60 protein-coding genes (2 of these 60 cut by a window edge) are annotated in these 56,998 nt (G+C 44.4%); 31 read left to right on the forward strand and 29 right to left on the reverse strand.

Annotated elements, in window-relative coordinates:
* The 3 genes in view from yhcY to yhdA are tightly spaced (each overlapping or abutting the next) and all read left to right on the forward strand, a layout consistent with a single transcriptional unit that may run on beyond the window.
* On the forward strand, positions 1-514 hold the 3' end of the coding sequence (gene yhcY, locus CDO84_RS04195; protein WP_040083615.1) for a two-component system sensor histidine kinase YhcY. The gene continues 626 nt to the left of window position 1, outside the view; only the last 514 of its 1,140 coding nucleotides appear in the window; its start codon lies off the left edge, out of view; it ends in the stop codon at positions 512-514.
* Complete coding sequence (gene yhcZ / locus CDO84_RS04200; RefSeq protein WP_040083614.1) at positions 511-1,158, forward strand: two-component system response regulator YhcZ; 648 nt, start codon at positions 511-513, stop codon at positions 1,156-1,158. The genes yhcY and yhcZ overlap by 4 nt, the downstream gene beginning before the upstream one ends.
* On the forward strand, positions 1,155-1,679 hold the full coding sequence (yhdA, locus tag CDO84_RS04205) for an FMN-dependent NADPH-azoreductase (RefSeq protein WP_014663341.1): 525 nt from the start codon (positions 1,155-1,157) through the stop codon (positions 1,677-1,679). Before yhcZ ends, yhdA begins: the two co-directional genes overlap by 4 nt.
* A 14-nt stretch (positions 1,680-1,693) precedes the next feature.
* Here yhdA and CDO84_RS04210 read toward each other — a convergent pair whose 3' ends face one another.
* Positions 1,694-1,936: a YhdB family protein gene (locus CDO84_RS04210; RefSeq protein ID WP_003224139.1), complete on the reverse strand. Its 243-nt coding sequence runs from the start codon at positions 1,934-1,936 to the stop codon at positions 1,694-1,696.
* Between the two features lie 200 nt (positions 1,937-2,136).
* Between CDO84_RS04210 and CDO84_RS04215 the strand changes: the two genes are divergently transcribed.
* Positions 2,137-2,460, forward strand: a complete 324-nt coding sequence (locus CDO84_RS04215; protein ID WP_014476269.1) for a YqzG/YhdC family protein — start codon at positions 2,137-2,139, stop codon at positions 2,458-2,460.
* A 41-nt stretch (positions 2,461-2,501) separates the two neighbouring features.
* On the opposite strand, the gene lytF is transcribed toward CDO84_RS04215, so the two are convergent.
* The 3 genes from lytF to CDO84_RS04230 form a co-directional block, all read right to left on the reverse strand.
* Complete coding sequence (gene lytF, locus CDO84_RS04220) at positions 2,502-3,968, reverse strand: peptidoglycan endopeptidase LytF (RefSeq protein ID WP_040083612.1); 1,467 nt, start codon at positions 3,966-3,968, stop codon at positions 2,502-2,504.
* Between the two features lie 153 nt (positions 3,969-4,121).
* Positions 4,122-4,562, reverse strand: coding sequence for a nitric oxide-sensing transcriptional repressor NsrR (gene nsrR, locus CDO84_RS04225; RefSeq protein ID WP_014663343.1), 441 nt, complete (start codon positions 4,560-4,562; stop codon positions 4,122-4,124).
* A gap of 107 nt (positions 4,563-4,669) precedes the next feature.
* Entirely contained in the window at positions 4,670-6,196 is a 1,527-nt protein-coding gene (locus tag CDO84_RS04230) for a mechanosensitive ion channel (RefSeq protein ID WP_040083610.1), read from the reverse strand.
* A 164-nt stretch (positions 6,197-6,360) separates the two neighbouring features.
* Between CDO84_RS04230 and spoVR the strand changes: the two genes are divergently transcribed.
* Positions 6,361-7,767, forward strand: coding sequence for a stage V sporulation protein SpoVR (gene spoVR, locus CDO84_RS04235; RefSeq protein ID WP_014663345.1), 1,407 nt, complete (start codon positions 6,361-6,363; stop codon positions 7,765-7,767).
* Between the two features lie 29 nt (positions 7,768-7,796).
* On the opposite strand, the gene phoA is transcribed toward spoVR, so the two are convergent.
* A complete protein-coding gene (phoA, locus tag CDO84_RS04240) occupies positions 7,797-9,182 on the reverse strand; it encodes an alkaline phosphatase PhoA (protein ID WP_082033030.1) in 1,386 nt (461 codons plus the stop codon).
* A 530-nt stretch (positions 9,183-9,712) separates the two neighbouring features.
* Between phoA and lytE the strand changes: the two genes are divergently transcribed.
* On the forward strand, positions 9,713-10,723 hold the full coding sequence (gene lytE, locus CDO84_RS04245; protein ID WP_040083608.1) for a peptidoglycan endopeptidase LytE: 1,011 nt from the start codon (positions 9,713-9,715) through the stop codon (positions 10,721-10,723).
* 69 nt (positions 10,724-10,792) lie between these two features.
* On the opposite strand, the gene citR is transcribed toward lytE, so the two are convergent.
* Positions 10,793-11,668: a transcriptional regulator CitR gene (gene citR / locus CDO84_RS04250; RefSeq protein ID WP_014663348.1), complete on the reverse strand. Its 876-nt coding sequence runs from the start codon at positions 11,666-11,668 to the stop codon at positions 10,793-10,795.
* Between the two features lie 108 nt (positions 11,669-11,776).
* Between citR and citA the strand changes: the two genes are divergently transcribed.
* The 4 genes from citA to CDO84_RS04270 all read left to right on the forward strand — a co-directional run bounded on the left by citA (position 11,777) and on the right by CDO84_RS04270 (position 16,946).
* Positions 11,777-12,877 (forward strand): citrate synthase CitA, encoded by a 1,101-nt coding sequence (gene citA / locus CDO84_RS04255; RefSeq protein WP_040083607.1) that lies wholly within the window; start codon positions 11,777-11,779, stop codon positions 12,875-12,877.
* 73 nt (positions 12,878-12,950) lie between these two features.
* Positions 12,951-13,820: an SDR family oxidoreductase gene (locus CDO84_RS04260; protein WP_014663350.1), complete on the forward strand. Its 870-nt coding sequence runs from the start codon at positions 12,951-12,953 to the stop codon at positions 13,818-13,820.
* 250 nt (positions 13,821-14,070) lie between these two features.
* The gene (gene bcaP / locus CDO84_RS04265; protein WP_003245791.1) at positions 14,071-15,468 is read left to right on the forward strand and encodes a branched-chain amino acid transporter BcaP; all 1,398 of its coding nucleotides are present in this window, start codon (positions 14,071-14,073) and stop codon (positions 15,466-15,468) included.
* A 122-nt stretch (positions 15,469-15,590) separates the two neighbouring features.
* Positions 15,591-16,946, forward strand: coding sequence for a sodium-dependent transporter (locus CDO84_RS04270; protein ID WP_040083606.1), 1,356 nt, complete (start codon positions 15,591-15,593; stop codon positions 16,944-16,946).
* Between the two features lie 36 nt (positions 16,947-16,982).
* Here the strand turns inward: CDO84_RS04270 and pdxR are convergent, their stop codons facing one another.
* A complete protein-coding gene (pdxR, locus tag CDO84_RS04275) occupies positions 16,983-18,392 on the reverse strand; it encodes a MocR-like pyridoxine biosynthesis transcription factor PdxR (protein WP_040083605.1) in 1,410 nt (469 codons plus the stop codon).
* Positions 18,393-18,501: 109 nt separating this feature from the next.
* Between pdxR and CDO84_RS04280 the strand changes: the two genes are divergently transcribed.
* Positions 18,502-18,930 carry a GNAT family N-acetyltransferase gene (locus tag CDO84_RS04280; RefSeq protein WP_040083604.1) on the forward strand — a complete coding sequence of 143 codons (429 nt, stop codon included), beginning with the start codon at positions 18,502-18,504 and terminating at the stop codon, positions 18,928-18,930.
* 32 nt (positions 18,931-18,962) lie between these two features.
* On the opposite strand, the gene CDO84_RS04285 is transcribed toward CDO84_RS04280, so the two are convergent.
* Genes CDO84_RS04285 through sigM form a run of 3 tightly spaced genes read right to left on the reverse strand, consistent with a single transcriptional unit; the run spans position 18,963 to position 20,798 of the window.
* A complete protein-coding gene (locus tag CDO84_RS04285) occupies positions 18,963-19,253 on the reverse strand; it encodes an anti-sigma-M factor (protein WP_003233341.1) in 291 nt (96 codons plus the stop codon).
* A complete protein-coding gene (locus CDO84_RS04290) occupies positions 19,241-20,317 on the reverse strand; it encodes an anti-sigma factor (protein ID WP_082033029.1) in 1,077 nt (358 codons plus the stop codon). Before CDO84_RS04290 ends, CDO84_RS04285 begins: the two co-directional genes overlap by 13 nt.
* A complete protein-coding gene (gene sigM, locus CDO84_RS04295; RefSeq protein ID WP_003224177.1) occupies positions 20,307-20,798 on the reverse strand; it encodes an RNA polymerase sigma factor SigM in 492 nt (163 codons plus the stop codon). Before sigM ends, CDO84_RS04290 begins: the two co-directional genes overlap by 11 nt.
* A gap of 196 nt (positions 20,799-20,994) precedes the next feature.
* On the opposite strand from sigM, the gene akrN reads away from it, so the two are divergent.
* Both akrN and CDO84_RS04305 read left to right on the forward strand, forming a co-directional pair.
* Complete coding sequence (gene akrN, locus CDO84_RS04300) at positions 20,995-21,990, forward strand: aldo/keto reductase AkrN (protein WP_040083601.1); 996 nt, start codon at positions 20,995-20,997, stop codon at positions 21,988-21,990.
* 134 nt (positions 21,991-22,124) lie between these two features.
* Complete coding sequence (locus tag CDO84_RS04305) at positions 22,125-22,724, forward strand: 1-acylglycerol-3-phosphate O-acyltransferase (RefSeq protein WP_014663357.1); 600 nt, start codon at positions 22,125-22,127, stop codon at positions 22,722-22,724.
* A gap of 58 nt (positions 22,725-22,782) precedes the next feature.
* On the opposite strand, the gene CDO84_RS04310 is transcribed toward CDO84_RS04305, so the two are convergent.
* Together CDO84_RS04310 and cueR are read right to left on the reverse strand one after the other, a co-directional pair.
* Positions 22,783-24,117 carry a hemolysin family protein gene (locus tag CDO84_RS04310; protein WP_040083600.1) on the reverse strand — a complete coding sequence of 445 codons (1,335 nt, stop codon included), beginning with the start codon at positions 24,115-24,117 and terminating at the stop codon, positions 22,783-22,785.
* Positions 24,118-24,177: 60 nt separating this feature from the next.
* Positions 24,178-24,609, reverse strand: a complete 432-nt coding sequence (cueR, locus tag CDO84_RS04315; protein WP_040083818.1) for a Cu(I)-responsive transcriptional regulator — start codon at positions 24,607-24,609, stop codon at positions 24,178-24,180.
* A 157-nt stretch (positions 24,610-24,766) separates the two neighbouring features.
* Here cueR and CDO84_RS04320 point away from each other — a divergent pair, with 157 nt between their 5' ends.
* Entirely contained in the window at positions 24,767-25,948 is a 1,182-nt protein-coding gene (locus tag CDO84_RS04320; RefSeq protein WP_040083599.1) for a pyridoxal phosphate-dependent aminotransferase, read from the forward strand.
* A 332-nt stretch (positions 25,949-26,280) separates the two neighbouring features.
* A complete protein-coding gene (locus CDO84_RS04325) occupies positions 26,281-27,666 on the forward strand; it encodes a hemolysin family protein (RefSeq protein WP_040083598.1) in 1,386 nt (461 codons plus the stop codon).
* 13 nt (positions 27,667-27,679) lie between these two features.
* Here the strand turns inward: CDO84_RS04325 and crcB are convergent, their stop codons facing one another.
* From crcB to CDO84_RS04340, 3 genes are read right to left on the reverse strand one after another with little or no spacing between them, the layout of a single operon-like run.
* Positions 27,680-28,036 carry a fluoride efflux transporter CrcB gene (gene crcB, locus CDO84_RS04330; RefSeq protein WP_040083597.1) on the reverse strand — a complete coding sequence of 119 codons (357 nt, stop codon included), beginning with the start codon at positions 28,034-28,036 and terminating at the stop codon, positions 27,680-27,682.
* The gene (locus CDO84_RS04335; RefSeq protein ID WP_040083596.1) at positions 28,033-28,428 is read right to left on the reverse strand and encodes a fluoride efflux transporter FluC; all 396 of its coding nucleotides are present in this window, start codon (positions 28,426-28,428) and stop codon (positions 28,033-28,035) included. The genes crcB and CDO84_RS04335 overlap by 4 nt, the downstream gene beginning before the upstream one ends.
* The gene (locus tag CDO84_RS04340; RefSeq protein ID WP_040083595.1) at positions 28,415-29,146 is read right to left on the reverse strand and encodes a glycerophosphodiester phosphodiesterase; all 732 of its coding nucleotides are present in this window, start codon (positions 29,144-29,146) and stop codon (positions 28,415-28,417) included. Before CDO84_RS04340 ends, CDO84_RS04335 begins: the two co-directional genes overlap by 14 nt.
* A 234-nt stretch (positions 29,147-29,380) precedes the next feature.
* Between CDO84_RS04340 and CDO84_RS04345 the strand changes: the two genes are divergently transcribed.
* The 3 genes from CDO84_RS04345 to srtN all read left to right on the forward strand — a co-directional run bounded on the left by CDO84_RS04345 (position 29,381) and on the right by srtN (position 31,565).
* Positions 29,381-29,485 (forward strand): YhdX family protein, encoded by a 105-nt coding sequence (locus tag CDO84_RS04345; protein WP_052438175.1) that lies wholly within the window; start codon positions 29,381-29,383, stop codon positions 29,483-29,485.
* Positions 29,486-29,636: 151 nt separating this feature from the next.
* Positions 29,637-30,752, forward strand: coding sequence for a small-conductance mechanosensitive channel protein MscY (gene mscY / locus CDO84_RS04350; protein ID WP_040083594.1), 1,116 nt, complete (start codon positions 29,637-29,639; stop codon positions 30,750-30,752).
* Between the two features lie 69 nt (positions 30,753-30,821).
* Complete coding sequence (srtN, locus tag CDO84_RS04355; protein WP_040083593.1) at positions 30,822-31,565, forward strand: sirtuin NAD-dependent deacetylase; 744 nt, start codon at positions 30,822-30,824, stop codon at positions 31,563-31,565.
* A 23-nt stretch (positions 31,566-31,588) separates the two neighbouring features.
* Here srtN and CDO84_RS04360 read toward each other — a convergent pair whose 3' ends face one another.
* The gene (locus CDO84_RS04360) at positions 31,589-32,437 is read right to left on the reverse strand and encodes a polysaccharide deacetylase family protein (protein WP_014663367.1); all 849 of its coding nucleotides are present in this window, start codon (positions 32,435-32,437) and stop codon (positions 31,589-31,591) included.
* A 284-nt stretch (positions 32,438-32,721) separates the two neighbouring features.
* On the opposite strand from CDO84_RS04360, the gene dat reads away from it, so the two are divergent.
* A complete protein-coding gene (dat, locus tag CDO84_RS04365) occupies positions 32,722-33,570 on the forward strand; it encodes a D-amino-acid transaminase (RefSeq protein ID WP_040083591.1) in 849 nt (282 codons plus the stop codon).
* A gap of 41 nt (positions 33,571-33,611) precedes the next feature.
* On the opposite strand, the gene nhaC is transcribed toward dat, so the two are convergent.
* Together nhaC and CDO84_RS04375 are read right to left on the reverse strand one after the other, a co-directional pair.
* Positions 33,612-34,973 carry a Na+/H+ antiporter NhaC gene (nhaC, locus tag CDO84_RS04370; protein ID WP_040083590.1) on the reverse strand — a complete coding sequence of 454 codons (1,362 nt, stop codon included), beginning with the start codon at positions 34,971-34,973 and terminating at the stop codon, positions 33,612-33,614.
* A 126-nt stretch (positions 34,974-35,099) separates the two neighbouring features.
* A complete protein-coding gene (locus CDO84_RS04375; RefSeq protein WP_014663370.1) occupies positions 35,100-35,600 on the reverse strand; it encodes a universal stress protein in 501 nt (166 codons plus the stop codon).
* Positions 35,601-35,763: 163 nt separating this feature from the next.
* Between CDO84_RS04375 and CDO84_RS04380 the strand changes: the two genes are divergently transcribed.
* The 3 genes from CDO84_RS04380 to bmrD all read left to right on the forward strand — a co-directional run bounded on the left by CDO84_RS04380 (position 35,764) and on the right by bmrD (position 39,820).
* Positions 35,764-35,925 (forward strand): hypothetical protein, encoded by a 162-nt coding sequence (locus CDO84_RS04380; RefSeq protein WP_052438174.1) that lies wholly within the window; start codon positions 35,764-35,766, stop codon positions 35,923-35,925.
* A gap of 119 nt (positions 35,926-36,044) precedes the next feature.
* Positions 36,045-37,802 carry a multidrug ABC transporter ATP-binding protein BmrC gene (bmrC, locus tag CDO84_RS04385; RefSeq protein ID WP_040083588.1) on the forward strand — a complete coding sequence of 586 codons (1,758 nt, stop codon included), beginning with the start codon at positions 36,045-36,047 and terminating at the stop codon, positions 37,800-37,802.
* A complete protein-coding gene (bmrD, locus tag CDO84_RS04390) occupies positions 37,799-39,820 on the forward strand; it encodes a multidrug resistance ABC transporter ATP-binding protein/permease BmrD (RefSeq protein WP_040083586.1) in 2,022 nt (673 codons plus the stop codon). Before bmrC ends, bmrD begins: the two co-directional genes overlap by 4 nt.
* 46 nt (positions 39,821-39,866) lie before the next feature.
* Here bmrD and CDO84_RS04395 read toward each other — a convergent pair whose 3' ends face one another.
* The 6 genes from CDO84_RS04395 to spaC form a co-directional block, all read right to left on the reverse strand.
* Positions 39,867-40,487: an SDR family oxidoreductase gene (locus CDO84_RS04395; RefSeq protein ID WP_040083585.1), complete on the reverse strand. Its 621-nt coding sequence runs from the start codon at positions 40,485-40,487 to the stop codon at positions 39,867-39,869.
* Between the two features lie 38 nt (positions 40,488-40,525).
* A complete protein-coding gene (locus CDO84_RS04400; protein ID WP_014663375.1) occupies positions 40,526-40,651 on the reverse strand; it encodes a hypothetical protein in 126 nt (41 codons plus the stop codon).
* A 104-nt stretch (positions 40,652-40,755) separates the two neighbouring features.
* A complete protein-coding gene (gene sspB / locus CDO84_RS04405) occupies positions 40,756-40,959 on the reverse strand; it encodes a beta type acid-soluble spore protein SspB (RefSeq protein ID WP_014663376.1) in 204 nt (67 codons plus the stop codon).
* A gap of 213 nt (positions 40,960-41,172) precedes the next feature.
* Positions 41,173-41,391: a YheE family protein gene (locus CDO84_RS04410; protein ID WP_080487948.1), complete on the reverse strand. Its 219-nt coding sequence runs from the start codon at positions 41,389-41,391 to the stop codon at positions 41,173-41,175.
* Positions 41,392-41,540: 149 nt separating this feature from the next.
* Positions 41,541-42,902: a spore coat associated protein YheD gene (gene yheD, locus CDO84_RS04415; protein WP_014663378.1), complete on the reverse strand. Its 1,362-nt coding sequence runs from the start codon at positions 42,900-42,902 to the stop codon at positions 41,541-41,543.
* Complete coding sequence (gene spaC, locus CDO84_RS04420) at positions 42,892-43,983, reverse strand: spore coat associated protein SpaC (protein WP_040083582.1); 1,092 nt, start codon at positions 43,981-43,983, stop codon at positions 42,892-42,894. Before spaC ends, yheD begins: the two co-directional genes overlap by 11 nt.
* Positions 43,984-44,249: 266 nt before the next feature.
* Between spaC and CDO84_RS04425 the strand changes: the two genes are divergently transcribed.
* The gene (locus tag CDO84_RS04425; RefSeq protein WP_040083581.1) at positions 44,250-45,383 is read left to right on the forward strand and encodes a DUF445 domain-containing protein; all 1,134 of its coding nucleotides are present in this window, start codon (positions 44,250-44,252) and stop codon (positions 45,381-45,383) included.
* Positions 45,384-45,475: 92 nt separating this feature from the next.
* Positions 45,476-45,829 (forward strand): YlbF/YmcA family competence regulator, encoded by a 354-nt coding sequence (locus tag CDO84_RS04430; protein WP_003224239.1) that lies wholly within the window; start codon positions 45,476-45,478, stop codon positions 45,827-45,829.
* Positions 45,830-45,870: 41 nt separating this feature from the next.
* Here CDO84_RS04430 and CDO84_RS04435 read toward each other — a convergent pair whose 3' ends face one another.
* Positions 45,871-46,944, reverse strand: coding sequence for a DNA alkylation repair protein (locus tag CDO84_RS04435; RefSeq protein ID WP_040083580.1), 1,074 nt, complete (start codon positions 46,942-46,944; stop codon positions 45,871-45,873).
* Positions 46,945-47,429: 485 nt separating this feature from the next.
* On the opposite strand from CDO84_RS04435, the gene CDO84_RS04440 reads away from it, so the two are divergent.
* Positions 47,430-48,296 (forward strand): Cof-type HAD-IIB family hydrolase, encoded by an 867-nt coding sequence (locus tag CDO84_RS04440; protein WP_040083579.1) that lies wholly within the window; start codon positions 47,430-47,432, stop codon positions 48,294-48,296.
* 111 nt (positions 48,297-48,407) lie between these two features.
* Positions 48,408-49,913, forward strand: a complete 1,506-nt coding sequence (locus CDO84_RS04445) for a coproporphyrinogen III oxidase (RefSeq protein ID WP_040083577.1) — start codon at positions 48,408-48,410, stop codon at positions 49,911-49,913.
* 17 nt (positions 49,914-49,930) lie between these two features.
* Here the strand turns inward: CDO84_RS04445 and khtU are convergent, their stop codons facing one another.
* From khtU to CDO84_RS04460, 3 genes are all read right to left on the reverse strand, one after another.
* Positions 49,931-51,148, reverse strand: coding sequence for a K(+)/H(+) antiporter subunit KhtU (khtU, locus tag CDO84_RS04450; RefSeq protein ID WP_040083576.1), 1,218 nt, complete (start codon positions 51,146-51,148; stop codon positions 49,931-49,933).
* 6 nt (positions 51,149-51,154) lie between these two features.
* Positions 51,155-51,652, reverse strand: a complete 498-nt coding sequence (khtT, locus tag CDO84_RS04455) for a K(+)/H(+) antiporter subunit KhtT (RefSeq protein WP_040083575.1) — start codon at positions 51,650-51,652, stop codon at positions 51,155-51,157.
* A 63-nt stretch (positions 51,653-51,715) separates the two neighbouring features.
* Positions 51,716-52,054 (reverse strand): hypothetical protein, encoded by a 339-nt coding sequence (locus tag CDO84_RS04460; RefSeq protein WP_014663387.1) that lies wholly within the window; start codon positions 52,052-52,054, stop codon positions 51,716-51,718.
* 165 nt (positions 52,055-52,219) lie between these two features.
* Between CDO84_RS04460 and CDO84_RS04465 the strand changes: the two genes are divergently transcribed.
* Positions 52,220-52,987: an enoyl-CoA hydratase gene (locus tag CDO84_RS04465; RefSeq protein ID WP_040083817.1), complete on the forward strand. Its 768-nt coding sequence runs from the start codon at positions 52,220-52,222 to the stop codon at positions 52,985-52,987.
* Positions 52,988-53,007: 20 nt separating this feature from the next.
* Here CDO84_RS04465 and CDO84_RS04470 read toward each other — a convergent pair whose 3' ends face one another.
* The gene (locus tag CDO84_RS04470) at positions 53,008-53,193 is read right to left on the reverse strand and encodes a YhzD family protein (RefSeq protein ID WP_014663389.1); all 186 of its coding nucleotides are present in this window, start codon (positions 53,191-53,193) and stop codon (positions 53,008-53,010) included.
* A gap of 128 nt (positions 53,194-53,321) precedes the next feature.
* Between CDO84_RS04470 and CDO84_RS04475 the strand changes: the two genes are divergently transcribed.
* The 4 genes from CDO84_RS04475 to sbcE form a co-directional block, all read left to right on the forward strand.
* A complete protein-coding gene (locus CDO84_RS04475; RefSeq protein ID WP_040083572.1) occupies positions 53,322-54,218 on the forward strand; it encodes an ABC transporter ATP-binding protein in 897 nt (298 codons plus the stop codon).
* Positions 54,211-55,470 carry an ABC transporter permease gene (locus CDO84_RS04480; RefSeq protein WP_040083570.1) on the forward strand — a complete coding sequence of 420 codons (1,260 nt, stop codon included), beginning with the start codon at positions 54,211-54,213 and terminating at the stop codon, positions 55,468-55,470. The genes CDO84_RS04475 and CDO84_RS04480 overlap by 8 nt, the downstream gene beginning before the upstream one ends.
* A gap of 106 nt (positions 55,471-55,576) precedes the next feature.
* The gene (locus CDO84_RS04485) at positions 55,577-56,803 is read left to right on the forward strand and encodes a metallophosphoesterase family protein (RefSeq protein ID WP_040083569.1); all 1,227 of its coding nucleotides are present in this window, start codon (positions 55,577-55,579) and stop codon (positions 56,801-56,803) included.
* A gap of 4 nt (positions 56,804-56,807) precedes the next feature.
* Positions 56,808-56,998 carry the beginning of a DNA repair/recombination ATPase SbcE gene (sbcE, locus tag CDO84_RS04490; protein ID WP_082033055.1) on the forward strand. It continues 2,698 nt past the right edge of the window, so 191 of the gene's 2,889 nt are visible here — the first part of the coding sequence; it begins with the start codon at positions 56,808-56,810; its stop codon lies off the right edge, out of view.

Raw genomic sequence — 56,998 nt, forward strand, 5'->3', positions numbered from 1 at the left:
GACACTAACAAAAGACGAGCATTTGCAGCAGATGATTGATTTCATTCAAAACCTATCACAGGACGCCCTCGCGGAAATGAAAGCGTTAATTTGGCAGCTTCGCCCCGGAGGGTTGGAGAAAGGGCTGGCTGAAGCCATCAAAAGCTATGGCGCACTTATTGGATTGAAGGTCATGTTTACCCAAAAAGGCTGTCCTGTTCTGACTGATGAACAGGAGCATATGCTATGGCGTGTCGTACAGGAAGCATTAAATAACTGCAAAAAGCATGCCGGAACAGATACGGCGTATGTCAGTCTGACTGCTGCTTTGGGCCATGCGGAGCTGGATATTATCGATCATGGGGCGGGGTTTTGTTATGAAGCGCATGCCGGTCTGCCTTCACTTGGCATCAAGGGCATGAAAGAACGAGCGGAAAAAGCCGGCGCGAAGTTTCGGATTGATTCAGCGCTTGGAGCGGGAACAAAGCTGTCCATCAGGCTTCCGCTAAAAAGCCAAAAAGGAGGGGCGGAATGAAAATTGTCATTGCTGATGACCACCATGTTGTCAGAAAGGGTCTGCGTTTTTTCTTTGCCACCCAGGATGATATTGAAGTGGCCGGGGAAGCCGCAACTGGAATAGAAGCTCTCCGCGTCATCGAAGAGACAAAGCCGGATCTTGTTTTAATGGATCTGTCCATGCCCAAGATGGATGGCATTCAAGCCATTAAAAAAGCAATACAGCAATTTCCTGAGATTAAAATTATTGTGCTAACGAGCTACTCTGATCAGGAGCACGTGATCCCGGCTCTTCAGGCAGGTGCGAAGGCGTATCAATTAAAGGATACGGAGCCCGAGGAATTGGTGAAAACATTAAGGCAAGTGCATGCCGGCGAATACAAGCTTTCTTCAGCTATTATGCCCCATGTGCTGACACATATGAAAAATCAGCACGACCCGGAAAAAGAAAAATATTATCAATTAACAAGAAGGGAAAAAGACGTTCTGACTGAAATCGCGAACGGGAAAAGCAATAAAGAAATCGCAGCAGCCTTGTTTATTTCAGAAAAAACAGTGAAAACCCATGTATCGAATCTGTTAGCAAAACTTGAAGTGGCCGACCGTACGCAAGCAGCGCTTTTCGCAGTGAAATATAACCTGAATGGAGAGATCTCGAAATGAACATGTTAGTCATAAATGGCACGCCAAGAAAACATGGCAGAACAAGAATTGCCGCATCTTATATTTCAGCACTGTATCACACGGATTTGATTGATCTTAGCGAGTTTGTATTGCCGATTTTTAATGGTGAAGCGGATCAGTCTGAACTGTTGCAGGTACAGGAGCTTAAGCAACGCGTTACTAAAGCGGATGCGATTGTATTATTATCTCCTGAATATCACAGCGGCATGAGCGGCGCCTTAAAAAACGCCTTGGATTTTTTAAGCAGCGAACAATTCAAATATAAGCCCGTCGCATTATTGGCAGTAGCGGGAGGCGGAAAAGGCGGCATCAATGCGCTGAACAATATGAGAACTGTGATGCGGGGTGTCTATGCCAATGTCATTCCGAAGCAGCTGGTGCTTGATCCGGTGCATATTGATGTTGAACATGCTACAGTGGCTGAAAATATTAAGGAAAGCTTAAAAGAGCTTGTCGAAGAACTCAGCATGTTCGCAAAAGCAGGAAATCCCGGCGTCTAAACGCCGGGATTTGTTTATGTGAGCAGGGCTAGTTGATCTTCATAAGTCAGCTCTGTGGCATGATCAATATAACGGAGAAGGGAATACAGCATCTTTTCTAAAACGGCGTAATCCTGTTCAAAATGATACGCATGCAGAAAATGTTCGATTCGTTTTGACAACAAATCATCCTCTGTACGCACCATTAAAATTAATAAATTATCCCATTGAGAACGATGGGTGTAATAAAGCGCTTTATCATAATCGGCATAATCCATGAATCGCTTCTCCTTTCTTGGGTGAGAAGTTCATGATTAGTTTATGCCGCATCCTCTGTTATTGACGGGGCAAAACTTGGCGTCTGCGGCAGTAAAGGGGTAGCAATATGAGGGAGACATAAAATCAAAATGCCTGAATGAAGATATCGCTTTTGGTAAACCTATGAGGGAACATATTCTTGGTACAGGAGACTGAAAATATGAAATCTCTGCCGTATACCATCGCGCTTCTTTTTTGTGGGTTGATCATCGTGTCAATGGCTGCAAAAGGTCATTCAACGGACACAAACGAGTCCGTTCAAAAGTGGGAACAGCTTGCCTGGAGCAAAATTCAGGATGAATACAAGGGGGCTTCATTTTCTGACTATGCTTATATGGGGCGGACCGAGGTGAATGATCAGCAGACGAAAGATGTCTTTCGGGTGACAGTCAGACAGAAAGATGACACTTTTTCTGTTCGGGCCGAAGTCTATTTTCACCCGGTGACAAATCATATGATCAGCATCAACGTCTTTAGGCTCTAATAAAAAACTGTACGGCCGTTAAGGCCGCACAGTTTCTGTTTTTAGAAATATCGTTTTGCACCGAGATAGCGCTGTTTCCAGTAAGAGTTGTTCATATTGGAAATGACAACTCCGGAATCGTTGGCATTTATGAATTCCCCGTTTCCTAGGTAAACTCCAACGTGGGAAGGGCCGGCTTTATATGTTGTAAAGAAAACGAAATCTCCGACAGCAGGCTGGCTGACGGGCTTCATTGTGTTCCAATATCCAGCTGCCGTTAATCTAGATACGGATGTGACTTTGTTCAGTACATAGTAAATGAATCCGCTGCAGTCAAATCCGGACGGTGTCGTGCCTCCCCATCGATACGGAACCCCAATCTGCTCTTTAGCGGCGGCAATCATTGTGTTAATCTTCGCGCTCGTTGAGATGGTGGTGTTTGAAGAACCGGATGAAGACGACGATGATGATGCTTTTCCGGTAATGACCAGCTTTTGGCCAACCTGCAAGACATCCGTTTTTAAATTGTTTTTCTCCCGGATCTGCTGAGCTGTTACATTAAATTTCTGAGCAATCACCCACAAGGAATCACCGCTTATCACCGTGTATGTAGTCGTCGTGCCTGAGCTTGCATTTGACGAAGAAGACGACGATGATGAAGTGCCTGAAGATGCTTTACCTGTCAGCTTCAGTACTTGTCCAACATAAAGCACATCTGATTTCAGATTGTTGACATTTCGGATTTGCTGTACAGTCAGGTTATAGTTGTTTGCGATTTTCCAAAGTGAATCACCGCTTTTTACAGTATATTTCGTTGTTGCCGAATTTTGGTTCGGTTTGGATGAAGTGTCTTTGGAAGACGTATCAGAGCCGCTTGATTTTGTTTTCAACACCTGATTCACGTAAATGGTGTCTGATTTTAAGTTGTTCAAGACCTTCAATTCAGCGATGGACATATTGACTTTGTTTGCAATTTTCCAAAGTGAATCTCCAAGCTGCACCTTATATGTTCCCGTAGCAGATGAAGAACTTGAGCTCTTATTAGAACTGCTTTTTGAACTGGAGCTTGAGCTCTTATTAGAGTTGCTTTTTGTACTGGAACTAGAGCTTGAAGAAACTGTGCCGGACACCTTTAATTTCTGCCCCGCACGAATCAAATCGCTGCTTAGTCCGTTTAATTTCTTCAGTTCCTGCACCGTCATTTTATACTCATTTGCGATCAGCCAAAGTGAATCGCCGCTTTTCACAGTGTAAACAGAACTTCCGCTCTTCTTGGTTGTTGAGCTTGAAGTAGATGAAGTGCCGGAATTGCTGCCAGGAATGGTAAGCGTCTGGCCGATCGACAGAACAGTAGTCGAAAGATGGTTGGCGGATGTGAGGGCCGCCACACTTGTGTTATAGGTTTGGGCCAGTTTCCATAAAGAATCTCCGCTTTTGACCTTAATCGTTGCTGCTTCAGCTGGTGTTACTGCTAAAGTTGTGCCGACAATCGCAGATGCTGTCAGCCCTGCTGCTAATTTCTTTTTCATCTTAGCTCTCCTTTTTCCCCCAATGATTTTGAATTTGCTGTTTCTTTTTTATATCGGCACATTTTTCTTATCGTTTTGCCTTTTTTTAAAAATAGCTATATTATCTTAATACAAAAGGGGCAAAAGGGCACAAAAAAAGAAGGAATCATGGATCTATTCCTTCATTTTTAAAAGCTTCATGATATCTTCTTTGTTTTTGACGAGGTCGCGCAGTGTATATTTGTCTAAAACCGCAAGATAGGCCAAAAGCGCTTCATTAAGCACATGTTTTAAGCCGCACACCGGGGAAATAATGCAGAGATTCTTGTTCGCATCAAAACATTCAACAATATTAAAATCGTCCTCCGTTTTTCTGACAACCTCACCGATGTTGATGTCTTCAGGGGACATGCCTAATCGTATGCCGCCGCCTCGTCCGCGTATCGTTTCTACGTAGCCGAGCTGGCCGAGCCTGTAAATGACTTTCATAAGATGATTTTTTGAAATAGAATACGTTTCAGCAATCTGCTTTATATTTGAAAGTTCTCCGGGACGCTCTGCAGCCAGAAAAATCAACACTCTTAATGAATAATCTGTATAATTGGTTAACTTCATAATAAGACCTCAGAATAAGACATTTTCTATATCTTATCATAATCGATTGAAAAATGAAAAAAAAGGAATTAAAAAACATGCACCCTGCTGGGTGCATGTTCTTTTGTTTACATGTCATTTGGCGGATTTTGGTTTTGGCGTTTTTTTTCAATTTCGGTGTTTTGCATTTTGCGTTCAAATGTAGACAGATAACGTGATGCAAAATCTTTTCCGCCAAGGCCGAAGGATAAACCAAAAGCGAGTGCGAAGCCGCTAAGAACGATGATGAACGCGGAATTGACGATTGTCGCAGCGACACCAAGCTGATCCAGGGCCATAAAGAAAGCAAGTGCGATAATGGTGTATTTAGCGATGGCCGCTAAAGATTTGAATTCCTTGCCTTTTATCATGCTTGCGAGCACTTTTCGCACCAATTCCCCGGCGTAAAGGCCGATTCCGAGAATGAATACGGCGACAAGGACATTCGGCAGATACGCGATGATGCCAGTCGCAATTTCTACGAGGAAGTGCAGCCGAACAATTTGAAGCGCCTCGGCTGTAAACAGCAGAATGACGATGATTTGCGCAATCAAACCGACAACTTGAGACAAGGACAGCTTTGCAGGCGTTCCGGCTTCCATGCCCATTTTCCCTAAGACAGAATCAAAGCCTGCGCGATGGAGCAGTCCGGACACCATGGATTTCACCCATTTTCCTGCCCACAAACCAGCTAAAACAAGCACGATGGCCATCATGATGTTCGGAAGCATGTTTAAAATCGTATTCAGCATAGAGACAGCCGGTTTTGAAATGCCGGCGACATCCAGCTGATCCAGCGCCGAAATGACCACCGGAATCATAATCAGCACATAAGCGATTGTTCCGATGACTGCAGAAAGGCTTGTATCTTTTAAGTAAATGGATAAACCCATACGTGCCGCGAATCTTTCAGTGCCGATGCTTGCAAGGAAATTCGTAACGATATCACGTACAAGGCGGGCAACAAGCCAGCCGATTAATACGATAAGCGCCGCTGCAAATAATTTCGGCAGAAAAGCGAGCACGCTTTCCATCATATTTGTAAAAGGACCTGAAATGCCGCTTATTTTTAAAGAAGATAAGACCCCTGGCAGGAAAACAAGCAGCACGAGATAAAAGACAATTTGTGAAGCGGTATTGACTGCCTGATGAATATCTTTTCCTTCAGACACCAAATTCCACTTGCGCAGTTTGTCACTCGTGTTCAGCTTCATCCCGATTTTTTTGACAAGGAAGCTCAAAACAGAGGCTGCAGCCCATCCTAACAGCAAAATGAGTCCGGCTTTCAGTACGCTTGGGATCGCCGCTGCAATCGCCGACAGCATACTGACAAATGGTGATGCCACTGTTGTCAGGTGCAAAATGTTAAAGAATAAAATAAAGACGATGATCAATGCGATAAAATAAACGACCTTGCTTATGACTTTTTCCGAGGAATAGCGTGAAGGCTTTTTCCCAGCAAAGAGCTTGTCATCGATTTTTGTTTTGCTGAGTCCTTTGTATACCGCTTTTTCAATGATTTTAGCGATAGCCCATCCGATTAATAAGACAAGTAAAGCAATAATTACGTTTGGCAGCTTACTGAGATAAGAAGAAAGCACGTCTGCTACATTCAATTGGTATCGCTCCTTTTTTTCGTAGTATGGTGTGTGTTTACCCACTGATCCAATAAGCAAACTACTGAATGTGCTGGAGAATTTTTTTCTAGCCAGAGTGAGGCTATCATCTTTTGTCTGGCGGGCTCATACATTATAGATAAGTCCAAGTAGGGGGGATTCGGTTGAACGCGGAGGAGAAGAAAGAATTACAGCGGGCAATTGAGGAAATTACCGAAATTGCAAAAGGATTCGGCCTTGATTTCTACCCGATGAGATATGAAATCTGCCCGGCTGAAATTATTTATACATTTGGCGCGTACGGGATGCCGACAAGATTCAGCCACTGGAGCTTTGGCAAGCAGTTTCACAAAATGAAGCTGCATTATGATCTGGGATTAAGCAAGATTTATGAGCTGGTCATTAACTCAGATCCATGCTACGCTTTTTTGCTGGACAGCAACTCACTGATCCAAAATAAATTGATTGTCGCTCACGTTCTTGCCCATTGCGATTTCTTCAAAAACAACTGCCGTTTCCAAAACACGAAGCGCGATATGGTGGAAAGCATGGCGGCAACGGCTGAACGGATAAAACACTATGAACAGGTTCACGGGATAAAAGAAGTAGAGTCATTTTTAGATGCGATCCTTGCGATTCAGGAACATATCGATCCATCGTTGGTCCGCCCAAAGCTCCAATGGAGTGTGGATGATGAGGAAGAGGAGATTGAAGAGGCAGCCACGCCTTACGATGATCTATGGTCTTTGGATGAAAAGAAACCGAAAAAACAAGTGAAAAAATCGAAAAAACCGTTCCCGCCGCGGCCGGAAAAAGATATCCTGCTTTTTATCGAGGAGCATTCCCGAGAGCTGGAGCCATGGCAGCGTGATATATTAACGATGATGAGGGAGGAAATGCTTTATTTCTGGCCTCAGCTGGAAACAAAGATTATGAATGAGGGCTGGGCTTCCTATTGGCACCAGCGAATTATACGTGAGCTTGATTTAACCTCTGATGAAGCGATCGAGTTCGCCAAGCTGAATGCAGGTGTCGTTCAGCCGTCCAAAACAGGCATTAACCCTTATTATTTAGGGCTGAAAATATTTGAAGACATTGAGGAGCGGTACAACAACCCGACGGAGGAAATGAAGAAAATGGGCGTGCAGCCTGACTCCGGCCGGGAGAAAATGTTTGAGGTCAGGGAGATTGAATCCGATATCTCTTTCATCCGCAATTATTTAACCAAAGACTTAGTCATGCGCGAAGATCTTTATTTGTTTCAAAAACAGGGCAGAGATTATAAGATCATTGATAAAGAGTGGAAGTCGGTGCGTGACCAGCTCGTAAGCATGCGGGTAAATGGCGGCTTTCCATATCTGACGGTAAACGACGGCGATTATATGAAAAATAACGAACTCTATATTAAGCATTGGTATGAGGGCATAGAGCTTGATTTGAAATACTTGGAGAAAGTGCTCCCTTATTTATTCCAGCTTTGGGGAAGAAGCGTGCACATTGAGTCTGTGCTTGAGGATAAGGAAGTCATGTTTTCGTATGATGGAAAAGGTGTTCACCGCAGGTATTTATAAAAAAAAGGATGCAGCGTTCTGCATCCTTTTTATTTTCCAGCTTTTAAAATCTTAAATATGATATTTGCCTGATCGGTATTGTTAATCAATCCGCGGAATTTTTCTTTTCCGGGACCGTACGCGTATACCGGCACTTGTTCGCCGGTGTGATCCGTACTCGTCCATCCGCTGTTAGATCGAGTATTAAAAATCTTGATGATGGCTTTGTAGGCCCCTTTGCTTTTGTCAGCCTGTACAGCTGCTTCAACGCTTTTGATTTCTTCAGATGTGAATGCCAGATTGGTATAGCGGGTGAGCACATCTTTGACCGGCTTGCCCTCACTGATTTTTTTGGCCATAAATTCAGGCGTTTTCTTTGCGGAGAGAATCGGCTCTGCATGCCAATTCTTTTCGCCGTTTGCGCCAATGGTAAAGCCGCCGGTTGTATGGTCTGCAGCTGCAATCACAAGTGTATGTTTGTCTTTTTTCGCAAATTCAATCGCGGCTTTATAGGCCTGTTCAAAGTCTTTAACCTCGCTCATGGCTCCTACTGTATCATTGTCATGGGCCGCCCAGTCAATTTGGCTGCCTTCGACCATCAAGAAAAATCCTTTTTTATTTTGGTTCAAGCGTTCAATTGCTGAAACCGTCATGTCTTTGAGAGACGGTGTTTTGCTGTCGCGATCAAGCGCTTTAGCAAGTCCTCCATCCGCGAAAAGCCCGAGCACCTGCTGATCCTTATTTTTCTTCAGTGCTTGTTTAGTTGTCACATAGCTGTAGCCAGCTTGTTTGAATTCCTTTGTCAAGTTTCTGTCCTTGCGGTTAAAATACGATTTTCCGCCGCCAAGCAAAACGTCTATTTTTTGTTTGCCTTTTATTTTGTCATCCATATAGCTATTGGCGATTTGGTCCATGTTTTTCCGAGATTTATTGTGGGCCCCATATGCGGCAGGGGTGGCGTGGTTAATTTCAGACGTTGCAACAAGCCCTGTTGACTTGCCTTGCTGTTTGGCCTCTTCAAGCACAGATTTCACTTTTTTTCCGTTTTTATCGACGCCAATTGCATTGTTATATGTCTTAACGCCTGTCGCTAATGCTGTTCCGGCAGCTGCTGAATCTGTAATATTATAATCAGGGTCATCCGGATGCGTCATCATCATGCCTGTCAAATTCCGGTCAAATTCAGTCAATTTGGGGTTATTCGGTGTTTCACCGTTATTTTTCAGGGAACGGTAGGCGTTTATGTAAGACGTCCCCATGCCGTCGCCTATCATCACAATGACATTTCTGATCTCAGCTTTGTCTTGTTTTTTGGCGCTTGCCGTTTCGGTTTGCTGGAGTTCGGCTCCGGCAAAGATTCCAGCTGTAAGGACAGAAACAGCGGCGATTGGCAGAAGTTTTGATTTCATATTTTGAAACAAATTCATTTTTAGCATGCCTCCTTTAATGTGTTATGTTTGTCATGTTAGGGAAATTTTGTTAAATGAATCTGTTGATCGTGTAAACATTAAGTAAAGCATTGTAAGGAAATGAAAAACGCCGTTTCGTTATTTTGCCTTAGTTGGTTCAAAGCATTCATTTTTCAGAAAAATCTTTACCTCTCTGTCCTTGCATGATATGTTTGTTTAAATAAAAAAACTGCGGATAACCGCAGCCTTCCTCGTATATTCTTTATCACACATTCTTCCATAAGTGAGTGGACCCCCGGAAGTTTTCATTTATTTCCTTTATGTTGAAAAACATCCCAAAAAACATGACAAAAGCACTCGTTTATTGTCACTTTTGCAACGAAAATGAAATATTTAATACCCTTAAAAACTTTTTTTTAGAACGAATAATTAAGAAATTTGTCACATGAAGTCAAGACTATTTCTGATGGGAATCTATCCTTATAATAGAAACCAATAAGATTAATTTAAAAAAAGAGATACATATATATATAGAGTTAACATTTGGGGAGGAAAATATGAAAAAGCAAATCATTACAGCTACGACAGCAGTTGTTTTAGGATCGACATTATTTGCAGGAGCGGCGTCTGCACAAAGCATTAAGGTGAAAAAAGGCGACACGTTATGGGATCTTTCAAGAAAATACGACACAACGATCAGTAAAATTAAATCAGAGAACCACCTTCGTTCAGACTTTATTTATGTGGGACAGACTTTATCGATTAACGGCAAATCTACAAGTTCAAAAAGCAGCAGTTCTTCTTCTTCCGCTTCTTCTACATACAAAGTAAAGAGCGGAGACAGCCTGTGGAAAATTTCAAAAAAATACGGCATGACAGTCAATGAACTGAAAAAACTGAATGGCTTAAAATCAGACTTGCTTCGTGTTGGACAAGTCCTGAAACTGAAAGGCTCATCAAGTTCAAGCAGCTCCAGCTCATCGAGCGTATCAACGTCTTCAACTTCCACTTATAAAGTGAAGCGCGGGGACAGTCTGTCTAAAATCGCAAAACAATACGGCACTACGGTTAGCAAATTAAAAACCTTAAACGGCTTAAAGTCAGATGTAATCTATGTCAACCAAGTATTGAAGGTGAAAGGAACAAGCACTAGCAGCTCCAAACCTGCTTCTTCTTCATCATCTTCAAGCAGCAAAGCATCATCTACTACATCACTGAATGTGAGCAAGCTGGTTTCTGATGCGAAAGCGTTAGTCGGAACGCCATATAAATGGGGCGGAACGACAACTTCTGGCTTTGACTGCAGCGGATTCATTTGGTATGTACTGAATAAACAAACAAGTGTGGGCAGAACAAGCACTGCGGGATACTGGAGTTCTATGAAAAGCATTGCCAGCCCGTCTGTTGGTGACTTCGTCTTCTTCACAACATATAAATCCGGCCCTTCTCACATGGGGATTTACATTGGAAACAACAGCTTCATTCATGCAGGATCTGACGGCGTACAAATCAGCAGCCTGGACAACAGCTACTGGAAGCCTCGTTACCTCGGTGCGAAAAGATTCTAATTTTAGAGAAAACCCGTTCATTGGAACGGGTTTTTTTCATTAGACGGAGCACATCCATTTTGGTTGCTCCTAAAAATGAAAATGTGATAAAAAATCCAAGAATTTTTTTTCTTTCTTATTTTCATAAAGGGCGATTGCATAAGCGCCGGCATAGGGCAGCTGAGCAGACTGATAAGGGATTCTGATCATCTGTTTTTCTGCTAACTCCCGCTTTACTGTAGATAAAGGCAGAAATGAAACCCCGAGTCCTTCCTTGATAAACCGTTTCGTTATATGTGTTTGTGTAACCTTCATTGTCCTCACAAATGGAAATGTCACTCTGACTTGACGGAGCAAGTCGTCCCAGTAATCAGGATGATTGTGGGTCAAAAGCAGGTATTGCTCGAGCACCTCTTTGGCATCAATTTCTTTGTCTTCTATGAAACGCTGATCGGGCGGGGCAACAAGGACGACAGGGTCTTTATAAAGGCAGTGGCAGCTTAAAGAGGAAGACTGTACCTTTAGACAGCTCAGTCCGATATCAGCTTCCCCGGCTTTTATCAGTGATGCGATTTCCGCTGATTCGAAAATCGTCACCGCCATTTCTGTTTCCGTGTTCATTGCTGTGTACCGCTTCATGACAGAAGGAAGCACAGTATCTGCAATAAGCGGAGAAACCGCGAGCTGTAAGGTTTGAGAGTAGCCTTGTCGCACTCTGTGAAGCTCTGCCATGCTGTTTTCATAATCATCAAGCAGCCTGAGCGCATACGGTAAATAAGCCCTGCCTTCATCAGTCAGCTGGATCTGTCTGCCTTTTCGCTCAAACAGCTTGCAGCTGATTTCTTTTTCTAATTGCTTGATATGCACAGTCACAGTGGGCTGAGATAAGAAAAGCGTTTCAGCTGTTTTTCGGAAGTTTTCATATTTCGCAGCGGTCACAAAGGTATGAAGCCATTTGAAATCCATTTCTATTCTCCCTCTGATTAATATTTTTAATTAATTTCCTTTAAAATATTCATTATTTTTTAAATATTATATTTACTATAATAACAGAAAAGGATAGGGGGAATACAAATGGTACATTACGGATTAAAGGGAATTACATGTGTGGAAACATTCATCAGCCATATTGATGGTGAAAAAGGGCGTCTGATTTACAGAGGCCATCATGCAAAAGACATCGCACTGAATCATAGCTTTGAAGAAGCGACTTATTTGATTTTATTTGGGAAACTGCCTTCAGCTGAAGAATTGCAGGTATTTAAAGATAAGCTGGCTGCGGACCGGCACCTTCCGGAACACATTGAGCGCTTGGTTCAGTCATTGCCAAACAACATGGACGATATGTCGGTGCTGAGAACGGTTGTGTCAGCATTGGGGGAAAATACGTACACATTCCAACCGAAAACAGAAGAAGCAATCCGGCTGATTGCAATCACGCCCTCCATCATTGCCTACAGAAAAAGATGGACGCGCGGTGAACAAGCAATAACACCCTCTTCCCAGTACGGACATGTCGAAAACTATTATTATATGCTCACAGGTGAACAGCCTTCAGAGGCAAAAAAGAAAGCGCTTGAAACCTATATGATTCTGGCCATGGAGCACGGCATGAACGCATCCACTTTTTCGGCAAGGGTCACATTATCTACAGAAAGTGATTTAGTGTCAGCCGTCACGGCTGCTCTTGGCACGATGAAAGGCCCGCTCCACGGAGGCGCCCCTTCTGCGGTGACAAAAATGCTTGAAGACATTGGAGAAAAAGAACATGCTGAAGCATATCTGAAAGAAAAACTTGAAAAAGGAGAGCGGTTGATGGGATTTGGCCACAGGGTGTACAAAACAAAAGACCCGAGGGCAGAAGCTTTGAGACAGAAAGCAGAAGAGGTGGCCGGCAATGACCGCGATCTCGATCTTGCCCTGCATGTAGAAGCAGAAGCGATTCGCTTGCTTGAAATCTACAAACCGGGACGAAAGCTGTACACAAATGTTGAATTTTATGCGGCTGCTGTGATGAAGGCCATCGATTTTGACGATGAATTGTTTACACCGACCTTTTCAGCAAGCCGAATGGTGGGATGGTGCGCCCATGTGCTGGAACAGGCAGAAAACAACATGATTTTCCGTCCGTCAGCGAAATATACAGGTGCCATTCCCGAGGAAGTTCTTTCATAGCATATTTTGGCGTTTATTCACTTCTGTCGTGTGGTAATGTTCAGTATCAACCACATGTCTAGGAGTGATGAATGTGAACCCAATGGACAGACAAACAGAAGGACAAGAACCCCAGCATCAGGACAGACAGCCGGGCATTGAATCAGAAATGAATCCGCTGCCCCTGTCAGATGACGAGGATTATCGAGGAAGCGGAAAATTGAAAGGAAAAGTCGCGATCATTACCGGAGGCGACAGCGGGATAGGGAGAGCAGCAGCCATTGCGTTTGCTAAAGAGGGGGCTGATATCTCCATTCTTTACTTAGATGAGCATTCGGACGCAGAGGAAACACGTAAACGGATCGAAAAGGAAAATGTCCGCTGCTTGCTTATCCCGGGAGATGTCGGGGACGAGAACCATTGTGAACAAGCTGTGCAGCAAACAGTGGACCATTTTGGCAAACTAGATATCTTGGTGAACAACGCCGCTGAACAGCATCCCCAGGACAGCATTCTCAATATTTCAACAGAACAGCTGGAAAAAACCTTTCGCACAAATATTTTTTCCATGTTTCATATGACGAAGAAAGCTTTGCCTCACTTGCGAGAAGGGAGTGCCATTATTAATACGACGTCGATTACCGCTTATGAAGGAGATACGGCGTTAATTGATTATTCCAGCACAAAAGGTGCGATTGTCTCCTTTACGCGGTCCATGGCGATGTCGCTTGCGGATAAAGGCATCAGAGTGAATGCGGTGGCGCCCGGCCCGATTTGGACACCGCTTATTCCGGCGACATTCCCTGAGGAAAAAGTGAAACAGCATGGCTTGGATACCCCGATGGGAAGACCGGGACAGCCGGTTGAGCATGCGGGCGCCTATGTTCTGCTGGCGTCTGATGAATCTTCCTATATGACAGGGCAGACCATTCATGTGAATGGCGGCCGTTTTATTTCAACGTAATCAACGAAAAAACCAGCTTGATAGCTGGTTTTTTTGTGTGGTTAGAAATTGGAAAATAAAAAATTTGTCGATTTTTCTAACAATTTTGTTTTCATTTTTGCAATTTTATATATAATATTGAGTAGGAGAAAGGAATGATTCACGACCAGTACAAATATAGTAGAAAAACAGAAAAATGACCATTGTCGCTCATGAATTCAGAAAATTCAAATAAAATATATAAAAATAGATGATCGGGAGTTGAAGGGGAATGAAAGGGAGCGTTTTTAGGAAGAAAAGCATTCAGGATTTAATCGCTGCGACGAGCGGTGAAAAGTCTTTAAAAAGAGAATTAGGGGCGTTCGATTTAACGTTGCTTGGAATCGGCGCCATTATTGGTACAGGAATTTTTGTTCTGACGGGAACAGGCGCAGTCACGGCAGGTCCCGGACTGACCATTTCATTTGTTGTGGCGGCGCTGGCTTGTTTATTCGCCGCCCTGTCTTACGCGGAGTTTGCGTCAAGTGTGCCTGTTTCAGGTTCGGTGTATACATTCACTTATGCGACATTGGGAGAGCTTATGGCCTTTATTATCGGGTGGGATTTAATTTTAGAATACATGCTGGCGGTAAGTGCAGTGTCGGTCGGCTGGTCTGGTTATTTCCAATCATTTTTATCAGGGCTCGGCATTCATCTTCCGGTTGCTTTAACAGCGGCACCGGGCGCAGTGAAAGGCACCTTTACTCTGTTTAATCTTCCTGCATTCGTCATTGTAATGGCGATCACATATTTGCTATATTTAGGCATCAAAGAATCAAAAAGAGTCAACAATATCATGGTTATCTTGAAGATACTGGTTGTTCTGCTGTTTATCGCGGTGGCAGCCGTTTACGTGAAGCCGCACAACTGGCAGCCGTTTATGCCAATGGGCTTTGGAGGCGTATTCAGTGCAGCGGCGCTCGTATTCTTTGCTTTTATCGGATTTGATGCTGTATCCTCTGCTGCGGAAGAGACGAAAAATCCCGCGAAGGATCTGCCAAAAGGCATTATTTTCTCTTTATTGGTTTGCACGATTTTATATGTCACCGTATCAGCAATCATGACTGGGGTTATCCCGTTTGCTCAATTTGCGGGTGTGGATCATCCGGTTTCTCTTGTTCTTCAAAGCGCAGGGCAAAACTGGGTGGCTGGCATCATTGATATTGGCGCCGTGCTGGGAATGACAACAGTTATGCTCGTGATGCTTTACGGGCAGACCCGCGTCATGTTTGCCATGTCGCGTGACGGACTTGTGCCGGGCTCACTTTCTAAAGTGCATCCAAAGCACAAAACACCTTATGTAGCCACTTGGTTTTTCGGAACGATGTCGGCGCTTCTCGGCTCGCTTGTTCCGCTGGATGAACTTGCAAAGCTGGTAAACATCGGGACGTTGTCGGCATTTGTCCTGATTTCTGTGGCAGTTATCGTTTTGAGAAAGAAACAGCCTGATCTTCCGAGAGCTTTTAAATGCCCGGGAGTTCCCGTGATCCCAGGCCTGGCGATTCTGTTCTGCCTGTTCTTGATTTTAAATCTGGGATGGGTGACGATTGTCCGCTTCCTAGTGTGGCTGTTAATCGGCTTGGTCATCTATTTTCTGTATTCAAGAAAGCATTCAAAATTAAATCAATAAATAACCTTTTGATAAAGAGAGCGGCCATACAGGCCGCTCTCTTTTCTGTTCTTGGCAAATGAATCTATAGAAATGAAGACAAAAATAAGAGATAATATAGGCTGGAAAGGAAGTGACGTTTATTGTCTGAGCAAAAACCAGTCCAATGGGCTTCGAAAATTGGTTTCGTCATGGCAGCGGCCGGCTCGGCTATCGGCTTGGGCGCGATTTGGAAGTTCCCTTACGTAGCGGGGACCAATGGGGGAGGAGCCTTTTTTCTTATCTTCGTGTTATTTACCATCCTCTTAGGCTATCCGCTTTTGGTGGGGGAATTTATTTTTGGAAGACGGAACCAGACGAATGCCATTGATGCATATAAAAAAGAAGCGCCGCGATCAGCTTGGTTTCTTACCGGGTGGATCGGTGTAGCCGCGTGTTTCTTAGTGCTGTCGTTTTACAGTGTAATCGGAGGATGGATCTTGCTGTATATCGTAAAAACGGCGTCAGGCTCACTGTCCGGGCTTTCCCAAGCACAGTATGGCGCTCTTTTTGCTTCTATTATCCATAATCCGGTGCAGACGCTCACGGCTCAGCTTGTTTTTATGGTACTGACTGTCATCGTTGTCGCCAGAGGGGTTCAAAAAGGAATTGAACGGGTCAGCGCGGTGATGATGCCGATTTTGTTTTTGTTGTTTATTCTGCTTGTTCTCCGGTCTCTTACGCTTAACGGTGGAATGGAAGGCGTAAAGTTTCTGCTTGTGCCACATTTCAGCGATCTGACTCCGGAATCTATATTATTCGCTCTGGGACAGGCTTTCTTTACGTTAACATTGGGGGTATCGGTGATGGTGACCTATAGCTCCTATTTGCCGAAAACACAAAATATCCCTCGTTCGGCAGCCTCCATTGTCTTGATGAATATCATTGTGACACTCTTGGCAGGTCTAGCTATTTTTCCGGCGGTTTTTTCATTCGGTTTTCAGCCAAATGAAGGACCGACACTGCTGTTTACAGTGCTTCCGGCCGTTTTTGAACAGCTGCCGTTTGGCACGTTGTTTTTTATCGGTTTTCTCGTTGCATTTTTATTTGCGGCCTTAACCTCAGCATTTTCGATGGTTGAAATTATTGTCGCCACAATCGGAAAAGGGGACGAAAAGAAGAGAAAAAAACTGTCATGGACGAGCGGGCTTTTGATCTTTTTGGTCGGAATCCCATGCTGCTTGTCTTATGGCGTATTGAGTGATGTGCACCTATTTGGCAAAACGTTTTTTGATATTGCCGATTTTACCGTCAGCAATGTTTTAATGCCTTCAGGCGCTCTGTTAATTTCTCTTTTTATCCCGCTTAAAATTTCGAAGAGCGAGCTCTTGGCAGAAATGAGAAATGGATCAAATGCAGGTAAAGCATTCTTTTACACATGGTTTTATTTGCTTCGTTTTATCGTGCCGCTTGCCATTATTATCGTGTTCTTAAATTTAATTGGAATTTTATCTTTTTAAAAAAACAGGCTCCGGGAATGGAGCCTGTTTTTTTATTTAATAAGATGATATCAACGGCGCCCATGCCGTTTTTAATTTTTGGATGCCGAGCCTGATGTCCTCTTCTGACAAACCGCCATAACCGATTAAGACAGAAGCAAAAGGCGTTCGTACTTTATATGAAGGGGAGACGGGATAGATGGTTGCACCGTTGTTTGCGGCTGCTTTTATTGCTTCGTCCTCACTTGCTGGAAACAAAAGACGCAGCAGAATGTGAAGCCCTGAGTTTTTACCGAGAATCTCAACGGTGTTTCCTAGTTCAGAGCGGATGACTTCTAACAGGACAGCGTGTTTTTTTCGGTATAGGCCTCTCATTCTATTTATGTGTTTTTGCCACTCTCCGGTTTCGATGAAGTCTGCCAGTGCGAATTGCGAGTGGGCAGAGACGGTTTGCTTCATTAACTGAGCGTTGTTTTTGATCGATTTCATGAGTTCAGGGGGCACCATCATGAAGCTAAGCCGCAAGGAAGGCAGAAGTGACTTTGAAAAAGTGCCAAGATATATGACTCTGCCATTCGGATCTAGACCCTGTAAAGACGGAATGGGATGGCCGCTGTAGCGAAATTCCCCGTCATAATCATCCTCTATAATGAATGAATTTGATTTTGCTGCCCATGCAAGCAGCTCCTGTCTGCGGGTTATCGTCATGATGGTCCCAAGCGGAAACTGATGCGAAGGAGTCGTATACATGAAATAAGGATTCCGGCGGTAGAGCTCATCCGGCAGGACGCCTTCTGCATCAGAACAAATCGGAATGACATTCATGCGATTTGCTTCAAACATCCTTCTTGAACGGTGAAAGCCCGGTTCTTCAAAGCCGATTTTTGTCCCTGGTTTTAGCATAAGGCAAAGAATTTGCAGAAGCACAGTGGTTCCTGCACCAATGATAATCTGGTCGGGCTCGCAATTGACTCCCCGAGACAGCCTGACGAATCGGGCAATCGTGTGTCTGAGTTCGTATTCTCCCTGAGGGTCGCCAGAGGTGTGAAACGAATCGGAATAGCGATCCAGACTTTTTACTATGCTTTTTCTCCATGCAGTAAACGGGAAGTGGGCCGGATCAACATTGCCTTGATGAAAGTCAATAGCAGGTGCGTTCTTTTTATGTGAGCCAGGCTGTGCAGACTGCTGAAAATGGTCAGGAGCTGACGGAAAATCTGGTTCTACTTCCGCGGCGAACCAGCCGATTTTCGGCTTGCTTTTGACATAGCCCTCAGCAGTTAATTGCTCGTAAGCCCGTTCTATTGTTGCCGTGCTGACATCGAGCAAGCTGGAGAGCCTGCGTTTTGAAGGAAGTTTTGTTCCCTTTGAGATTCGCGCATGTGAAATCTCTTGTTTGAAAAAGGTATAGAGCTGCTCATACAGCGGTATTTTGCTCTTTTTATCAAGAAACGGCGTGATATCCATCTCATGTCTCCTTTTTATCTGGCATGGTCATTTTTTCTGATATTGGCTATTTGGTAAATGCCATTTATTAGCTATGATCATTGTAACGAAAGGAAAGGGGATTGAGAAGATGATTCATATCAAACAATTAACCACGAAAGAAGAATGGGCTGAGTCGTATCCGGTCATGGGTGAATTGAGAACAGAACTAGATATCGAGACATATTTACAAAGGCTTGAAGCCTGTGTGCAGAAAGAATCGTATATGCTTTTTGCCTTATATGAAGATACAGAGATCAGAGCGCTGTGCGGCGCTCAGCCGAGGGTTTCCATTCATAAAGGAGAGCACTTGTGGGTTGCGGATCTAGTTACAACGGCACCTAGCCGATCAAAGGGATACGGCAAAATGCTTTTGGATTATGCCGCAGACTGGGCGAGTAAAGCCAGACTTGGTTTTGTCAGTCTTTCATCTGGCCTTCAGCGTAAAGACGCACATCGATTTTATACAGAAAAAATGGGTTTTGCTATAGAAAGCTATTTGTTCCGAAAACCGGTGTAAATGAAAAAAGACGCCTGAAAAGGCGTCTTTTTTTAAAAGCCAAACTGTAAATTTGTATCTACAGATACAATGGTATACACACAAATAATCACAAAGAGATTAAGGATGACGCCGAGCAGGCCGGGGCCTGTGCGTCCTCTCTTGATGAAGAGTTCAACAACGCCGAACGGAACGGCAGCCATGGCGAACGGAAGCATTTGATAGGAATAAAACGTGACATTGCTGATAATCGCCAAATTCAGCAAGAGCAGGGACAGAACCGCTGTCCCGACAGAGATCCAGCCGAATACATTGTGTTCTTTAAAAATTCTTACCAGTTCCATAATTCCACCTCGCCGACATTCGCTGATTTTACAGATTTGTTTTTCAGCATCCGCTGGATTTCCTTGGTTGGTCCTGTAACGACCGAACCGTAAACATTGACACCGTTTTTCTCTACATAATCTAATCGGTTATCTACATTCAGGTCTTTTCGTTTTGAAATGACCTGAGCCCATTTTTCGTGTTTGGACATAAATTTCAGGGCGTTGATAAACTGATCGCCATTCGACTTGCCTTTTGTATTAAGGGCAGCCAAGAACTTTGAATCCTTTCCAGGATAGCCAAGAGGTTCTGTTGAAGCTGTCTTATTTGTGTTTTTCTCTGTTTCGATTGCGTTCCACAAAAAGCTCACATCATAGCCTTTGAATTTGTTATACACGTCTTTTGTCGGATATGCGCGGTCATATGAAAGGTAGACCTCGGATACCGTTCCTTCAGGCAATGTCTTTAATGTTTTTTCTGCTTTTGCGGTTGTTTGTTCAGACGTGTTGGAAGGGTGTGTGAAGTAATGGCCGGTTTTATTCGCTTCTAAGTCATAGTAGTTTACAGCCGGCGCTTTTACTTTGTTATAAAACATTTCAACCCGTTCATTCCCTACGGCAGCCGTCTTCGTGCCAATCTGCTTTTGCAGCGGGAATTCCGTATTCATGCCAAACAGCTTCACTTGGCTTTTCAGCCCGGAAGTATCAACAAGAACATTCGGCATGGTCAGGGCTACAGTGACGGCGGCGGTTTCCATAAACTCATTGCCGGTGCTGTGTTTTCCGCCCATTCCGTAATAGAGGTAGCTTCCCAGCGTGCAAAGCGGCAAAATCATCAATGTCGAAATGACGGCAAGCACAGAAATTCGCAAATAAGATTTGCGTTTGCCGTAGGCTAAAATCGCTTTTTGTTTTTCAGGACTGATGCTGATATCCCAATCGTTATCGTCCTCTAGCTCGCTGTCAATCAATTCCTGATATACTTCGAGCTTCTCAAGTTCTTCCTCAAATGCGTTCATTTCCTGGTCGCTCATTTCCCCATTTTTATATTGATCAAAACGCTTTTTAAATTCTTCATTCATCATTAACACCTCTATTATAAAGTGCTTTCAGCCGCTGTCTGGCACGAAATAAAACACTTTTAAAATTCGCCTCTGAAATATTCATAATATGGGATGCTTCTTTGTAATTTAACTCTTTTAAATAATATAACGTTAAGGCCTCCCGATAATTATCGGGGAGCTCGGACATATAACCAGTCAGCACTTCCTTTATCTCTACCTGATGGGCAGGGCTCTGAACAGCATTTTGAAAGAGGCTTCCGATTAAGTCATCAGAAATGGTTACTTCTTTCTTATGCTTTCTGACGTAATCAATGAAGGCGTTTCGCGCCACTTGAAAAAGCCAGGGCTTTACTTTGCTGTGATCATAGGAGTGAATGTGTATGTATGCCCGCATAAAGGTTTCCTGCAGCAAGTCTTCAGCAAGATGCTTGTCTTTTGTCATGGAGAGCAGGAACCTGTAAACATCATTCATGTACATTTGGTAAATTTCATCGATCGTCACTGCCTTTTCTCCCCTCTATGTTATACACGCATAAGAAAGGTTTAAAGTTGCACATTACATGCAAACGGCTTTTTTATACCTAATCAAACACCATTCCTATATAGTACCCAAAAATGGCCGCAAAAGATAGTGCGGAGAAATGTTTAACAATTTTTCCAGAGGGGAAAAGATAGTGAAAAAGTGAAGGAGTGGCACAATGGAATATACCAGTATCGCAGACACAGGAATAGAAGCCTCCAGAATCGGCCTCGGCACATGGGCCATTGGCGGAACGATGTGGGGAGGCACTGACGAAAAAACATCGATTGAAACAATCCGCGCCGCTCTTGATCAGGGGATTACACTGATTGACACCGCACCGGCTTACGGCTTCGGGCAGTCCGAGGAAATTGTCGGAAAGGCAATCAAGGAGTACGGCAAAAGAGACAAGGTAATTCTCGCAACCAAAACGGCTTTGGACTGGAGGAACAACCAGCTGTTCCGCCATGCGAACAGAGCGAGAATTGTAGAGGAAGTTGAGAATTCTTTAAAACGGCTTCAAACAGACTATATTGACCTTTATCAGGTGCATTGGCCTGATCCGCTTGTGCCAATTGAAGAAACAGCGGAAGTCATGAAGGAATTATATGATGCGGGAAAAATCCGGGCGATTGGCGTCAGTAATTTTTCAATTGAGCAAATGGATACATTTCGCGCCGTTGCACCCCTCCATACGATTCAGCCTCCTTATAATCTGTTTGAAAGAGAAATGGAAGAGAATGTTCTTCCGTATGCGAGAGATCACAAGGTGACAACCTTATTATACGGAAGTTTATGCAGAGGGCTGTTAACAGGCAAAATGACTGAAGAATATACATTTGAGGGCGATGATCTGCGTAATCACGATCCAAAATTCCTGAAGCCCCGCTTTAAAGAGTATCTTTCTGCTGTCAATCAATTGGATAAGCTGGCGAAGACACGTTATGGAAAATCAGTGATTCACTTGGCTGTCAGATGGATCTTAGATCAGCCGGGAGCGGATATCGCTCTTTGGGGAGCAAGAAAGCCTGGGCAGCTTGAGGCCCTATCTGAGATTACAGGCTGGACGCTGAATAGTGAAGATCAGAAAGATATCAATGCCATATTGGAAAATACAATTTCAGACCCAGTCGGACCGGAGTTTATGGCCCCGCCGACCAGAGAGGAAATATAACAAAAGCTGAGGGCGAATCCTCAGCTTTTTGGCGTTTTAACGGGAGAAATCTTAAAAATTAGTACCAGGTAATAAAAAATATTGTTATAATAGATGACAGAAAGAATCATTGATTACGACAAAGGAAGTGCGATATGTATAAGTTTTGTGCAAATGCTTTAAAAGTTATTCTTTCTCTTCGCGGAGGAGTGAAGGTGTATAACAAAGAAAACCTTCCGGCCGATTCAGGTTTTGTCATCGCGTGTACACATTCCGGCTGGGTTGATGTGATTACACTCGGAGTCGGGATTCTTCCTTATCAAATACACTACATGGCGAAAAAAGAGCTTTTTCAAAATAAATGGATCGGTTCGTTTCTGCAAAAAATTCATGCCTTTCCGGTAGATCGGGAAAATCCCGGGCCAAGCAGTATTAAAACACCGATTAAGCTGCTGAAAGAAGGAGAGATTGTCGGTATCTTCCCAAGCGGAACAAGAACCTCTGAGGACGTGCCTTTGAAAAGAGGTGCGGTGACAATTGCGCAAATGGGGAAAGCGCCGCTTGTTCCTGCTGCATATCAGGGCCCTTCAAGCGGAAAAGAATTGTTCAAAAAAGGAAAAATGAAGCTGATTATCGGTGAGCCTCTTCACCAGGCTGATTTTGCCCACCTGCCGTCAAAGGAAAGACTTGCAGCAATGACAGAGGCTTTGAATCAGCGGATTAAAGAATTAGAGAATAAACTTGATCAGCTATAAGGCGTTAGCCTGAAACTGTGAAAATAAGAAAAGCACCTTGTATAAGGTGCTTTTCTTATTATGCTTCCTGCTGGTTAGCAGTCTCGAGAAGTTCTTCTTCTTGAAGCTTTTTCACTTCAATATATGCGACGTGGTGGCCGTCAATTTCATTAATGATGAATTCGCAGCCTTCTTCGATGATAGAATCATCTTTTTCAACATCGTATTTTTGAGTAAGGAACCAGCCGCCGATTGTATCGACTTCTTCGTTCTCTAAATGAATGCCGAGCAGGTCGTTTACTTGGTCAATTAGCACTTTTCCGTCAAGAATATAATGGCCTTCGCCGATTTTGCGGATTTCGCTAATTTCATCAATATCAAATTCATCGCGAATTTCACCGACAATTTCCTCGATGATGTCCTCAACCGTTACAAGCCCGGCAGTGCCGCCGTATTCATCAGACAAGATGGCCATGTGGACCCTCTCTTTTTGCATTTTGACAAGCAGGTCTTGGATCGGCGCAGATTCAATGACATGAATGATCGGATTGACGAATTCAGAAATGGTCGAATCAACAGATACCTCGCCGCTGATGCAGGCGGTCAGCACTTCTTTTATGTTAATAACCCCGATAATGTTATCTTTATCGCCCTCTTCCACAGGGTAGCGGGTATATTTTTCAATCTGAATGATGTCCATCATTTCAGAAATCTTGATATCATGCGGAAGGCTGACAATTTCGGTCCGCGGAATCATAATTTCTTTCGCGAGCCTGTCGTCAAATTCAAAGATTTTATTCACATATTTAAACTCTGACTGGTTGATTTCACCGCTTTTATAGCTTTCAGACAAAATGATTCGCAGCTCTTCTTCAGAGTGGGCCAGTTCGTTTTCTGAAACGGTCTCCAGGCCAAATGCTTTTGTCAATAACCGTGCGGAATTGTTCAAAAGCCAAATGAACGGGAACATAATGCGGTAAAACCAAATCAGCGGTTTCGCAAACAGCATAGACACTGCTTCCGCCTTTTGGATAGCGACTGTCTTAGGTGCAAGTTCTCCGACAACAACGTGCAGGAACGTGATAATGGCATACGCAAAAATAAACGATATGACATGCGAAAGGGAACCTGGAACGTTCAATTTTACGAAAAGCGGGTGAAGCAGCCTTTCAATCGTTGATTCACCTAAGACCCCTAATCCGATGGAAGTCAGTGTAATTCCGAGCTGACACGCAGATAAATATTCATCAAGATGCGTGGTCACTTTTTTTACGGCTATTGCTGCTTTATTTCCTTCCGCGATCAGCTGATCGATCCGTGAGCCTCTGATTCTGATAATGGCAAACTCAGATGCCACGAAAAATGCCGTCAGGGCGATTAAAACAGCAACTAAAATCAAATTCACTATGTCCAATTAGAACCTTCACTCTAGCAATGAGAATGAAGGTAACACCTCCTGTTAGATAAAATGGTTTTAACTTAACAGCAGCATTAATGATTGGAACACGGCGAGCTTTTCAGGCGGGAGCTTGCTTTTCAGCTTGTCACGATCCTCAGGCTTCAGCCGTTCAAACCGATGCAAGATTCCGGAGATGTTTTGATTCATATGATCAATTTCTAATGCCAGATTTCCAATTTCATCATTAAGTTTAGCTGAAGAGGGAAACTGGTTCTCCAGTCGATCTTTAATATCGGACAGGGCCAATCGCTGCTTCTTGCAATCTACAATAAATATAAGCCGTTTGAGTGCATTTTCGTCGTAGTAACGGTAATTTGAACAGGATCTGGCCGGCGTAAGCAGACCGAGATTCGTATAATAATCAACTGTCCGTTTCGTTACTCCGGCGAGCGCCGCTAGTTCACTGATGCGATAAGTCTCAGCCCCATCTATATCCCTCCCAACCATCACGTTATAGTTATGAGAATAGTTTAATATATGAACGGTGTCTTGCACAAGTTTATTGTTTTTTCCTAGATGGGAATTAGAAGTTGTGGAATTCATGATCTGATTGAAGTAACATAGGAAGATAGAATTTTCAAATTTTTATATGCGGAAGGGACAGATGAAATTGGCTGGGTTATCCCGGGAAGTTGAAGGAAACTTAAATAAAGGATCTTGGATTCGCAAGTTGTTTGATGAAGGTGCAAGGCTGAAGAAAGAGTTCGGGGAAGACCAGGTATTTGATTTTTCACTCGGCAACCCGATTGTTGAACCTCCTGAAGCTTTTAAGAGAGCGTTAATAGCGGAAGCTGAAAAAGGCAGCCACGGATACATACAAAACCAAGGTCTTCCGGCAGCGAGAGAAAAAGTCGCGCAATTTCTGGGGTCACGTTTTGAAGCTGATTTCTCAGCGGAGCGGATCGTCATGACGGTGGGCGCGGGCGGCGCTTTGAATGTTGCGTTAAAAAGCATCATAAATCCTGGGGAAGAAGTCATTATTCTCGCACCTTATTTTGCCGAATATAAGTTGTATATTGAGAACTATGGGGGCAAGGCCGTCAGTTGCCCGTTGACAGACGGGTTCGAGATCGACATTGAAGCGGTAAGGCAATCGATCACCCCGCAGACAAAAGGGCTGATTCTCAATACACCGCATAACCCGACAGGCACTGTTCTCAGCCAGAAAAATATAGACGATTTAGGCGCTTTATTAAAAGAAATAGAAGAAAAAAACGGCCAGACGATTTATGTGCTGTTTGATGAACCGTATAGTCAATTAATCTATGATGAAGAGCTGGCAAATCCGTTTCAATCGTATCATCGTGTGATTTTGGCCAGTTCATTCAGTAAGGATCTCGGCATAGCCGGGGAGCGGCTCGGGTATATCGGATTGGACAGCCGAATGCCGAATGCGGACCTTTTGATCAACGCTTTTGTGTATTGCAATCGAACGCTTGGATTTGTGAATGCCCCTGTTATGATGCAGCGGACTGTGGCACGAATGGATGATTTAAGAGTAGACCCAAGCGCTTATAAGGAGCGCCGGGATTTAATGGTAGACATTTTAAAAGAAGCCGGTTTTGAATTTGAAATGCCAAAGGGAGGCTTCTTTGTTTTTCCGAAATCGCCAATTGAAGATGAAGTCGCATTTTGCGTGCATGCCGCCCAAAAATACAAATTATTAATTGTGCCGAGCAGCGGTTTTGGAATGAGCGGGCATTTCCGCTTATCCTTCAGTGTGCCGATCGAGCAGATTAAAAACTCACGGGATATTTTCATTTCTTTATATAAAGATTTTGCTTAAGAAGGCAAAGAAAGAGAAAACAGTTTTCCATGCTGTTTTCTTTTTTATATATTCACAAAATCTTTACTCCTCAATTCAGGCAGTCAGCAGAATTGCCAAGCAGTGCGTGCAATTAAGGCTTTCCCTATAATAAAAGTCTAAAAATTAAAAATCATTTTTGGAATGAGTTGTGTTACAATAAAATATACAATTTATAATCAAACTTTGACTTTTGGAGGTGGTATGATGGGGCCCTCTGCTTAGGCAACAATACACCGCGTACCTCAATGTTAAGGAAAAATGATTATATCAGGAGGTGACTCCTTATCCTTTAATAAGAGGGATAAGGTTAAATGGACGATATTGACAGTCTGATTTTAATTGGCGTGCTCATTGCTTTAACCGCGTTTTTCGTTGCAAGCGAGTTTGCGATTGTTAGAGTAAGGAGATCCAGAATAGATCAGCTTATCACAGAAGGAAACAAACGGGCGATACTCGCAAAGCGTGTCATTACAGATTTGGATGAATATTTATCCGCATCCCAGCTGGGCATTACATTGACATCAATTGGACTTGGCGTACTGGGTGAACCGGCCTTTGAACGGCTTCTGCATCCATTGTTTGAACCGCACGGCTTGCCGGACTCGGTTTCTCATGCAGTCTCTTTTGCAGTCGCGTATGGCTTGATCACATTCCTGCACGTCGTTGTAGGTGAACTGGCCCCGAAAACGGTCGCGATTCAAAAGGCAGAGCAGCTGACCTTGCTGATAGCGGGTCCTTTGCGTTTATTCTATTTGCTCCTGTTTCCGTTTATTTGGATCCTCAATGGATCGGCGCGGCTTTTATGCGGAATGTTCGGTTTAAAGCCTGCGTCAGAACATGACGGTTCCCATTCTGAGGAAGAACTCAGGATGCTGTTGTCTGAGAGTTTAAAAAACGGAGAGATTAATCCGTCTGAATATAAATATGTGAATAAGATTTTTGAATTTGATAATCGGATCGCCAAAGAAATTATGATACCGCGGAAGGAAATGGCCGCGGTCTCCACAGAGATGACGATGGCTGAAATGCTTGAAGTCATGCTGAAGGAAAAATACACGCGCTGGCCAGTCACAGCTGGGGACAAAGACAGTGTGATCGGTTTGGTCAATACGAAGCATTTGTTTTCTGATTTGCTGTTTATGACAGAAGAAGAACGAATGAAGATGACGATCCATCCGTATGTGCGGCCGGTCATCGAAGTGATTGAAACGATCCCGGTTCATGATTTGCTGATTAAGATGCAGCGCGAGCGCATTCATATGGCTATATTGTCTGATGAATACGGAGGAACCTCGGGACTTGTGACGACAGAGGATATTCTTGAGGAAATTGTCGGCGAGATCAGAGATGAATTTGATGAAGATGAACAGCCGCTGATCCAAAAGCTTGGCGACGGCCATTATGTGATGGATGGAAAGGTTCGGATCGATCAGGTGAATAGCCTTCTTGGCGCATCGATTCAAGAAGACGTCGGTACGATCGGCGGACTGATATTAAAAGAAAACATCGATATTGAGGCTGGTGAATCCATTCGCATCGGTTCATATACGATAAAGGTGCTGAAGATGGACGGCCGATTAATCAAGCAAATCGATATAAAAGAAGAAGCCGGCAGCACAACAGGGATTACGGCGCACCGCAAGCTGCCGCTGCCTGAGCCTGTGATGCTGAACAGTGCAACCTTGAGCGAGAAATAAGCTCAAGGTTTTTTTACATTGCGATTGTCCAGCCGCACCAAAACGCCAATAACGACCCGCAAAGTGTCAGGGCGATGTACAGGAGGCTTTCCATTACACGTTTGGCCATTAGGAGTTGAACACTTTCAACGCTGAAAGTGGAAAAGGTCGTAAAGGCGCCAAAAAAACCCGTTCCAATGATAAGCGAGACCGAAGCATTTGTAACGTGAAGCCCTGTAAATATTCCGAGCCCGAGAGCTCCGAGAATATTGACTGTCAGTATGCCAATGGGCAGGCTGACACCTTTGGCTCTGGCGGTTATCACATTGCCAAGCCAGAAGCGAAGCACGGCGCCAAGTCCGCCCCCTATGAAAATACCCGCTAGTGTCATCTTTCCTCCAGCCCCTTTCCTTGCTGAATGTCTGCTATGCGCCGTCCTGCAAAAACACCAATCAGTGCAAATATGATCCCTGATATCAATGAGATTGCCAGATACAAAACAGCCAGTGAGGGTTGTCCTTGCAAAAGCATCACTGTTTCCTTAGAAAACGTGGACATTGTTGTGAAGCCTCCGCAAAAGCCGGTGCCTAACAAAGCTGACAGCAGAGGGCGTTTTGCCCCAATCATAAAAAATCCGGTTAGAATGCCTAATAGAAGGCTGCCTGCCGCATTTTCCAGCCAGGTTGCCGCAGGGAACTGACCAGTGTGTATCCATAAGTTTAATCCGTATCGGAGGCAGGCGCCTAGCGCGCCTCCGATAAAAACCGCGCTATATCTTTTCATGTTTGCCATCCTTTATGATCAAATCCGGGTAATCTGTAACGATGCCGTCCACGCCCATGGCTCGTAATTTTGCCGCTGTCTTTTCATTGTTGACAGTCCATGCAAATATGTTTAAGCCGCTTTTATGGACGGAACCGATCATCATACGGTTGAGCCGTGTGTATTTTATATTGACATAGTTTGCAAAAGAGCGGAAGGCCTTCAGCTGATTTCTGGACAGCATGCCAAAATTGGGTCTTGTAATGACCGCTGTCGGAATCGATGGATAAAGCTCGCGAAATCTCTGAACGGAACGGAACTGAAAGGATTGGACAATATTGTTGATAGAAAAAGAAAATTGCCCTAACAGCTGTCCCACCTCTTCTTCAATTCCAGCTTGAGACGGATGGCCTTTTAGCTCAATTAAAAGGCCGATTTTTTTGTGGTAGCGCTTGAGCACTGCTTCCAGGGTCGGAATACGCTCTCCTTGAAAAGCGGGACCGTACCAGCTTCCTGCATCGAGTTTCTGCAATTCCTCCAAGGTAAAATCCTTAATAAAGCCCGATCCGTTTGTTGTTCGGTCAACTCTGTCATCGTGTATCACAACAATCTGCCTGTCTTTTGTAAGCTGGACATCCAGTTCAATCATATCTGCATTCATTTTCACCGCAAGGTCAAATGCGGCAATCGTATTTTCCGGAGCGTAACCTGATGCTCCGCGATGGGCAATGGTGTACAAGCTAAGTCAGCTCCTCGTATGGGCATTTCTGTTATTGTATCAAATCCATATATGCACAGCGATACAAAGTGGTGAATTTTTTCTGCCATATCGGAATGGTCCGGGCTGAGGAATGCGTATAACTAAAAAAAAGACATTCAGCGTATCAGAACACATTTCGCCAGAAAATTAGGTCTTTCGACATGTTCACAACAAAATATGATCCTTTATAATAGCAAAAAAGGAGGCGAGATCATGGGAAAAGGGAGAATCAGAGTGGAGGAAAGAATTAAAGCCGAAACGGATGCTGAAATGCAAAAAGCAACTCTCCTTGATCAGACACAAGCGAAAAAAAAGTAAGTGACTGTCCCTATTGAATCTGGCTGATAGATGAATTGAGAAATGACCCCGGCGTTTCGCCGGGGTTTTGTGTTGCAAAAGACATTTAAATGAACATCTTTACGAATATTTTAGTATAATAACAATCGATTGGGATAGAGGGGAGACAGTCATGCCAGATTATTTGCAGCAGTATTTTACGCTTGATAACATCATACAAATCGGCATCAGCTTGGCGATTTTGCTGGTGTTTCTTATACTCAGAAAATTGTTCACGAGATATTTCTTTAACCTGCTTTTTAATTTGACAAACCGGCCGAAAACAGAAATTTTTAAACAGGTGGTTCTGGCGTTTGATAAGCCGGCCAGATGGTTTTTTGTTGCCCTTGGGCTGTTTTTAGCGATCCGGTATTCACCGTTTTTTGACGAGCAAATGCCTGTCATCAGCAAAATATACCGTTCGCTGATTGTTGCGCTCTTGTCCTGGGGGCTTTGTAATTTGACCGCAACGTCGTCGTTTATCTTCCATAAGGTGAATCAGCGCTTCGATTTGGACATGGATGACATTTTGGCGCCGTTTTTATCCAAGCTGCTCCGTTTTGTGATCATAGCGCTCAGTGTCAGTGTGATCGCTCAGGAATTCAATTATGATGTCAACGGATTTGTAGCGGGCCTTGGTCTTGGCGGACTGGCTTTTGCGCTTGCTGCGAAGGATACCATCAGCAACTTCTTTGGCGGTATTATTATTATTACTGAAAAGCCGTTCACGATTGGTGACTGGGTGGAGACATCGACCGTAACAGGGTCAGTCGAGGATATTACCTTTAGGAGCACGAGATTCAGAACAGCACAGGGGGCGCTTGTAACAGTGCCGAACTCTACGCTGTCGATGGAAGCGATCACGAACTGGACAAGAATGACCAAACGTCAGATTACGTTTTCCATCCATGTGTCCTACGCTACGCCGATTGAGAATCTTGAGCGTTCCATTCGTTCTCTCAGAACAATGCTGCTGGAGCATGAGGGCGTTGATAATGAAACAATCATGGTCAACTTTGATACGTTTGCCGACAGCTACTATAATTTATTTTTTAATTTCTATACAAAAACGACGGTTTGGGCTGAAAACCTTGATATTCGAGAGGACATCAACTATAAAATTATTGATATTTTAGGCGCGGAAGGCGTCCAGTTTGCATATCCCGGCCAAATGGTTGTTGTAAAGCAAAAGCACGAAAGCGACCCATTCCAAGTGAATCTAAATAAAGAGGAAAAGGAACGGGCTTAAAAGAGAGACTTCGTCTGACAGAGGCGGAGTCTTTTTCATGGTAAAATAAGAGAAAAAGGCGGTGTTGAGTTGGAAGCAATCAAAAAAATTTTAAATGAAGCACAGAGAATTGTCGTGCTGACTGGAGCGGGGATGAGCACAGAATCAGGAATTCCTGACTTTCGTTCAGCAGGAGGCATTTGGACGGAGGATGCCTCAAGAATGGAAGCGATGAGCCTTGATTATTTTTTAAGCCATCCGCGTCTGTTTTGGCCCAAATTCAAAGAATTGTTCCAGATGAAAATGAGCGGCAGCTTCGAACCGAATGAAGGGCATTTGCTTTTAGCTGAGCTGGAGAAACAAGGGAAGCAGGTCGATATTTTCACGCAAAACATTGACGGTCTTCATAAAAAAGCCGGGAGCAGGCATGTATACGAGCTGCATGGTTCTATCCAGACAGCAGCTTGTCCGGCATGCGGCGCCCGACATGACCTTCCTCATTTACTGGAGCGGGAGGTGCCGGAGTGCACGGCGGCCGGAAATAATGGTGACATTTGCGGAAGGGTATTAAAAACCGATGTTGTTCTCTTTGGCGATGCCGTCTTGCACTTTGACACCCTTTATGAAAAGCTGGATCAAGCAGATCTTTTATTAGTTATCGGCACGTCTCTCGAAGTAGCTCCGGCGAGATTTGTGCCTGAGGATGCAAGCCTGATTCCCGGCATGAAGAAAGTCATCATAAACCTTGAACCAACGTATTGTGACAGCCTGTTTGACATGGTCATCCATCAAAAAATCGGCGAGTTTGCCCGAAGTTTGGGCATGAAAAAGTGAGCCGCCTTATGCGCCTCACTTTTTTATTCATGAACAGGAACCATTGTGTCCTCTAACACTCCGAAGGAATAGCCCTTTTCTTTTAATTTATTGATTAGCACCGGCAGCGCGTTTACGGTAGCGGGAAGGTCATGCATGAGAATTACATTTGGGCGGCTTGAAGAGCTGTGTTCCATATTCTCAAGCTGCTGTAATACGGCAGTCACATACTGTGAATTCCGGTATTTCCAGTCCATGCTGTCGATCGTCCAATCCCAGTACACAAACCCCTCTTTTTCCAGGTTGCGGATTTGTGGGGCGGTTAGTGACGGCTTGCTTCCGTATGGCGTTCTGACAAGATCGGTTTTATATCCTGTAATGTCTTGCAGCGTGTCACGCGCCTCCTGCATTTCTTTTAACGGAGATGTCTCTGTTTGATAGAACAATCTGTTATTATGAGTCACGCCATGTAAACCGAGTGCGTGGCCTTCCTTTTCTGCTCTTTTCACCGCCTGCTTGAATTCATTCATCCGCGGTGAAAGCATGAAAAATGTCGCTTTTACATCAGCGCTTTTCAGTACATCGAGCAAGCGGGTTGTAACGGCTGACGGGCCGTCATCGAAGGTTAAGTAAACTGTTTTATCTCCCATGTTCTGCTTTGTCTGCAGATGTTTTATCAGCAGGTCAGGGGAGTCGTTTTTCAGCTTAAGGCTTTCCTTCTCATCTCGAAGCTGACCGTTTGTTGTGACAGTGACTTCCTTTGCTTTCGTTGAACTGTTGGAATAACCCAAAATCACCATAAGCAAAAGCAGCACACATAAAACTGCTAAACTTGCAAATTTAAAAGCAAGCGAAACTGCAGAAGGAGAAGCTTCTCCTCTCGTTTGTCGCATAACAATCTCTCCATTGGCATAAAATCTCTACATAATGCTGTACAGCAGGCAGCTTATGAAGATGCCATATGATTACAACCTATGTATTACCAATCAAGTATACAGGAATAAAACTGGAAAGAACATAGAAAATTTGTCGAAATATCAGATTTTAAGGAAAAAATAAACTCCTTTCCGCTATAGATCTCTTGATCTTTCTGTTTTTCAGCATGTCCAATATGATAGAATTAGTGACAATGACAGCTTGAAATACATCAGGGAAATCTCGAAAAGGGAGGGCTTTTATGAAGGTTTTAGTCAATGGCCGGCTGATTGGGCGCAGTGAAGCATCGATCGATTTGGAAGATCGCGGTTACCAGTTTGGTGACGGCATCTATGAAGTGATCAGGGTGTACAAAGGAGTATTGTTTGGATTACGTGAGCATGCAGAGCGTTTTTTCAGAAGTGCAGCTGAAATCGGAATTTCACTGCCGTTCAGCATTGAAGATCTCGAGTGGGACCTGCAAAAGCTTGTACAGGAAAATGCGGTCAGTGAGGGAGCGGTATACATTCAGACAACTAGAGGCGTGGCCCCGCGAAAACATCAATATGAAGCAGGCCTTGAGCCGCAAACCACTGCTTACACGTTTGCTGTGAAAAAACCGGAGCAAGAGCAGGCATACGGAGTGGCGGCCATTACAGATGAGGATCTTCGCTGGCTAAGATGCGATATCAAAAGTCTGAATTTACTGTATAATGTGATGACGAAGCAAAAGGCCTATGAAGCGGGAGCCTTTGAAGCCATTTTACTGAGGGACGGCGTTGTTACGGAGGGCACATCCTCAAACGTTTATGCCGTTATCAACGGGACGGTGCGAACACATCCGGCTAACCGGCTCATTCTCAATGGAATTACCCGAATGAATATTTTAGGATTGATTGAAAAGAATGGGATCAAACTGGATGAAAATCCTGTCAGTGAGGAAGAGTTGAAACAGGCGGAAGAGATCTTTATTTCGTCAACGACGGCAGAAATTATTCCGGTCGTGACGCTAGATGGACAATCGGTCGGAAGCGGGAAACCCGGACCAGTGACAAAACAGCTTCAGGCTGTTTTTCAAGAAAGCATTCAGCAGGCTGCAAGCATTTCATAAAACAACGAAAAAAAGAGCCCGCTATTGCAGCGGAGCTCTTTTTATTTTTTCACAAATCCAATCAAAATGGAGATCATTGGCGATATATAGAGGAAGAACGCAAACGGGAAGTAGTCTATGACGGGAACACCAAGCGCGCTCGCCATAAAAGCGCCGCTGACGCCCCAAGGGATTAACGGGTTAATTAATGTTCCGCCATCCTCTAATGATCTTGTCAAAAATTTTCGCTGGATGTTTTGTTTGTCATATAAGGATTTAAATGATTGTCCCGGTATTAATATCGATAAATACTGTTCGCCGGTTGCCAAATTGACGCCGATGCTTGAGCAGACAGTTGCCGCAACAAGACGGCCTTTTGAACGGATGCCTTTCATGACGCCTTCCAATAGTGCTGAAATCAATCCGATTTTCTCCATCAATCCGCCTAGTGCAAAAGCAATCATAATAAGAGAGACTGAGCCCATCATGGATTGCAGTCCGCCTCTGTTGATAATTTTAGCGGCTGCCTCATTGTCAGTGTCAAAACTCGTGCCATTTTGCAGAGCTGTCATAAACGCCTGCAGGCTGCTGTCGGGTACAAATATAGCAGTCAAAATTCCCGAGGAAATAATTCCGGCAGCCAGAACGGGAATGACTGATACCCGTTTAATTGCCAGCAAAACGACTAAGAGCGGGGAAAGAAGGGCCCACGGTGTCACGTTTGCGGCATCTTTGATTGCGGTTATGACTTGTTGAATATCATCGGTTGAAGCAGCGTCCACTGACACTGATGAACCGAGAAAATAAAACAGAACGACAGTGATGAGCAAAGCTGGAATGGTTGTGCCTGTCATATGGCGAATGTGTTCGAAGATCGGTATTTCGCCTATTCCGGCGGCAAAGTTGGTTGTGTCCGACAGCGGCGACATTTTATCACCAAAACAAGCGCCGCATATGACTGCGCCTGCCGTCCATTCAAGCGGGACGCCTGCCGCGCTCGCCACGCCAATCAGTGCTACTCCGATTGTGCTTACAGTTGTCAGGCTTGAGCCAACAAGTGTGCTGATGATCATGCATGAAAACAAAGCGGTCAGCAGAAGGTGGCTTGGTTCAATAAAGGATAGGGCATACACCGTCACAGACGGTATTGCGCCGCTGTACATCCATGCGCCGATTAAGATGCCGATCAGCGCCAGAACGATAATCGGCTGTACGCCGTTTTTGATCCCGTCAACAATCCCTTTTTCAATACTCTTCCAGGAAAATCCCAACCATAATCCGGCTGCTGAAAGCGTGACAACACATAAAAACAGCGGAATATGCGGTTCCACGTGAAGAAAAAATAAGCAAGAAATAATAATGCATAACATAAATATAAATAAACCGACGGCTAACGGAAACGTCAGCTTTTTTTGAGAATCCAAAATAACACCCCATAATTATCTTTAATGCTTTTGTGCTTTTTGGCACGAAAGCATTATAACAGAAAAAAACGAAAATCTATGTTTTTTCACAATTATGAATATAAAAGAAGTGAGCACAGGGCGTGCTCACTTTACAATCAGGACGGGTATATCCGATTTCGCTGAAAGCTTTTCACTTACACTTCCGAATATTAATTTTTTCAACCTGTTTTGGTCTCTGCTTCCGGTTACGATCATATCGGCAGAAATGCGGTTCGCATGCTCGATAATTGATTCAGCCGGATCGCCTTCTAATATATCAATATCTCCATCTGCCTGCTGTTCATTCAGCATCATTCTGGCTTCGGCGACGACTTCTTCCGTACGGTCTTCATAGATGATTGGTTCAGGTGAAGCAACATCTGATATCAACGGATCGGGAACACCTGTCATGCCTCCGCTGATATAGCTTGCTTCAGCTGCGGGTCTGGGCGGGTCGATGACGGTCTGATTGTCTTTCATATCATGTGAATGGGCGACGGTAATAGCGGCATTTACGGTTTTAGCAAGATCAATGGCTGTCTGAAGCGCTTTCTTACTATTTTCACTTCCGTCAAACGCAACGATGATACGGTCAGCATGGAACATCCTTCTCACCCTTTCAAAGCGTCTTACAACACTACTACCCGAATTTGAGCACAATTAACCCTTTCCTATTCAAGTAATGATTGACAAAAAAAGGTTTTGTTTATATGATGATAAAAAGATGAAATCAGAATGGAAGGAGGGTTTGCTATGCCAAGGAATTTGCGTGTTTATCAAACAGTTTCATATTGGCGCGGCAAACCCTTTGTTCTGTTTTCGTGAACGGTTTTTTAGGCTTGGCCGCGCGCTGAAAAGCGCTGTGCATAACATATTGGTTAAAAAAGGCATGGAGCTGACGCTTCATGCCTTTTTTATATACAAAATCTAAGGAAAGACAGGTGTATGGGATGTGAAGACAAATACAGAGGCGAGGGCTGTTCATGCCAAATTGGATGAAAAAAGCTGCAAGGAAAAAATAGAAGGCGGCTGATGAGGAGATGGGGATAGATGTTTTCAGTATTGAAAAAGCTTGGCTGGTTTTTTAAGGCGTACTGGCTGCGCTATACGATTGCGATTGTCCTTTTATTAGCAGTCAATGTCATTGAAATGTTTCCGCCTAAGCTCTTGGGGAACGCCATAGATGATATGAAATCGGGGGCGTTTACTCAGGAAGGGCTGCTGTTTTATATCGGTATCTTTTTTGTGCTGACAGCAGTTGTGTATATGATGTCTTATTTTTGGATGCACCAGCTGTTTGGCGGTGCGAACCTGATGGAGAAAATTCTTCGTACGAAGCTGATGGGGCATCTGCTGACTATGTCGCCGCCGTTTTATGAAAAAAACCGGACAGGCGATTTAATGGCACGGGGGACGAATGATCTTCAGGCCGTCAGCTTAACGACAGGGTTTGGCATCTTGACGTTAGTCGATTCTACGATGTTTATGATGACGATCTTTTTGACGATGGGGTTTTTGATCAGCTGGAAGCTGACCTTTGCCGCGATTATCCCGCTTCCAGTCATGGCGATTGCAATCAGCCTATATGGAAGTAAAATTCATGAGCGGTTTACGGAGGCCCAAAATGCGTTCGGGGCGCTGAATGACAGGGTGCTGGAATCTGTTTCCGGCGTGCGGGTGATTCGTGCGTATGTACAGGAAACAAACGATGTTCGCCGGTTTAATGAAATGACCGCTGATGTTTATCAGAAAAATATGAAAGTGGCTTTTATTGATTCACTGTTCGAGCCGACGGTGAAGCTGCTTGTCGGGGCAAGCTATCTGATTGGGCTCGGCTACGGAGCGTTTCTTGTGTTCCGGAACGAACTGACGCTTGGAGAGCTTGTGTCCTTTAATGTTTATCTCGGTATGATGATTTGGCCGATGTTTGCAATTGGTGAACTCATTAACGTGATGCAGCGCGGCAATGCGTCATTAGACCGGGTAAATGAAACCCTTTCTTCTCAACCGGACGTGACAGATCCAAAACGGCCCGTTGATCTTAAAGAGCCTGGAGATATCGTTTTCAGCAATGTCAGCTTTACATATCCAAGCTCAACAAGCTGCAATATTCAGGATGTTTCATTTGCGGTGCGAAAAGGGCAGACGGTCGGAATTGCCGGTAAAACCGGGAGCGGAAAAACGACAATTATTAAGCAGCTTTTGCGCCAGTACCCTCCAGGTGAAGGGAGCATTACATTTTCAGGCGTGCCGATTCAGCAGATCCCTCTTGACCGGGTCCGCGGGTGGATCGGATATGTGCCGCAGGATCATTTGCTGTTTTCGCGGACTGTAAAAGAAAATATTTTATACGGAAAACAGGATGCGAGTGATGAAGAGGTTCAGCAAGCCATTGCCGAAGCATACTTTGAAAAAGATTTGCACATGCTTCCAGCAGGTCTGGAGACAATGGTCGGCGAAAAAGGCGTGGCACTGTCAGGCGGACAGAAACAAAGAATTTCGATTGCAAGAGCACTTATGGCGAATCCAGAGATCTTGATTCTGGATGATTCGCTTTCCGCTGTAGATGCCAAAACAGAGGCTGCGATTATCAGGAACATCAGAGAAAACCGCAAAGGAAAAACGACATTTATTTTGACGCACCGATTATCTGCTGTAGAGCACGCTGACCTGATCCTTGTGATGGACGGCGGCGTCATTGCAGAGAGAGGCACGCATCAAGAATTGCTGGCCAATAATGGGTGGTACCGGGAACAATATGAAAGACAGCAGCTGTTCACTGCGGAAGAAGGGGAGGCAGGGGCATGAAAATAGGAAAAACGTTATGGAGATACGCACTCCTTTATCGAAAATTGCTAATCACGGCCGTCCTATTGCTAGCTGTCGCCGTCGGTGCAGAACTGACCGGGCCCTTTATCGGCAAGAAAATGATAGACGACCATATCCTCGGCATTGAGAAAACATGGTATGAAGCTGCGGAAAAAGATAAAAATGCCGTTCAGTTTCACGGCGTCTCATATGTCAGAGAGGACCGAATGCAGGAACCTGTTTCAAAAGCAAAAGAAGCGCATATTTATCAAGTGGGAATGGCGTTTTATTTTGTTGATCAGGCTGTCAGCTTCGACGGGAATAGAACGGTTTCTGACGGGAAGCTGACGATCTCAAATGGAGACGTGAGCCGAACATATACTGCCGAAAAGCTGACAAAGCAGGAACTTTTCGGGTTCTATCAGCCGGAAATAAAGGGAATGGTGTTTCTGATCTGCCTGTATGGAGGCTTGCTGGTGTTTTCGGTATTTTTTCAATACGGACAGAATTATCTGCTGCAGATGAGCGCCAATCGGATTATTCAAAAGATGAGGCAGGACGTGTTTTCGCACATACAGAAAATGCCGATTCGATATTTTGACAACCTTCCGGCCGGAAAAGTCGTTGCGCGGATTACCAATGATACGGAGGCTATCAGGGATTTATATGTCACCGTGCTTTCTACATTTGTGACAAGCGGAATCTATATGTTCGGGATATTCACGGCTTTGTTTCTGCTTGATGTGAAGCTTGCGTTTGTATGTCTGGCAATTGTGCCGATGATCTGGCTGTGGTCGGTCATTTACCGAAGATACGCCTCATATTACAATCAAAAAATTCGCTCGATCAACAGTGACATTAACGCAAAAATGAATGAATCCATCCAAGGCATGACCATTATTCAGGCTTTCCGCCATCAAAAGGAAACGATGAGAGAATTTGAGGAATTAAATGAATCACATTTTTATTTCCAAAACAGAATGCTGAATTTAAACTCCTTAATGTCCCATAATCTGGTCAATGTCATCCGCAATCTTGCGTTCGTCTGTCTAATTTGGCATTTTGGCAGTGCGAGCCTGAATGCGGCTGGGATTGTTTCTATCGGAGTGCTGTACGCGTTTGTCGATTATTTGAACCGGCTGTTTCAGCCGATCACTGGCATCGTCAATCAGTTTTCAAAGCTGGAGCTTGCTAGGGTCTCCGCCGGGCGTGTTTTTGAACTGCTTGTAGAAAAGAATACGGAAGAAGCAGGTCAACCGGCGAAGGAGCGTGCGCTGGGACGGGTTGAGTTTCGTGATGTGTCATTTGCCTATCAAGATGGTGAGGAGGTATTAAAACATATTTCCTTTACCGCGCAAAAAGGCGAAACCGTAGCGCTCGTCGGTCATACCGGATCAGGAAAAAGCTCGATTTTAAATCTTCTGTTTCGTTTTTATGATGCGCAAAAAGGTGATGTTCTGATTGATGGAAAAAGCATTTACAACATGTCAAGACAGGAACTCAGATCTCATATGGGCATTGTGCTTCAGGACCCGTACTTATTTTCAGGCACAATCGGATCTAACGTAAGTCTGGATGACGAAAGAATGACTGAAGAAGAAATGAAAAAAGCACTGCGGCAAGTCGGTGCCGAGCCGCTTATAAAAAAGCTTCCGAAGGGCATGAATGAACCCGTGATTGAGAAAGGCAGCACGCTATCCTCTGGCGAGCGGCAGTTAATTTCCTTCGCCAGAGCTTTGGCGTTTGATCCCGCAATTTTGATTTTAGATGAAGCAACGGCGCACATTGATACAGAGACAGAGGCCGTAATCCAGAAGGCGCTTGATGTCGTCAAACAAGGACGAACTACCTTCGTCATCGCTCACCGGCTTTCAACAATCAGAAATGCAGATCAGATTTTGGTTCTTGATAAAGGAGAAATCGTTGAGAGAGGGAACCACGAGGAATTGATGGCATTAGAAGGCCAATATTATCAAATGTATAAACTGCAAAAGGGACAGAAACATTCCATTGCATAACGCTAAAAACCCAAAACAATCGTGTTTTGGGTTTTTGATTATGTAGTTAATAAGCCAGCCCGACTCGGAATCCGACATACTCTCCTGTAACGAGCTCACGGTATAGAAAGTCAGCAGTATCGCCGACTGAAATGCTTGTGCCGCCCTCAGGCAAAACGTTACGCTCCGTACGATAAATGCCGGTTGCTGTTCCGTCCGGGAGGTAAGTGGGGCAGATGATTGTCCAGTCTAATGATGATTCTTTAAGCATTTCGTATACTTTTGCATGCTCCTTGGCTGCGCGGGTCTGCTTTCGTTTCGATTCATTTGTTTCAAACCGGAATTTTCCCGGCTCATATCGGGAATCAAGAATGCCTGCGGTGCCGATCGAAATAATCCGTTTGATATGCTGTTCCTGCATCGTGGAGAGAATGTGTGCCATAGCAGTTGACAAGGTATCATCACCATCTGTGCCTAGACAGCTGATCACAATTTCGGCATTCTCCAATATTTTTTTCACATCTTCTAAGCGGCGGGCATTCCCCATGACGATTCGATCTTTTGGAAGGGGAAGATCAGCATGTTGAGATCTGATCAGAGCGTGAATGGCAAACCGTTCATCTGCTGCAGCCTGAGTTAAAAAGGCTTGTCCGACGCGGCCACTGGCTCCTAATAAAGCGATTTTCATCAAAAAACCTCCTCGCCTTTCATTATAAAAGGATGTTCTCAGTTTGAACAGCGCGGGAAAGAATACCTGTACCAATAGACAGAACGATGGGAAACATATTCATGAATCATGGATACACTTACGAACTGAACCAGCTCCCAATTCACAATGGTGATAAATGACACCCTGATTCCCTCCCTTTCTTTCTAGGATATGTGGAGTGGGAAAAATGGGTGACAAAATAAAGAGAGCGCGGAAACCGCGCCCTCTATAGCCATATATTGAGTTGTTATTGAACTCTGCCGCCCATTTGCTGCTGAGCGAAAGATACTAAACGTTTTGTGATTTCTCCTCCGACAGAACCGTTAGCGCGGGAAGTTGTGTCCGCTCCAAGGTGAACGCCGAATTCAGAAGCGATTTCAAGTTTCATTTGGTCGATAGCCTGAGCTGCGCCAGGTACTAGTAATTCATTTGAAGAGTTTTGGTTAGCCATGTGTAAAATCTCCTTTTTTGTTTAGTATGGTTGGGTTAACTGGAGTTGCACCAATCTGTGAACCCTTCTCGGGTGTCACTGCCGCCTCGGCGTAACCCAATGCTTTGCCGGCTTGTTACTACGTATTATGTTAAAATGGCCGGAAACTCATGCGGAGAATTGTTATGGTAAATGTTGAGAAAGCATAAAAAAAGCCTAGCCGATTTGGCTAAGCTAGTCATAAATATGAAAAAGCATCAGTTCATGTATCTCGTTTGTAAGAGCAGGCTCGTCAGCGCGGGCGGGAAACAAATCTCCCCATTCAATCTCACCGCTCTTATGATAGATGCCTTCATAATGAGTTCCTTTAAAATAAAATGAAATTTTCCATCCGGGCAGCTTTTCTTTTGGGAACAAAGGTTTCCAGCTGAAATGAGAAATCATAACGGCCACGCTCCTTACATTTAGTATCAATTGACCTGAATCTAAACGGCTTATGTTCATTGTATCATTGTTTGAGAACATCATTGAAGGGTCTTACTGATGCAGTTTGTCCCAGCTTTGGATAAAGATAAGCCCGCTTTATTAAAAAAGCGGACAGGTTACGAAGGCCACAGCGCTTCAGGGGATGTGATTGCCTTCTCAGATAAATAAGACGCGTATTCAAAGCTTCTTCGTTTTGTCAGAGAATCAACATGATGCAAGTTTGGATGAGAAAAAATGCTCCGGCCCGGGCGCGAATTTGCTTCAAACATCCATACTTTACCGTTCTGATCAATGCCAAAATCGAAACCGATCTCGCCGATAAACCCCTCGATATGATCATGAAGCACATGGCTTGCAGTCAGCGCCGCTGCAGAAAGCTTTTTAATGACTTCAACTCTTTCAGCGGGATCATCGTATACTTCCGCAAGTGTCTTTACAGTGCCGCCGTTAGAAAGATGTGTTGTTATGCTGTTCTCTCCGGAAATTTTTACGGCTATTGCTGTTACTGTCCATTTCCCTTTTCTGTTTTTATTGGTATGGACACGGAAATCCGCTGGTTTGCCTTGAAATTCGATGAGATCAACACCTTGCTGAATGAGAAAGTCAGATGGGCTGTGCTGTTTTTGAAATTCTGCAAGAAAAGCGGCGGCATCAGGATAATCAATGGAAGTAAATGTTTTGGCGTCATTCGTGTGCTTCACCGTCAGACTCTCATCTGTCCTTGTCAGCTGATAAATGCCGGTGCCGAGTGCTCCGTTTGCCGGTTTGATATAGACTTTTTTGTATGCATCACAGAGCTCATCGATCAGCTCTACAGACGGTGTCAGCTCGGATCGAGGCAAAAAAGGAGCTGTTCTCGGGTCTTTTTCGAGCAATTGATGAACGCTCCATTTATTGAAAAACGTTTTATTAAACCATGGGATTTGATATTCATCGATCAGTCTCTTTTTTGTATGTTGCAAGAGAAGAGAATCTTCAATTTTTCGGTTAGGCAAACGGTCATAAACGACGTTCGGCAATGGAACGATTTTTTTCACCCAGCCGTTTTCCCTGTAAAGGAGGCCTTCAATCGTGCCTTCCTCCCAATTGATTTGATGTGCGCCAAAAACGAAACAGTAGCCTCCGGCTTGCTCATGTAATGTGACAAGCTTAGAAAAAAAGAGGGAACGATCCTTAAAAGGACGCTCAAGAGATACCGTAAACCCTGCCGTAAAGATGCCGACTAACGGCCCGATATGCACTGTATGATCATGAATCAGTATATCGGCCCGGCTTCGGTGGGGGAGCAAAAGCTCATGAAACAGATTTTCAGAGAGAAGCACGGTTTGTTCCAGATGCCGTCTGTAAGCAACGTGGCATCTGACAACCTTCGTTCCGAACGCGGCATGCAAAAGTCCGTCTTGCTTCAGCGAAGAGGGCAGAAACAGGGTATTTTCACTGGTTTTGTCTATGCCGATCAAAAACCGTTTACGATTCACGCGGAAGAACTCCTTTCTGGCTTTGCTCAGAAAACAGGTACTGGCAGCGTTTTAGAGGACAAGTGTACAGCTGTTCTTTTTGCTCGGGAGAGACACGCAGGATTGACTTCCTGCCCGGTTTGGAATTGATATCTAAAATCCAAATTCTCCCGTCCTTCGCAAGACAAATATCAAGACCAAGTTCAAACAGCGGCCCGTAGCGCTCGTCAAGATAATACGGAACCGATTGGGTAATCGAAAACACATCATCCAGTAAGACCACTTGCTGTTTTTTCGGTATATCCTCAAACCATGAGTCAAATGTCAGCGCATCAGATCCGCCTGACAAATTGGCCAGCAGCCCGTGTTTATATCCGCGTCTCACTGCCTTGCCGACTGTATTCCATTCACCTGCTTCGTTTTTTTCCATAAACAGGCGAATATCACAAGGGTATTGTTCCTTATCTTGAATGTTTAAGTAAGGCTGAAGCAAATATTGATGCTGAAGCACTTTTTTGCACCACGTTTTAAAAGAAGTCTGGTTGGAAAACGTTTTTGTCTGCTTATCCTTTCCGATGTGATAAGTAGCGGTGATGTTTTTCTTGCCCAGCTTCAAAAGAATCACGCCTCTGCCTCCTGCGCCGAATGCCGGTTTAAGGATACAGGCTTTTTCTTTGGATAAAAAGGAATGAATTTGTTCATAGCGGCTTACCTTCATTGTTTCCGGAATATAGGGGTTGATTACAGAATTCTGCTGCAAATCGTGAAGGACGGTCCATTTATCGGGAAGCCCCCGCCCGATAAATTCCGTTTTCGGATATTTTTTAAGCCACTCAACGATCGGTTTTGCTTTTTGGGAATGTGAATCCTTGCCGTAAAAACAGCGATCATAAATATAATCTGGAATCGCCATTTCAGTTTCGTTCCAAGTGCTGCTGGCGGAATGATAGGCCGATGCTTTGACACGCAAGGTGTCAGGTAAGATATCAAATGGTGTAAACCGAACGAAACGTATGCCAAATTCGGGTGCTCTTTTGGCCAGTTCTGCGGAATAATCCGCTTCATGCTGGCGGGATAAGGACATAAAACCGAGTGTTATCATGATGAGACTCCCCCTTTTATTCAAAAGCTGCCGGCGGGTGTCAGCAGCTTTACGGTAAAAACATTCAGGACGAACGCAGCTGACAGTATTCTACTTTACAGATTACGATTCTTTACCTTGCCCTATTCCAAAAGAACAAGCTGATTTTCTGAGAACAGGAATTTGTCTCCTTGTTTGCTAAGTGATTGCATGAGCCTCTATAATACGTATAGGTACATGATCTATATGAAAAAAGCTGAAGCACAGATGGAGGAAGATGAATAGGAATGGGTATTGCAGGAACCTTTATTTTTATGATCGTGATCGGCGCTGCCATTGGAGCGGTGACCAATCATTTAGCAATTCAAATGCTGTTTAGGCCATATAAAGCGTACTATTTGTTTGGGAAACGAGTTCCTTTTACGCCTGGGCTGATCCCGAGACGGCGAGATGAGCTTGCAAAACAAATGGGACTGGTGGTGGTCAATCATCTCTTAACCCCTGAGGGCATTAAAAAGCGGCTCGTCTCTGATGCCGCTAAAACGAAGGCTCTTCAAGTGGGGGAACAGCTGATTCAAAAGCTGTCACTTTCTGAGGTGACAGTCAAAGAGGCGCTTGAAAAAGCCGGGGTGAAGCGTCCTGATGAAGCGGCAGATGCATGGATCAGCAGCTGGACGGATGATAAGCTGCACGAGCTTTTCCGCCGATACGGGAATCAATCGTTAAAAGAGCTGGTGCCTTTAGAGGCGCAGGAAAAGCTTGAAGAAAAGATTCCGATGATTTCAGAATATATATTGTCACGGAGTGTCCGTTATTTTGAAAGTGATGAAGGGAAAATACGTCTCGGCAATATGATTGATGACTTTTTAAAAGAGCGCGGCATGCTTGGGAGCATGGTGCAAATGTTTCTCGGCAATTCAAGCTTGGCGGATCGCGTGCTGCCGGAACTGCTAAAATTTTTGCGGAATGAGGAAACAAATAAATTGCTTTCTGATCTCTTAAAAAACGAATGGGGCAAGCTGAGGGAGTATACGTTTAATGAAGCAGACGAAAAATGGAATGCAAGGGCGCTTATTTTCAGTTTGAAACGAAGCGTGCTGCAAGCATTTTCGACTGCTCCTTTCTTCGACAATACGATTGGGACGCTTACCGTTCGTTATGAATCTGAGCTGACCCAGCACATGCTGCCGGCACTGTTAGACAAATTGCTTGAAGGGGTTTCGGCCAACCTTGAAAATGTCTTTAAACGGTTGCGTCTTGAGGAAATCGTCAAGGAGCAGGTGGATCAGTTCCCGGTGGAGCGTCTTGAAGAAATGGTGCTGTCCATTTCAAAAAAAGAATTTAAAATGATTACCTATTTGGGAGGCCTTCTTGGCGGAATGATAGGCGCGGTTCAAGCACTGTTTGTCATCCTTTTTTAAGAAGAAATGGTCTTTGATTAATGAAAGGAGCTCCATAGTCTGTTATAGTGGAGTGGTATGTCAAACGGCAATGATGAAAGGAGCTATTTACAATGGCTGTTAATTTTTATGATGTAGCGTATGATCTGGAAAATGCATTACGCGGGAGCGAAGAGTTTACCCGTTTAAAAAACCTTTACGACGAAGTGAACGCAGATGAATCAGCGAAGCGCATGTTTGAAAACTTCCGTGATGTGCAGCTTAGACTCCAGCAAAAACAAATGGCAGGGGAAGAAATTACACAAGAAGAAGTGACACAGGCTCAAAAAACAGTTGCGCTTGTACAGCAGCACGAAAAAATTTCTCAGCTGATGGAAGCGGAGCAGCGCATGAGCATGCTGATCGGTGAATTGAACAAAATCATTATGAAGCCTTTAGAAGAGCTTTACGGCAGTGTTGAAGGCTAATCAGTAAATCCCTTCTTGGAAAAGAAGGGATTTTTTATTCATCAGCCAACTTGGAAATCCAATGAATCTTTTACCTCTCCATTGATGATCACTGATAATGTATGGATTCCTTTGTAATGCTTTCTGGTAGTCAAATCCTTGAAGGATTGGATTCTTGTGTATGACTTCGTTTCGTTTTTTCTTATATTTGTTTCTGTTATGTTAAATACTTTCTGATGACGCTGACCTCTTGCTTTTACAAAATCAATTGCGTACTCAATTCTTACTTTTTGATCCCTGTCTGAATGAATATAGAAAGAAAATTCAAGGTTTTCGCCAATAGCTATCCGACTGGGCCGGCATGTTAAATCATGTAGATGTATCGAATCAGCATTTCCATAACCAAAAAGCGCTAAGGCCTGTTTATCACCCTTTTTTAATAAGGTCCGATAGGCGTGTTTGATAATCCAATCTGTATGGGGATGTGTTCCATACCATTGATCCGCGACTTTTTGAAGCAAATGAGGATGCGTTTTTGATATATCATTTAGATTGTTGGCCACGCTTTTTCTTACATATAAGGACTCGTCCTGCATCAGCTTTTCAAGTATCGGCAATACGGGCGTAGGGTCCGATTTCAAAGCCGGTATCGATTTTCCCCATGGCAGGCGGGGCCTGCTTCCTTCGCTCGCAAGTCTTCTCACGTGTTCATTTTCATGCTCAGACCATGTACGCAATTGTGCAATCATTTTTTCTTGGTCTAACAGCAAAAAAGGCCTTACAGCGAATTCTGAGGTCGAATATTGTGTAAAGTATTCCAATGCCTTTATTGATTCTTCCCAATGCGCCAACCCGTACTGCTCCACATAATCAGGGAATAAAATTCCGCTGAGTCCTTTAAAATGAGGAGATGTCTCCCGTAAAATGGCCAGAGCTTCAACGTATTGTTTTGGCAAAGTTTCGTATAAGGAAACTGTAATGCGGCGCATCCGCTCTTTTAAAGTGAGTTCAGGCCAGGTTTCGAGCTGCAACGTATCCTTGAATTGGTCTTTGTTAAAGTCAGGATAGGATGACCTTACATGATGGATCAAACGAGTTAACAGTTCTTCATTAAATATTTCTTTTAAATCAGCCATACCAACACCGCTTTTTCGTTTAGTATTTATATTGTATGGGAATGTATGTTCTAAATCAAGTGGAGAATCCCAATAATTAACAACGAATCCTACCAGGGATATACAAAAGCTGATTACTTTTTTTAGTTAAAAAAACCCTTGTCATCGGTAAGGAAAACTGAGATAATAGCATTGAAAGCGCCTACACTTACCTATTTCAAATGGATACGGTCGCATATCATGCCGTTATATTGAGGGGATAAGCAACAGAGAGTAAGTGTTCGGAGCGCATCATTGGTCAAACAAGGGGTTCCTGATACATGATTTTTCGTAAATCGAAATAACGATATTAGGGAGAATGGCTGCTTCGATCGTATCCTATCAACAAGCCATACATAAAGTCTGCTGAGCCAGGCTTTTTTTGCTTTAAGAAAAGGTTGTTCTAAACACAGAGACAGGGTCATATCTTATACACAAGTACAGTCATCAAGGAGGGGGACATCTCTGTGTCAAAACAATTGCTTGCCTTAAATATAGATGGAGCGCTGCTTCGGTCGAACGGGAAGATTCATCAGGCAACGAAAGACGCCATTGAATATGTAAAGAAAAAAGGGATTTACGTCACACTCGTGACCAACCGCCACTTTCGTTCAGCACAGAAAATAGCGAAATCGCTAAAGCTTGATGCCAAGCTGATCACCCATAGCGGGGCATATATCGCTGAGAAAATAGACGTCCCGTTTTTTGAAAAAAGAATTTCTGATGATCATACCTTTAACATTGTTCAAGTATTGGAGAGCTACCAATGCAATATTCGGCTTCTTCACGAAAAGTATTCCATCGGAAACAAGAAGAAGGTCAATTCGAATTTATTGGGGAAAGCACTCATTCATCCGTCTGACCCGATCTTTTATCCAGTCCAGTTCGTGGAATCATTAAGCGATCTCCTCATGGATGAGCCAGTGAGCGCACCCGTCATCGAGGTGTACACGGAGCACGACATTCAGCATGACATTACAGAAACGATTACAAAAGCTTTCCCTGCGGTTGACGTGATTCGCGTGAACGATGAGAAGCTGAATATCGTTCCGAAAGGCGTCTCGAAGGAAGCGGGTCTGGCCCTTGTCGCTTCAGAACTGGGCCTGAATATGGAGGATGTCGTGGCCATTGGGCATCAGTATGACGATCTGCCGATGATCGAACTTGCCGGTCTTGGGGTAGCGATGGGGAATGCCGTGCCGGAATTGAAGAGAAAGGCAGACTGGGTCACAAGGTCCAATGACGAGCAAGGTGTCGCTTACATGATGAAGGAATATTTCCGAATGCAGCAGCGAAAAGGGTTTCTTGATAAGTTCCACATGAAACGTGTGTAAAAAAGCCGCTCGCGCCCTAATAGGTGCGGCGGCTTTTTTGCCGGATTGATTTTAGCGGTTTATTTCTGTACACTAAAGAAAGTTTTGAATCTGATAAATTAGGTGATGAAGTTGCAAATAAAAATAGAAGGCATACATGATGACCGCTTGCATCGGCCTCTGCAAAATATTGCAAATTTGTTTTATGAAGAGTGCGAGCTTGTGTATGGCGGAGACGAGCCCGCAGATGTTGTCATTTCTTTAGCGTTCTCACAAACGAATGAGCATGTGACGGTTTCGGGAGAAGTAAAGGGAACGGGCATAAAGGAGCAGCATACAAAATCCTTTTCTCCCGGCTTGAATGAAAAAGAAGCTTTTAAGCAAGTGAAAAACACAATGTCTTATGTGTATCTCAATCTTCTTCAGGCGCACACGGGCATCACGCAGAAGTGGGGAATCCTCACAGGAATCCGGCCCACAAAGCTGCTTCATAAAAAGCTGCAAAGCGGAATACCCAAGGAGCAAGCGCATGCTGAATTGAAAAAAGACTATTTAATTCACGATGAAAAAATCAAGCTCATGCAGGAAATTGTTGACCGTCAGCTGGCGGCAGTTCCGGATTTGTACCGAGTAAAGGATGAAGTCAGCATTTATATCGGCATTCCGTTCTGCCCGACAAAATGCGCGTATTGCACATTCCCTGCGTACGCCATTCAAGGACAGGCGGGCAGAGTCGGCTCATTCTTATGGGGGCTGCATTACGAAATGCAGAAAATCGGTGAATGGCTGAAGGAGCACGATGTTAAGGTGACAACCATTTACTTTGGCGGCGGGACGCCGACAAGCATTACAGCGGAGGAGATGGATCTGCTGTATGAAGAAATGGTCCGCTCCTTCCCGGATGTGAAAAACATTCGCGAGATTACGGTGGAGGCCGGCCGCCCTGACACGATCACAGAAGAAAAACTTGCCGTTTTAAACAAATATGACATTGACCGGATCAGCATCAATCCGCAATCTTATGAAAACGAAACGCTAAAGGCGATCGGGAGGCACCATACGGTTGAAGAGACCATTGAGAAATATCATCTGTCACGCCAGCACGGCATGAATAATATCAACATGGACTTGATTATCGGTTTGCCTGGGGAAGGCGTGAAGGAGTTTAGGCACAGTCTTTCAAAAACGGAAAAGCTGATGCCGGAATCCCTGACCGTTCATACTCTTTCTTTTAAACGGGCGTCAGAAATGACGAGAAACAAGCATAAGTACAAAGTCGCCGGCAGGGAAGAGGTTTCTCAAATGATGGAAGACGCGGTAGCTTGGACGAAAGAGCATGGGTATGTGCCCTATTATTTATACCGCCAGAAAAACATTCTTGGAAACCTTGAAAACGTCGGATACTCTTTGCCTGGGCAAGAAAGCATCTACAACATTATGATTATGGAAGAGGTGCAGACGATTATCGGCATCGGCTGCGGAGCTGCCAGTAAATTTATTGATCGGGATACAGGGAAAATCACACATTTTGCGAATCCGAAAGATCCGAAATCGTATAATGAGCGCTTCGAACACTATACGGACGAAAAAATCAAATATTTAGAGCAGATGTTTGAGAAAACGACAAAGCAGCACTGATCACAGTGCTGCTTTTTTTATCCCTGTTTTTTTGCTTGCTGAACATCAGGCTTCCATTTAAATACCTTGTTCAGCAAGCGGTAAATCCGTTTTGATTCCTTTGTTACGAGCGGTCCCAAAATGGCCAGAATGAGGACATATAATGCGGCAAACGGCTTTAATGTGGCTGACAGTCCGCCGGCTATCCCAAGATTGGCAACGATAATCGAAAATTCTCCCCGTGATACGATCGTAAGCCCGATATTGGATGAAGCCTTATGAGAAAGCCCTGCGCGTCGTCCTGCGACCATTCCGGCGACAAAGTTTCCCACAATGGTCAAAATCACTGCACCTAACGCAAGCCAAACCGCTTCACCGAGCGAAAACGGATCAATGCTGAGGCCGAAGCTGAAAAAGAACATCGCACCGAAGAAGTCGCGGAACGGAATGACAAGGTGCTCAATCCTATCGGAATGCTCTGTTTCTGAAAAGACCAAACCGAGCAGCAGCGCGCCGATGGCTTCCGCTACATGGATCGTCTCTGAAAACCCGGCGATAAAAAAGAGCGCTGCGAAAATAACAATAATAAACACTTCATTTGAGCGAATGTCCAACAGTTTATTCAGCAGCGGCGGGAGTTTTCTGGCTGCGATAAAAAACAGCAGCATATAACCGAAGGCGATCAAAATGGACAAGAGCGCACTCCCTACGGATGTCGCATCACCTAGCACAAGGCCGGAAACAACCGACAGATATACGGCAAGGAAAATATCTTCAAACATAATGATGCCGAGAATCAGTTCGGTCTCGGGATTGGCGGTTCTTTTTAAATCAACGAGCACTTTTGCGACAATCGCACTTGACGAGATTGTGATGACGCCTGCGAGGACGAGGACTTCCAGAAAGGAAAACCCGGTGATAAACCCGTAAAGCAGCCCGAGGGTGAAGTTAATCAAGATATAAATCGTTCCGCCGACCGCGATTGATTTTCCTGATTTGATTAATTTCCCGACGGAGAATTCGATCCCGAGATAGAAGAGGAGGAACAGTACGCCCATTCGCCCGAAAAACTCAATGATTTCACTGCTTTCAATAAATGTAAGATCAATAATTCCCATTTTCGGCGCGTGCGGCCCAACCAGCATGCCCAGCACAATCAGAAATGGAATAATTGAAAATTTAATTTTGTTGGCGATCACGCTGGCGATTGCCACAAGCACAAGTGCAGTTCCGACTTCAAATACAAGATGGTCCATCGGCGCTCACACGCCCTCTCCAGAAAGAAAATCGTGAATCAGTTTCTTCAGATGCTTTCTCTCACCTGAGAGGACAAGGGTGTCATTTTCTTCAATAATCGAATCGGCTCCGGGATTTAGGAGCTTTTCCTGATTGTGTTTGATGATGGCAATCACAGTGACATCGTAGTTCTGGCGGACATCAAGCTCTCCGAGTGTGCGCCCGATCGATTTGGCGCCTTTTTCGACCTTAAACCATTCAATAATAAGATCGCTGAAGGCCATTTCGATGGACTCCAGAGCTTGCGGTTTATAGACCATGCCTCCAAGAATAGCTGCAATTTGCCTTGCTTCAGAATCATCCAATGAAATATTTGAAAGGAGCTCATCCGGGTCTCGGTCATTAAACCGGTAAATTTCCCTTCTTCCGTCATCATGAATGATTATCGTCATTTTTTCGTGGTTTCTCGTTTCGATTTCAAACTTTTTGCCGATGCCCGGCAGATCGTTTTCTTTAATATTCAATGAAAATCCCTCCGAATGTCGTGTTGGCAAGATGGGGTGAGTTACAAATAAAACTTGAGCAAATTATATTCGGAGGTAATTAGACTGGTATTTGACAGGGGCGGCAAAAGCTTTTTCCAGCCTGTTTATCAGCGGTTCGTCAAGGGGCTTGACAGAGAGCTGCCTGATAGAGTGCGACAGCGGGCTGTACGCGTTGATCAGCTCAGCAGGGTGCACGCTGCCCGGCGACGGTGTTTTTGCCGATTGTGTTTCCTGCGGATATGAAGACATAGGCACATAGCTGTCAGAGCTTGCTTCAAGCTGGGAAGGCAGAACCACGTCCGAAGGGGGAAAGTACACCATAAATAAACTTAACAGAAAACTGATCAGCAATTTATCCATGTTTCTTTCCTCCTTTCCCATCAAGATATCCCTTCTTTTTCACTATATAAAACTTTATGTGTTCATTCAAACAATATGCATTTTTCAGTATCTATTGACCTTGAAAAATATGAAGGTTTATTTGGGGATGACGGGGAATGTATAGGAGAAAGAAAAAAAGAAAGCGTATACATGGAGGTGCTTCATATGGAGTTTATTCAATATGAATGTGATGGGGCTGTTGCGGAGATTATCCTGAATCGCCCTGATGCCCATCACGCCCTGAATGAACAGATGCTGGCTGAATTGAAGGAGGCAGTCGAAATGGCGGCTGCAAGCGAGGCGCTCATTGTTCTCCTGAGAGGAAGCGGGAAAGGCTTTTCCGCCGGCGGTGATATCAGGATGATGACGTCAGAGCATGAACCTGATCAATTTAAACGACTGATGGATACGATTGAGGCTGTCACCCTGAAGTTATACCAGATGAAGAAAGTGACAATTGCAGCCATTCACGGTGCTGCTGCGGGGCTGGGCCTGAGTTTGGCGCTTTGTGCGGACATTGTGCTCGCTGAAAAAAACGCCGTTCTCGCGATGAATTTTATTGGCATTGGGCTTGTTCCGGACGGCGGCGGACATTATTTGCTGAAGAAAAGAATCGGCGAAGCAAAAGCGAAAAAGCTGATTTGGAGCGGGAAAAAACTATCTGCCTCTGAAGCTGCCGATATGGGGCTTCTAGATGGAACATTTACCGGAGATCCTGCCGAAGGTGCAAGACCCATTATCGAAACCCTGTTGGCTTCACCTCTTTTGGCGATGATCGAAACGAAAGCCATCTTTCAAAGCCTCCATCTTGAAGAACTGAAAAAGGTGCTTTCTCTTGAGCGCAATGCCCAAGAGAAAATGAGAATGACCAAGGATCACCAAGAAGGAATCCGTGCCTTTTTAGAGAAACGGGAGCCGAAGTTTCAAGCGTAACAGATCAGCCGGAAAGCTGATCATCTGTGAAACAAAATCAGCTTTCCGGCTGCATTGACTAAACGATGAGTATGACTGTGAAGCTCTTTTTCTTTTAAGATAACTTCACCATGCGTTTTTGCCGCTTCTTCATTTTCCGCCTCGAATCGCTCGTTTACCAGTGTGTTCCCCGAAGGATCAAAAACGGTTAGGAAATAATCAGCCATCAGGTTTCTCCTCCATTTTTCATGATTTATCAGTCTTTCTTCATTTATATTCTAACCAGGAAATGAAAATCCTCTATTATGTTTCATCCAAAATTAGTATATAATGGGTCAGGGAAGGAGGAGATTCGGTGCTTACAATTGATCACGTAACGAAGACATTCGGAGATTACAAAGCTGTTGACGGATTGGACTTAGATATTCCGGAACAGCAAATGTTCGGTCTGTTAGGCGCAAACGGAGCGGGAAAAACGACGACGTTTCGCATGATCCTAGGATTATTAAGCATTACGGAGGGCTCAATCAGCTGGAAGGGCCGTCCTGTGAATTATCATATCAGCAACAAAATCGGTTATTTGCCGGAAGAGCGGGGTCTTTATCCGAAAATGAAGGTAAAGGATCAGCTTGTCTATCTCGCCAGATTAAAAGGGATGGAGAAGCGGGAGGCTGTAAAAGAGCTTGGGACATGGCTTGAACGCTTCAATATTACAGATTACGAGAATAAGAAGGTGGAAGAGCTTTCAAAGGGGAATCAGCAGAAAATCCAATTCATTTCGGCAGTTTTGCATAAGCCGGAGCTGCTGATTCTTGATGAACCTTTCAGCGGCCTGGACCCTGTCAATGTTGAGCTGTTAAAAGAGGCTGTGATCTCGCTGAAAAACAGCGGCGTTTCTATTTTATTTTCAAGCCATCGGATGGAACATGTGGAGGAGCTCTGTGAGAACCTTTGCATCTTGCAGAAAGGAAGACCGGTCGTGCAAGGTAAGCTGAAGGAGATAAAGCGCTCCTTCGGTAAAAAGAATGTTACCATTCACTCCGATGACGATCTGCGCTTTTTGCAGTCTCATGAGGGTATTCTTCAATGGAAGGAAACGGCCGACGGCGTCAAGCTGCAGATCGCCAATGAAGACATCTCTCAAGAGATTTTTGCGATGCTTCAGGGAAAAGGGTTTATCAGAAAGTTTGAGCTTGAAGAGCCGTCACTGCATGATATTTTTATAGAAAAGGTGGGGGCCGTCTATGAATAAATTTTGGATCATGCTCTCTCATACATACAAAAATAAGATTATGGCAAAATCCTTTATTATTTCGACTGTCATCACGGTGCTGCTTGTTTTAGCTGTAACGAATCTGGAGTCGATCATTTCTTTGTTTCAAGGTGACGATGCGAAAGAAAAAATCGCTGTTATTGATGAAACAAACGAATTATATCCGATTTTTTCAAAGCAGCTGAAAGCGGTCGATACAGACGGCGATCTTGAGGTGAAGCTGTCGAAGCAATCGGAGGATGAGGTGACAAAGCAAGTCAAAGATGAAGCGTTCGATGGCATGCTCATCATCAAACGAGATGAAAAAGGTACCATTTCAGGAACATATAAAGCGTTAACGATTTCTGATGAAAGCACGTATCAAACGCTGCAGCAGGCGCTGACGCAAACCAAAACGGCTGTCGGAACGGCGGAGCTCGGCGTGTCGCAGGAAACGATCAGCAGCCTTTATGCGCCCGTTACTGTTGGGCAGCAGGCGCTGAAAGAAGGAGCGAAGTCTGAGGAAGAGCTTGGCCAGACGGTAGGGCTTGTTTACATTATGCTGTTTGTCATTTATTTTTCAGTGATTATGTATGCCAGCATGATTGCGATGGAGGTCGCAACTGAAAAATCTTCGCGGGTCATGGAAATCCTGATCTCAAGTATGCCGCCGATCCAGCAAATGTTTGCAAAGCTGCTTGGTATCGGGCTTGTCGGGATCACACAGCTTGCTATTATTATAGGAGCCGGCTCTCTGTCGCTTAAGCTGAACCAAAAGAGCGAAACGGCTTCATCTGTCGGCGGATTCCTTAATTTGACCGACGTATCTGCAACCACTGTCATCTATGCTGTCATTTTCTTTTTGCTCGGATACTTTTTGTACGCGACACTTGCCGCGTTTCTCGGCAGCGTTGTCAGCAGAATAGAGGACGTGCAGCAAACGATCACGCCGATGACGCTTTTGGTTGTCGCGGGTTTTATGATCGCGATGTTCGGATTGAATTCGCCTGACGCAGGATTTATTACGGTAACTTCGTTTATTCCGTTCTTTACGCCAATGATTATGTTCTTGCGCGTCGGCATGCTTGATATTCCATTCTGGCAGGCGGCAGCCGGAATCGGAATCACACTGCTCACCATTGTCATCCTGGCTGTTATCGGCGCCAGAATTTATAAAGGCGGTGTATTGATTTACAGCAATTCAAGCGCGTTCAAAGCGATCAAACAAGCGCTTCGTTTAGCGAAAAACTGATTGGAAAACAGCCTGGGGATTCTCAGGCTGTTTCTTTATTGACAGAACGTGCATTCGCAAGAATTCGGTGCTAAAATAAGGGTACTTCATCCTGGAAAGGAGCAGAATGTTGACTGATCTAACCTTTATTCATGCGGCAGATCTTCATCTTGACAGCCCGTTTTACGGGATATCGCATCTGCCGGAGCCGATTTTTGCCCGGATTAAAGAAAGCACGTTTGCAAGCGTGAGACATATAATAAACGCCGCAATGAGAGAACACGTTGATTTCATTTTGCTGGCGGGGGATCTGTTTGACGAAGCCAACCGAAGCTTAAAGGCCCAGCTCTTTTTGAAAAAGCAGTTTGAAAGACTCAGAGAGTGCGGAATTTCGGTGTACGTCATTTTTGGGAATCACGATCATCTTGGCGGGGAATGGACGCCGATTGAATGGCCTGAGAATGTCCATATTTTTTCGTCCGCTGTTCCAGAAGAAAAATCGTTTTTTAAAGAAGGCAGGCGCATAGCGAGCATTTATGGCTTCAGCTATCAGGCCAGAGCCGTGACGGAAAACCAAGCCGCCCGCTATCGGAGATCAACTGACGCACCGTTTCATATTGGTATGCTCCACGGCACGCTGTCTGGATCTGAAGGACACGATCCGTATTGCCCGTTTACACATGATGACCTCGTGAAAAGCGGGATGGATTATTGGGCGCTTGGCCATATACATAAACGCCAGGTTCTATCTGCCGAGCACCCGGCAGTCATTTACCCGGGAAACACGCAAGCACGCCATATGAAGGAGACGGGAGAAAAAGGCTATTATCTCGTTCATGTGACAAACGGAGAAATATCTTATGAATTTCAGAGAGCTCATGATGTCCTGTGGGAAAAAGCAGCGGTAGATGTGACGGAGGCAAAGAATATGACCGTTCTCTTCCAAATGGTGGAGGACACGTTTTCGAAGCTGCGAAAAAAGAGGAGCCCTGTTTGTGTAAGGATTGTTTTACAAGGAACTGCGCCAGAATGGCTGCTGAAGGCGCCAAAAGGCACCTTGGAAGAGTTTCTTGAAACGCTTCAGGAGCAAGAAGCGGAGGAGGAACTGTTCGTTTGGCCTCTTGCATTGGATGATGAGACAGAAAACGAAGCTAACGTAACAAATCTTGATCCTTTTTTTGGCGGTTTATTTGAAGACATAGATCGCAGCGATCTGTCAGACGTGCTGGAAGGGCTTGAGCGGCATCCAGTGTATAGAAGGCACGCAGACCGGTTTAGCCAAGAGGAAGTAAAGGAAATAAAAGAACAGGCACAAATTTTATTGAAAAAGCAGCTTAAGGTGCTTGAACCATGAGGCGGTGACAGCTTTGCGAATTATATCTTTACACATCTACCAATATGGAAAATTTTCTAATCGAACCTTTCATTTTTCCGCCTCTCCTGTCCAAGTTATCTACGGATTAAATGAGGCAGGAAAAACGACGATGATGTCATTTATTGAAAGCATGCTGTTCGGTTTTCCGAAAACGAAAAAATATGAACCGAAATC

This window comes from Bacillus sp. MD-5 (genome assembly GCF_002201875.1).
Classification (GTDB): domain Bacteria; phylum Bacillota; class Bacilli; order Bacillales; family Bacillaceae; genus Bacillus; species Bacillus stercoris.

What these genes read in the sequence shown, in the direction of transcription:
- yhcZ (WP_040083614.1), top strand. Translation starts at nt 511, where the DNA reads ATGAAAATTGTCATTGCTGATGACCACCATGTTGTCAGAAAGGGTCTG.
- yhdA (WP_014663341.1), top strand. Translation starts at nt 1,155, where the DNA reads ATGAACATGTTAGTCATAAATGGCACGCCAAGAAAACATGGCAGAACA.
- CDO84_RS04210 (WP_003224139.1), bottom strand. Translation starts at nt 1,936, where the DNA reads ATGGATTATGCCGATTATGATAAAGCGCTTTATTACACCCATCGTTCT.
- CDO84_RS04215 (WP_014476269.1), top strand. Translation starts at nt 2,137, where the DNA reads ATGAAATCTCTGCCGTATACCATCGCGCTTCTTTTTTGTGGGTTGATC.
- lytF (WP_040083612.1), bottom strand. Translation starts at nt 3,968, where the DNA reads ATGAAAAAGAAATTAGCAGCAGGGCTGACAGCATCTGCGATTGTCGGC.
- nsrR (WP_014663343.1), bottom strand. Translation starts at nt 4,562, where the DNA reads ATGAAGTTAACCAATTATACAGATTATTCATTAAGAGTGTTGATTTTT.
- phoA (WP_082033030.1), bottom strand. Translation starts at nt 9,182, where the DNA reads ATGCTAAAAATGAATTTGTTTCAAAATATGAAATCAAAACTTCTGCCA.
- lytE (WP_040083608.1), top strand. Translation starts at nt 9,713, where the DNA reads ATGAAAAAGCAAATCATTACAGCTACGACAGCAGTTGTTTTAGGATCG.
- citR (WP_014663348.1), bottom strand. Translation starts at nt 11,668, where the DNA reads ATGGATTTCAAATGGCTTCATACCTTTGTGACCGCTGCGAAATATGAA.
- citA (WP_040083607.1), top strand. Translation starts at nt 11,777, where the DNA reads ATGGTACATTACGGATTAAAGGGAATTACATGTGTGGAAACATTCATC.
- bcaP (WP_003245791.1), top strand. Translation starts at nt 14,071, where the DNA reads ATGAAAGGGAGCGTTTTTAGGAAGAAAAGCATTCAGGATTTAATCGCT.
- pdxR (WP_040083605.1), bottom strand. Translation starts at nt 18,392, where the DNA reads ATGGATATCACGCCGTTTCTTGATAAAAAGAGCAAAATACCGCTGTAT.
- CDO84_RS04280 (WP_040083604.1), top strand. Translation starts at nt 18,502, where the DNA reads ATGATTCATATCAAACAATTAACCACGAAAGAAGAATGGGCTGAGTCG.
- CDO84_RS04285 (WP_003233341.1), bottom strand. Translation starts at nt 19,253, where the DNA reads ATGGAACTGGTAAGAATTTTTAAAGAACACAATGTATTCGGCTGGATC.
- CDO84_RS04290 (WP_082033029.1), bottom strand. Translation starts at nt 20,317, where the DNA reads ATGATGAATGAAGAATTTAAAAAGCGTTTTGATCAATATAAAAATGGG.
- akrN (WP_040083601.1), top strand. Translation starts at nt 20,995, where the DNA reads ATGGAATATACCAGTATCGCAGACACAGGAATAGAAGCCTCCAGAATC.
- CDO84_RS04305 (WP_014663357.1), top strand. Translation starts at nt 22,125, where the DNA reads ATGTATAAGTTTTGTGCAAATGCTTTAAAAGTTATTCTTTCTCTTCGC.
- cueR (WP_040083818.1), bottom strand. Translation starts at nt 24,609, where the DNA reads ATGGTTGGGAGGGATATAGATGGGGCTGAGACTTATCGCATCAGTGAA.
- CDO84_RS04320 (WP_040083599.1), top strand. Translation starts at nt 24,767, where the DNA reads ATGAAATTGGCTGGGTTATCCCGGGAAGTTGAAGGAAACTTAAATAAA.
- CDO84_RS04325 (WP_040083598.1), top strand. Translation starts at nt 26,281, where the DNA reads ATGGACGATATTGACAGTCTGATTTTAATTGGCGTGCTCATTGCTTTA.
- crcB (WP_040083597.1), bottom strand. Translation starts at nt 28,036, where the DNA reads ATGACACTAGCGGGTATTTTCATAGGGGGCGGACTTGGCGCCGTGCTT.
- CDO84_RS04335 (WP_040083596.1), bottom strand. Translation starts at nt 28,428, where the DNA reads ATGAAAAGATATAGCGCGGTTTTTATCGGAGGCGCGCTAGGCGCCTGC.
- CDO84_RS04345 (WP_052438175.1), top strand. Translation starts at nt 29,381, where the DNA reads ATGGGAAAAGGGAGAATCAGAGTGGAGGAAAGAATTAAAGCCGAAACG.
- mscY (WP_040083594.1), top strand. Translation starts at nt 29,637, where the DNA reads ATGCCAGATTATTTGCAGCAGTATTTTACGCTTGATAACATCATACAA.
- CDO84_RS04360 (WP_014663367.1), bottom strand. Translation starts at nt 32,437, where the DNA reads ATGCGACAAACGAGAGGAGAAGCTTCTCCTTCTGCAGTTTCGCTTGCT.
- dat (WP_040083591.1), top strand. Translation starts at nt 32,722, where the DNA reads ATGAAGGTTTTAGTCAATGGCCGGCTGATTGGGCGCAGTGAAGCATCG.
- CDO84_RS04375 (WP_014663370.1), bottom strand. Translation starts at nt 35,600, where the DNA reads ATGTTCCATGCTGACCGTATCATCGTTGCGTTTGACGGAAGTGAAAAT.
- bmrC (WP_040083588.1), top strand. Translation starts at nt 36,045, where the DNA reads ATGTTTTCAGTATTGAAAAAGCTTGGCTGGTTTTTTAAGGCGTACTGG.
- bmrD (WP_040083586.1), top strand. Translation starts at nt 37,799, where the DNA reads ATGAAAATAGGAAAAACGTTATGGAGATACGCACTCCTTTATCGAAAA.
- CDO84_RS04395 (WP_040083585.1), bottom strand. Translation starts at nt 40,487, where the DNA reads ATGAAAATCGCTTTATTAGGAGCCAGTGGCCGCGTCGGACAAGCCTTT.
- sspB (WP_014663376.1), bottom strand. Translation starts at nt 40,959, where the DNA reads ATGGCTAACCAAAACTCTTCAAATGAATTACTAGTACCTGGCGCAGCT.
- spaC (WP_040083582.1), bottom strand. Translation starts at nt 43,983, where the DNA reads ATGATAACACTCGGTTTTATGTCCTTATCCCGCCAGCATGAAGCGGAT.
- CDO84_RS04425 (WP_040083581.1), top strand. Translation starts at nt 44,250, where the DNA reads ATGGGTATTGCAGGAACCTTTATTTTTATGATCGTGATCGGCGCTGCC.
- CDO84_RS04430 (WP_003224239.1), top strand. Translation starts at nt 45,476, where the DNA reads ATGGCTGTTAATTTTTATGATGTAGCGTATGATCTGGAAAATGCATTA.
- CDO84_RS04435 (WP_040083580.1), bottom strand. Translation starts at nt 46,944, where the DNA reads ATGGCTGATTTAAAAGAAATATTTAATGAAGAACTGTTAACTCGTTTG.
- khtU (WP_040083576.1), bottom strand. Translation starts at nt 51,148, where the DNA reads ATGGACCATCTTGTATTTGAAGTCGGAACTGCACTTGTGCTTGTGGCA.
- CDO84_RS04460 (WP_014663387.1), bottom strand. Translation starts at nt 52,054, where the DNA reads ATGGGAAAGGAGGAAAGAAACATGGATAAATTGCTGATCAGTTTTCTG.
- CDO84_RS04465 (WP_040083817.1), top strand. Translation starts at nt 52,220, where the DNA reads ATGGAGTTTATTCAATATGAATGTGATGGGGCTGTTGCGGAGATTATC.
- CDO84_RS04470 (WP_014663389.1), bottom strand. Translation starts at nt 53,193, where the DNA reads ATGGCTGATTATTTCCTAACCGTTTTTGATCCTTCGGGGAACACACTG.
- CDO84_RS04480 (WP_040083570.1), top strand. Translation starts at nt 54,211, where the DNA reads ATGAATAAATTTTGGATCATGCTCTCTCATACATACAAAAATAAGATT.
- CDO84_RS04485 (WP_040083569.1), top strand. Translation starts at nt 55,577, where the DNA reads ATGTTGACTGATCTAACCTTTATTCATGCGGCAGATCTTCATCTTGAC.